This is a genomic window from Mesorhizobium sp. M0062 (assembly GCF_040323125.1).
Taxonomy (GTDB): domain Bacteria; phylum Pseudomonadota; class Alphaproteobacteria; order Rhizobiales; family Rhizobiaceae; genus Mesorhizobium.
The window spans coordinates 56,381-111,437 of the sequence record NZ_JAMYUO010000022.1 but is presented as its reverse complement, the minus strand read 5'-3'; the positions used below and the strand labels follow the sequence as shown (position 1 = coordinate 111,437).

Annotated in this window: 56 protein-coding genes (2 of these 56 cut by a window edge); 23 read left to right on the top strand and 33 right to left on the bottom strand. The window is 63.4% G+C overall.

From position 1 onward, the window contains the following. On the top strand, positions 1-482 hold the end of the coding sequence (locus NKJ64_RS23090; RefSeq protein WP_023725225.1) for a mannose-1-phosphate guanylyltransferase/mannose-6-phosphate isomerase. Its footprint begins 1,756 nt before the window's first position; the window shows 482 of its 2,238 coding nt (coding positions 1,757-2,238); the start codon falls outside the window, past its left edge; it ends in the stop codon at positions 480-482. Between the two features lie 188 nt (positions 483-670). On the opposite strand, the gene betB is transcribed toward NKJ64_RS23090, so the two are convergent. From betB to betI, 5 genes are read right to left on the bottom strand one after another with little or no spacing between them, the layout of a single operon-like run. Beyond that, on the bottom strand, positions 671-2,134 hold the full coding sequence (gene betB / locus NKJ64_RS23085) for a betaine-aldehyde dehydrogenase (protein ID WP_023754821.1): 1,464 nt from the start codon (positions 2,132-2,134) through the stop codon (positions 671-673). 34 nt (positions 2,135-2,168) lie between these two features. Further along, positions 2,169-3,821, bottom strand: coding sequence for a choline dehydrogenase (gene betA / locus NKJ64_RS23080; RefSeq protein WP_352463414.1), 1,653 nt, complete (start codon positions 3,819-3,821; stop codon positions 2,169-2,171). A gap of 3 nt (positions 3,822-3,824) precedes the next feature. Next, positions 3,825-4,829 (bottom strand): threonine/serine dehydratase family protein, encoded by a 1,005-nt coding sequence (locus tag NKJ64_RS23075; protein WP_023754820.1) that lies wholly within the window; start codon positions 4,827-4,829, stop codon positions 3,825-3,827. Further along, positions 4,826-6,355 carry a choline-sulfatase gene (gene betC, locus NKJ64_RS23070; RefSeq protein WP_023754819.1) on the bottom strand — a complete coding sequence of 510 codons (1,530 nt, stop codon included), beginning with the start codon at positions 6,353-6,355 and terminating at the stop codon, positions 4,826-4,828. Before betC ends, NKJ64_RS23075 begins: the two co-directional genes overlap by 4 nt. A gap of 8 nt (positions 6,356-6,363) precedes the next feature. Further along, positions 6,364-6,954 carry a choline-binding transcriptional repressor BetI gene (gene betI / locus NKJ64_RS23065; protein WP_023670745.1) on the bottom strand — a complete coding sequence of 197 codons (591 nt, stop codon included), beginning with the start codon at positions 6,952-6,954 and terminating at the stop codon, positions 6,364-6,366. Positions 6,955-7,143: 189 nt separating this feature from the next. Between betI and NKJ64_RS23060 the strand changes: the two genes are divergently transcribed. Beyond that, positions 7,144-8,310, top strand: coding sequence for an acetyl-CoA acetyltransferase (locus NKJ64_RS23060; protein WP_023754818.1), 1,167 nt, complete (start codon positions 7,144-7,146; stop codon positions 8,308-8,310). Between the two features lie 27 nt (positions 8,311-8,337). Next, positions 8,338-9,342, top strand: a complete 1,005-nt coding sequence (locus NKJ64_RS23055; protein ID WP_352463413.1) for an asparaginase — start codon at positions 8,338-8,340, stop codon at positions 9,340-9,342. On the opposite strand, the gene NKJ64_RS23050 is transcribed toward NKJ64_RS23055, so the two are convergent. After that, the gene (locus NKJ64_RS23050; protein ID WP_286488912.1) at positions 9,335-10,690 is read right to left on the bottom strand and encodes a TIGR03808 family TAT-translocated repetitive protein; all 1,356 of its coding nucleotides are present in this window, start codon (positions 10,688-10,690) and stop codon (positions 9,335-9,337) included. The genes NKJ64_RS23055 and NKJ64_RS23050 overlap by 8 nt on opposite strands. A 138-nt stretch (positions 10,691-10,828) precedes the next feature. On the opposite strand from NKJ64_RS23050, the gene greA reads away from it, so the two are divergent. Beyond that, on the top strand, positions 10,829-11,302 hold the full coding sequence (greA, locus tag NKJ64_RS23045) for a transcription elongation factor GreA (protein ID WP_023670749.1): 474 nt from the start codon (positions 10,829-10,831) through the stop codon (positions 11,300-11,302). A 7-nt stretch (positions 11,303-11,309) separates the two neighbouring features. Here the strand turns inward: greA and NKJ64_RS23040 are convergent, their stop codons facing one another. From NKJ64_RS23040 to NKJ64_RS23030, 3 genes are all read right to left on the bottom strand, one after another. Beyond that, on the bottom strand, positions 11,310-11,546 hold the full coding sequence (locus NKJ64_RS23040; protein ID WP_023754815.1) for an AbrB/MazE/SpoVT family DNA-binding domain-containing protein: 237 nt from the start codon (positions 11,544-11,546) through the stop codon (positions 11,310-11,312). Between the two features lie 64 nt (positions 11,547-11,610). Next, a complete protein-coding gene (gene scpA, locus NKJ64_RS23035) occupies positions 11,611-13,731 on the bottom strand; it encodes a methylmalonyl-CoA mutase (RefSeq protein ID WP_352463412.1) in 2,121 nt (706 codons plus the stop codon). Beyond that, positions 13,728-15,170, bottom strand: a complete 1,443-nt coding sequence (locus NKJ64_RS23030) for a methylmalonyl-CoA mutase subunit beta (protein ID WP_023829083.1) — start codon at positions 15,168-15,170, stop codon at positions 13,728-13,730. The genes scpA and NKJ64_RS23030 overlap by 4 nt, the downstream gene beginning before the upstream one ends. Before the next feature lie 349 nt (positions 15,171-15,519). Between NKJ64_RS23030 and NKJ64_RS23025 the strand changes: the two genes are divergently transcribed. Together NKJ64_RS23025 and NKJ64_RS23020 are read left to right on the top strand one after the other, a co-directional pair. Beyond that, the gene (locus NKJ64_RS23025; RefSeq protein ID WP_023829082.1) at positions 15,520-17,064 is read left to right on the top strand and encodes a helicase HerA-like C-terminal domain-containing protein; all 1,545 of its coding nucleotides are present in this window, start codon (positions 15,520-15,522) and stop codon (positions 17,062-17,064) included. A gap of 70 nt (positions 17,065-17,134) precedes the next feature. Further along, entirely contained in the window at positions 17,135-18,004 is an 870-nt protein-coding gene (locus tag NKJ64_RS23020) for an aldose 1-epimerase (protein WP_023742672.1), read from the top strand. A 4-nt stretch (positions 18,005-18,008) separates the two neighbouring features. Here the strand turns inward: NKJ64_RS23020 and NKJ64_RS23015 are convergent, their stop codons facing one another. From NKJ64_RS23015 to NKJ64_RS22975, 9 genes are all read right to left on the bottom strand, one after another. Then, positions 18,009-18,485: a DUF4189 domain-containing protein gene (locus NKJ64_RS23015; RefSeq protein ID WP_023684561.1), complete on the bottom strand. Its 477-nt coding sequence runs from the start codon at positions 18,483-18,485 to the stop codon at positions 18,009-18,011. Continuing rightward, positions 18,482-19,177 (bottom strand): hypothetical protein, encoded by a 696-nt coding sequence (locus NKJ64_RS23010; RefSeq protein ID WP_023735546.1) that lies wholly within the window; start codon positions 19,175-19,177, stop codon positions 18,482-18,484. The genes NKJ64_RS23015 and NKJ64_RS23010 overlap by 4 nt, the downstream gene beginning before the upstream one ends. A 13-nt stretch (positions 19,178-19,190) precedes the next feature. After that, positions 19,191-19,766 carry an invasion associated locus B family protein gene (locus NKJ64_RS23005; RefSeq protein ID WP_023829081.1) on the bottom strand — a complete coding sequence of 192 codons (576 nt, stop codon included), beginning with the start codon at positions 19,764-19,766 and terminating at the stop codon, positions 19,191-19,193. Positions 19,767-19,775: 9 nt separating this feature from the next. Next, positions 19,776-24,353 (bottom strand): YadA-like family protein, encoded by a 4,578-nt coding sequence (locus NKJ64_RS23000; RefSeq protein WP_352463411.1) that lies wholly within the window; start codon positions 24,351-24,353, stop codon positions 19,776-19,778. Position 24,354: 1 nt separating this feature from the next. Next, a complete protein-coding gene (locus NKJ64_RS22995; RefSeq protein WP_023673694.1) occupies positions 24,355-24,774 on the bottom strand; it encodes a hypothetical protein in 420 nt (139 codons plus the stop codon). Positions 24,775-25,007: 233 nt separating this feature from the next. Beyond that, the gene (locus NKJ64_RS22990; RefSeq protein ID WP_306413643.1) at positions 25,008-25,943 is read right to left on the bottom strand and encodes a helix-turn-helix domain-containing protein; all 936 of its coding nucleotides are present in this window, start codon (positions 25,941-25,943) and stop codon (positions 25,008-25,010) included. Between the two features lie 809 nt (positions 25,944-26,752). Next, on the bottom strand, positions 26,753-26,953 hold the full coding sequence (locus tag NKJ64_RS22985; RefSeq protein WP_023684556.1) for a hypothetical protein: 201 nt from the start codon (positions 26,951-26,953) through the stop codon (positions 26,753-26,755). 289 nt (positions 26,954-27,242) lie between these two features. After that, positions 27,243-28,052 (bottom strand): L,D-transpeptidase, encoded by an 810-nt coding sequence (locus tag NKJ64_RS22980; protein WP_352463410.1) that lies wholly within the window; start codon positions 28,050-28,052, stop codon positions 27,243-27,245. A 175-nt stretch (positions 28,053-28,227) separates the two neighbouring features. After that, on the bottom strand, positions 28,228-28,890 hold the full coding sequence (locus NKJ64_RS22975) for a haloacid dehalogenase type II (RefSeq protein ID WP_023673689.1): 663 nt from the start codon (positions 28,888-28,890) through the stop codon (positions 28,228-28,230). 168 nt (positions 28,891-29,058) lie between these two features. On the opposite strand from NKJ64_RS22975, the gene NKJ64_RS22970 reads away from it, so the two are divergent. The 4 genes from NKJ64_RS22970 to NKJ64_RS22955 all read left to right on the top strand — a co-directional run bounded on the left by NKJ64_RS22970 (position 29,059) and on the right by NKJ64_RS22955 (position 32,202). Then, positions 29,059-29,937 (top strand): branched-chain amino acid aminotransferase, encoded by an 879-nt coding sequence (locus NKJ64_RS22970; RefSeq protein WP_023732041.1) that lies wholly within the window; start codon positions 29,059-29,061, stop codon positions 29,935-29,937. A 105-nt stretch (positions 29,938-30,042) separates the two neighbouring features. Beyond that, positions 30,043-30,645 carry a superoxide dismutase gene (locus NKJ64_RS22965; protein WP_023673687.1) on the top strand — a complete coding sequence of 201 codons (603 nt, stop codon included), beginning with the start codon at positions 30,043-30,045 and terminating at the stop codon, positions 30,643-30,645. Between the two features lie 159 nt (positions 30,646-30,804). Continuing rightward, positions 30,805-31,242 (top strand): c-type cytochrome, encoded by a 438-nt coding sequence (locus NKJ64_RS22960; protein ID WP_023684552.1) that lies wholly within the window; start codon positions 30,805-30,807, stop codon positions 31,240-31,242. Positions 31,243-31,251: 9 nt separating this feature from the next. Continuing rightward, positions 31,252-32,202, top strand: coding sequence for a cytochrome c (locus tag NKJ64_RS22955; RefSeq protein WP_352463409.1), 951 nt, complete (start codon positions 31,252-31,254; stop codon positions 32,200-32,202). A 20-nt stretch (positions 32,203-32,222) separates the two neighbouring features. Here the strand turns inward: NKJ64_RS22955 and NKJ64_RS22950 are convergent, their stop codons facing one another. The 3 genes from NKJ64_RS22950 to NKJ64_RS22940 all read right to left on the bottom strand — a co-directional run bounded on the left by NKJ64_RS22950 (position 32,223) and on the right by NKJ64_RS22940 (position 35,529). Continuing rightward, entirely contained in the window at positions 32,223-32,612 is a 390-nt protein-coding gene (locus NKJ64_RS22950; RefSeq protein WP_023673684.1) for an SET domain-containing protein, read from the bottom strand. Between the two features lie 146 nt (positions 32,613-32,758). Beyond that, the gene (locus NKJ64_RS22945; protein WP_023692796.1) at positions 32,759-33,385 is read right to left on the bottom strand and encodes a LysE family translocator; all 627 of its coding nucleotides are present in this window, start codon (positions 33,383-33,385) and stop codon (positions 32,759-32,761) included. Then, a complete protein-coding gene (locus tag NKJ64_RS22940; protein ID WP_023747499.1) occupies positions 33,382-35,529 on the bottom strand; it encodes a S9 family peptidase in 2,148 nt (715 codons plus the stop codon). The genes NKJ64_RS22945 and NKJ64_RS22940 overlap by 4 nt, the downstream gene beginning before the upstream one ends. A gap of 117 nt (positions 35,530-35,646) precedes the next feature. Here NKJ64_RS22940 and NKJ64_RS22935 point away from each other — a divergent pair, with 117 nt between their 5' ends. Both NKJ64_RS22935 and NKJ64_RS22930 read left to right on the top strand, forming a co-directional pair. Next, the gene (locus NKJ64_RS22935; protein ID WP_081732468.1) at positions 35,647-36,018 is read left to right on the top strand and encodes a hypothetical protein; all 372 of its coding nucleotides are present in this window, start codon (positions 35,647-35,649) and stop codon (positions 36,016-36,018) included. A 412-nt stretch (positions 36,019-36,430) separates the two neighbouring features. Then, a complete protein-coding gene (locus NKJ64_RS22930) occupies positions 36,431-36,856 on the top strand; it encodes a Ros/MucR family transcriptional regulator (protein WP_023673680.1) in 426 nt (141 codons plus the stop codon). 127 nt (positions 36,857-36,983) lie between these two features. On the opposite strand, the gene NKJ64_RS22925 is transcribed toward NKJ64_RS22930, so the two are convergent. Together NKJ64_RS22925 and NKJ64_RS22920 are read right to left on the bottom strand one after the other, a co-directional pair. Beyond that, on the bottom strand, positions 36,984-37,412 hold the full coding sequence (locus tag NKJ64_RS22925; protein WP_023673679.1) for a SufE family protein: 429 nt from the start codon (positions 37,410-37,412) through the stop codon (positions 36,984-36,986). A 116-nt stretch (positions 37,413-37,528) separates the two neighbouring features. Next, positions 37,529-37,897, bottom strand: coding sequence for a DUF5330 domain-containing protein (locus NKJ64_RS22920; RefSeq protein ID WP_023684546.1), 369 nt, complete (start codon positions 37,895-37,897; stop codon positions 37,529-37,531). A 531-nt stretch (positions 37,898-38,428) separates the two neighbouring features. Between NKJ64_RS22920 and NKJ64_RS22915 the strand changes: the two genes are divergently transcribed. From NKJ64_RS22915 to NKJ64_RS22905, 3 genes are all read left to right on the top strand, one after another. Beyond that, a complete protein-coding gene (locus tag NKJ64_RS22915) occupies positions 38,429-40,174 on the top strand; it encodes a sensor histidine kinase (RefSeq protein WP_352463415.1) in 1,746 nt (581 codons plus the stop codon). Further along, on the top strand, positions 40,149-40,937 hold the full coding sequence (locus NKJ64_RS22910; protein ID WP_023727647.1) for a peptidoglycan-binding domain-containing protein: 789 nt from the start codon (positions 40,149-40,151) through the stop codon (positions 40,935-40,937). The genes NKJ64_RS22915 and NKJ64_RS22910 overlap by 26 nt, the downstream gene beginning before the upstream one ends. A 73-nt stretch (positions 40,938-41,010) precedes the next feature. Next, positions 41,011-41,358, top strand: coding sequence for a DUF1491 family protein (locus tag NKJ64_RS22905; protein ID WP_352463408.1), 348 nt, complete (start codon positions 41,011-41,013; stop codon positions 41,356-41,358). Here NKJ64_RS22905 and NKJ64_RS22900 read toward each other — a convergent pair. The 4 genes from NKJ64_RS22900 to NKJ64_RS22885 all read right to left on the bottom strand — a co-directional run bounded on the left by NKJ64_RS22900 (position 41,345) and on the right by NKJ64_RS22885 (position 46,098). After that, positions 41,345-42,343, bottom strand: coding sequence for a hypothetical protein (locus NKJ64_RS22900; protein WP_352463407.1), 999 nt, complete (start codon positions 42,341-42,343; stop codon positions 41,345-41,347). The two genes, NKJ64_RS22905 and NKJ64_RS22900, sit on opposite strands and share 14 nt — an antisense overlap. A gap of 396 nt (positions 42,344-42,739) precedes the next feature. Continuing rightward, the gene (locus tag NKJ64_RS22895; protein WP_352463406.1) at positions 42,740-43,288 is read right to left on the bottom strand and encodes a DUF1254 domain-containing protein; all 549 of its coding nucleotides are present in this window, start codon (positions 43,286-43,288) and stop codon (positions 42,740-42,742) included. Beyond that, complete coding sequence (locus tag NKJ64_RS22890; protein ID WP_023670163.1) at positions 43,281-43,865, bottom strand: DUF1214 domain-containing protein; 585 nt, start codon at positions 43,863-43,865, stop codon at positions 43,281-43,283. The genes NKJ64_RS22895 and NKJ64_RS22890 overlap by 8 nt, the downstream gene beginning before the upstream one ends. Positions 43,866-43,938: 73 nt before the next feature. After that, positions 43,939-46,098 carry a transglycosylase domain-containing protein gene (locus NKJ64_RS22885; protein WP_023684539.1) on the bottom strand — a complete coding sequence of 720 codons (2,160 nt, stop codon included), beginning with the start codon at positions 46,096-46,098 and terminating at the stop codon, positions 43,939-43,941. Positions 46,099-46,225: 127 nt separating this feature from the next. On the opposite strand from NKJ64_RS22885, the gene NKJ64_RS22880 reads away from it, so the two are divergent. Further along, positions 46,226-46,531 carry a glycine cleavage T C-terminal barrel domain-containing protein gene (locus NKJ64_RS22880; RefSeq protein ID WP_023727644.1) on the top strand — a complete coding sequence of 102 codons (306 nt, stop codon included), beginning with the start codon at positions 46,226-46,228 and terminating at the stop codon, positions 46,529-46,531. Beyond that, positions 46,513-48,066 carry a trimethylamine methyltransferase family protein gene (locus NKJ64_RS22875; RefSeq protein ID WP_352463405.1) on the top strand — a complete coding sequence of 518 codons (1,554 nt, stop codon included), beginning with the start codon at positions 46,513-46,515 and terminating at the stop codon, positions 48,064-48,066. The genes NKJ64_RS22880 and NKJ64_RS22875 overlap by 19 nt, the downstream gene beginning before the upstream one ends. A gap of 12 nt (positions 48,067-48,078) precedes the next feature. Here the strand turns inward: NKJ64_RS22875 and NKJ64_RS22870 are convergent, their stop codons facing one another. From NKJ64_RS22870 to NKJ64_RS22860, 3 genes are all read right to left on the bottom strand, one after another. Continuing rightward, on the bottom strand, positions 48,079-48,243 hold the full coding sequence (locus NKJ64_RS22870) for a hypothetical protein (RefSeq protein WP_023687237.1): 165 nt from the start codon (positions 48,241-48,243) through the stop codon (positions 48,079-48,081). A gap of 134 nt (positions 48,244-48,377) precedes the next feature. Further along, on the bottom strand, positions 48,378-50,006 hold the full coding sequence (gene groL, locus NKJ64_RS22865; protein WP_023705440.1) for a chaperonin GroEL: 1,629 nt from the start codon (positions 50,004-50,006) through the stop codon (positions 48,378-48,380). Positions 50,007-50,070: 64 nt separating this feature from the next. Then, positions 50,071-50,433: a co-chaperone GroES gene (locus NKJ64_RS22860; RefSeq protein WP_023698577.1), complete on the bottom strand. Its 363-nt coding sequence runs from the start codon at positions 50,431-50,433 to the stop codon at positions 50,071-50,073. Positions 50,434-50,680: 247 nt separating this feature from the next. Here NKJ64_RS22860 and NKJ64_RS22855 point away from each other — a divergent pair, with 247 nt between their 5' ends. Both NKJ64_RS22855 and NKJ64_RS22850 read left to right on the top strand, forming a co-directional pair. Further along, on the top strand, positions 50,681-50,944 hold the full coding sequence (locus tag NKJ64_RS22855) for a hypothetical protein (RefSeq protein ID WP_023670169.1): 264 nt from the start codon (positions 50,681-50,683) through the stop codon (positions 50,942-50,944). Further along, positions 50,941-51,207 (top strand): DUF1488 family protein, encoded by a 267-nt coding sequence (locus tag NKJ64_RS22850; RefSeq protein WP_023670170.1) that lies wholly within the window; start codon positions 50,941-50,943, stop codon positions 51,205-51,207. The genes NKJ64_RS22855 and NKJ64_RS22850 overlap by 4 nt, the downstream gene beginning before the upstream one ends. 43 nt (positions 51,208-51,250) lie before the next feature. Here NKJ64_RS22850 and NKJ64_RS22845 read toward each other — a convergent pair whose 3' ends face one another. Continuing rightward, positions 51,251-51,442: a hypothetical protein gene (locus tag NKJ64_RS22845; RefSeq protein ID WP_023731023.1), complete on the bottom strand. Its 192-nt coding sequence runs from the start codon at positions 51,440-51,442 to the stop codon at positions 51,251-51,253. A 7-nt stretch (positions 51,443-51,449) separates the two neighbouring features. Next, entirely contained in the window at positions 51,450-51,659 is a 210-nt protein-coding gene (locus tag NKJ64_RS22840; RefSeq protein ID WP_352463404.1) for a hypothetical protein, read from the bottom strand. 217 nt (positions 51,660-51,876) lie between these two features. Here NKJ64_RS22840 and NKJ64_RS22835 point away from each other — a divergent pair, with 217 nt between their 5' ends. Next, the gene (locus tag NKJ64_RS22835; RefSeq protein WP_023670173.1) at positions 51,877-52,284 is read left to right on the top strand and encodes a DUF3168 domain-containing protein; all 408 of its coding nucleotides are present in this window, start codon (positions 51,877-51,879) and stop codon (positions 52,282-52,284) included. 6 nt (positions 52,285-52,290) lie between these two features. Here NKJ64_RS22835 and NKJ64_RS22830 read toward each other — a convergent pair whose 3' ends face one another. Beyond that, positions 52,291-52,677 carry an ester cyclase gene (locus NKJ64_RS22830; protein WP_023743734.1) on the bottom strand — a complete coding sequence of 129 codons (387 nt, stop codon included), beginning with the start codon at positions 52,675-52,677 and terminating at the stop codon, positions 52,291-52,293. 279 nt (positions 52,678-52,956) lie between these two features. On the opposite strand from NKJ64_RS22830, the gene NKJ64_RS22825 reads away from it, so the two are divergent. From NKJ64_RS22825 to NKJ64_RS22815, 3 genes are all read left to right on the top strand, one after another. Next, a complete protein-coding gene (locus NKJ64_RS22825; protein WP_023670174.1) occupies positions 52,957-53,217 on the top strand; it encodes a hypothetical protein in 261 nt (86 codons plus the stop codon). An 81-nt stretch (positions 53,218-53,298) separates the two neighbouring features. After that, positions 53,299-53,964, top strand: a complete 666-nt coding sequence (locus tag NKJ64_RS22820; protein ID WP_023670175.1) for a response regulator transcription factor — start codon at positions 53,299-53,301, stop codon at positions 53,962-53,964. Then, positions 53,948-55,057: the 5' portion of an ATP-binding protein gene (locus NKJ64_RS22815; protein ID WP_023821067.1), read on the top strand. It continues 309 nt past the right edge of the window; 1,110 of the gene's 1,419 nt are visible here — the first part of the coding sequence; its start codon is at positions 53,948-53,950; its stop codon lies beyond the right edge, outside the window. Before NKJ64_RS22820 ends, NKJ64_RS22815 begins: the two co-directional genes overlap by 17 nt.

Here is a 55,057-nt window from a genome sequence, read left to right as displayed (position 1 = left end):
GGTGGAAGCCGGCCGCCGGCGAGAAGGGCACATGGACCGAGCCCGGCCATCATTTCGAATGGGCCTCGCTGCTCACCGATTTCGTCGCCCGCAGCGGTCAGGGCGAGTTGAGCAATTTTGCCCGCAAGCTCTACGCCTCGGCCATCGCCAACGGCCTCAACCGCGCCACCGGCCTTGCCTATGGCGCCGTCTCAAGACAAGGCCTGCCGCTCGACCTTGTATCGCGCAGCTGGCCACAGGCCGAAGCGATCAAGGCGGCGATCGCGCTTGACGGGCCTGGTGGCCCCGACCTCAAGCCGGAGATCGAGGCGCGCGTCGGCCGCCTGTTCCGCTGGCACATCGATCCGGCCCCGCTCGGCCTGTGGATTGACCGCATCGACGAACGCGGCCGCTCCTTGGCATCGGACGTGCCGGCCAGCATCTTCTATCATCTGGTCTGCGCGCTGACGCAGTATCTTGATGGGACAGCGCAGAAGGGGTGAAGCGTTGGAGCTGCCAATCTCCCCCCTTGCGGGGGAGATGCCTGGCAAGGCAGAGGGGGTGCTGTCCCGCCGACGTCTCAGCTACTCGAAGATCAGACCAAAGGTTGGCGATCCGTCACACCCCCCTCTGGCCTGCCGGCCATCTCCCCCGCAAGGGGGGAGATCAGCTGTCACTTCGCTTTCAACCCTCAATACGGGCTCGCCACGTCCCCGGTCTCGACATACACCGCCTTCAGCTGCGAATAGAGCGCTAAAGCCGCCAGCGAGTTCTCGCGCCCGATGCCGGATTGCTTCACCCCGCCAAACGGAATTTCCACCGGCGTCAGATTGTAGGCGTTTATCCAGCAGGTGCCGGCCTGCAGTTCGGCGATCACCCTATGAGCGCGCTGCAGGTCGCGGGTGAAGACGCCGGCGGCGAGGCCGAATTCGGTGTCGTTGGCGCGGTCGATCACCTCGTCCTCGCCGTCGAACTTCAGCACGCTCATCACCGGCCCGAAAATCTCCTCGCGCGCAATGCGCATCGTATCGGTGACACCGGTGAACACCGTCGGCTCGACAAAGAAGCCGCCATCGAACCCTTGCAGCGACGGCACGTTGCCACCGCAGGCGAGCGTTGCTCCATCCTGCCTGCCGGCCGCGATGTAGGAAACGACCTTCTCCTGCTGCGCCTTGTTGACCAGCGGCCCCATCTGCGTCTCAGGATCGAGCGGATCGCCGATGCGGATCTTTTTCGTCCGCTCGACCAGCCGGTCGACGAAGCGGTCATGGATGCCGCTTTGTACGAAAACACGCGTGCCGTTGGAGCAGATCTGCCCGGTCGAATAGAAATTGCCGAGCATGGCGCCGCCGATGGCGTTTTCGAGATCGGCATCGTCGAAGACGATCAGCGGCGACTTGCCGCCGAGCTCCATCGTGGCGTGCTTCATCTTCGAACCGGCGAGCGACAGCACCTTGCGGCCGGTCGGCACCGAGCCGGTCACCGAAACCTTGGCAACGACATCGTGGCCGACGAGGCCGGCGCCGACATCGCCATAGCCTTGCACCACGTTGAACAGCCCGTCGGGCAGGCCCGCCTCTGAGTAGATCTCGGCCAGCGCCAGCGCCGACAGCGGCGTGTTCTCCGAAGGCTTGAATACCATGGCGTTGCCCATGGCGAGCGCCGGGGCGGATTTCCAGCCGGCGATCTGGATCGGATAGTTCCAGGCGCCGATGCCGACGCACACACCGAGCGCCTCGCGGCGCGTATAGGCAAAAGGTCCACCAAGATCGATCGCCTCGCCGTTGAAGACGGCAACCGCGCCGCCGAAATATTCGAGGCAGTCGGCAGCCGACGGCGCATCCGCCACCAGCGTTTCCTGGATCGCCTTGCCGGTGTCGAGCGTCTCGATCCGCGCCAGATCTGCGTTGCGCGCGCGCAAAATGTCGGCGGCGCGGCGCAGGATGCGGCCACGCTCGACCGGCTTCATCCGCGCCCAGGCCGGTTGTGCGGCCCGCGCAGCTTCGATGGCGAGTTCCAGCACGTTCGGCGTCGCCGAATGCAAGGTGGCGATGATCTCGCCGGTCGCCGGATAGATCACCGGCAGCGGCGCGCCGCCTTCGTCCTCGATGTAGCGGCCGTTGACATAGTGCGATGCCGTTGGCTGGGCGCGCATATGAATTCTCCAATGGTCTTGGCCGGACAATGCCCTATCGATCCGCCACCTGCCAGCGCGGATTGATCCAGGGTTCATGGTTGGATGGCGCCAGCGGCGTGCGGCCGAGAATGTGGTCGGAGGCCTTCTCGCCGGTCATGATCGACGGCGCGTTGAGGTTGCCGTTGGTCACCCGCGGGAAGATCGAGGAGTCGGCGACGCGCAGGCCGTCGACGCCGATGACCCGGCACTCCGGATCGACCACGCTCATGATGTCGTCGGCGCGGCCCATCTTGCACGTGCCGCACGGGTGGTAGGCACTCTCGGCATGATCGCGGATGAAGGCGTCGAGATCCTCGTCCGACTGGACGTGCGAACCCGGCGAGATTTCCTTGCCGCGAAAGCCGTCAAAAGCCTTCTGGCCGAAGATCTCGCGGGTCAGCCGGATGCAGTGGCGGAACTCGGTCCAGTCGTCTGGATGCGACATGTAGTTGAAGCGGATGACCGGCGTCGCTTTCGGGTCGGGCGAGCGCAGCGTCACCGAACCGCGCGACTTCGACCGCATCGGCCCGACATGCGCCTGGAAGCCATGCGCCTTCGCCGCCGCCTTGCCGTCATAGCGCACCGCCGCCGGGATGAAGTGGTACTGGATATCGGGGTAGTCGACACCGGCCTGCGAGCGTACGAAGGCCGCGGCCTCGAAATGGTTGGTGGCGCCGAGGCCGGTCTTGAAGAACAGCCACTGCGCCCCGATCAGCGTCTTGGAGAATGGGTTGAGAACCGAATTCAGCGTGATCGGCTGGGTCGATTCCTGCTGGATGTAGAGCTCCATATGATCCTGCAGATTGCGGCCGACACCGGGCCGGTCGGCCACGACTTGGATGCCGTTCTCCGTGAGATGCGCGGCCGGGCCGATACCGGATAGCATCAGGATCTTGGGCGAATTGATCGACGATGCGGCGACGATCACCTCACGTCGTGCCTTAACGACCTGAATCTGTTTGTGAGCTTCGATCTCGACTCCGACGGCACGCTGATTCTCGATGATCACCCGGCGGGCGAAGCCTCTGATCACGCTGACATTTTGCCGCTTGAGCGCCGGCTTCAGATAGGCTGACGCCGCCGACCAGCGGCGGCCGCCGCGAATGGTTTGCTCCATCGGTCCGAAGCCTTCCTGCTTCGAGCCATTGTAGTCGTCGGTCAGTTCGAACCCGGCTTGGCGGCCGGCCTCGACAAAGGCGCCGTAGAGCGGATTCTTGCGCGGGCCACGCTGGACGTGCAGCGGGCCGCCGTGGCCGCGCCAGCCGTCCTCGCCGCCGTCACTGTCCTCCATGCGCTTGAAATAGGGCAGCACGTCGGCGAAGCCCCAGCCGGCCGCCCCCTGTTCGGCCCAGTGGTCGAAGTCGCGTGCGTGGCCCCTGACATAGACCATGCCGTTGATCGAGGACGAGCCGCCGATCACCTTGCCGCGTGGCGTCGCCAGCACGCGGCCGCCGAGATGCGGCTCCGGTTCGCTGGCAAAGCCCCAGTCGTAAAGGCTCATGTTGAGCGGGATCGACAGCGCCGACGGCATCTGGATCAGCGGCCCGATGTCGGTGCCGCCGAACTCGATGACGATCACCGAATGCTTGCCGTCTTCCGACAGTCGGTAGGCCATGGCCGAGCCGGCCGAGCCGGAGCCGATGATGACGAAGTCTGCTTCAAGCATGGTTCACATGCGCCCATCGTTCATATGCGAAATAAAATCGGCGAGCGAGACATTGCCGCCGGTAGCCATGACCAGGACCGTTTTACCCGCCACATCCACCTTGCCGCCGAGCAGCGCCGCCAGAGAGGCGGCGCCTGACGGCTCGAGCACCAGCTTCATCCGTTCGAAGGCGATCTTCATTGCCCGCCTAACCGATTGGTCGTCGACGGTGATGCCGCGCACGCCGGCGGTCTTGACCGCCGCGAACGGCGCGTCGCCCGGCCGCCGCGACATCAGCCCGTCGCAAATCGATTTCGGCGCGATCGGCATGGTCTCGATGGCGCCATGCGCTAGCGATGCACCCATGCCGTTGAAGCCTTCCGGCTCGACGCCGATGATCTCGGTTGCTGGCGACAGATAGTGGAAGGCGAGCGACATGCCGCCGATCAGTCCGCCGCCGCCGACTGAGCAGAACAGAAGGTCGGCACTGGCGTCCTTTGCCTCGAGTTGTTCGAGCGCTTCGAGCCCGGCGCCGGCCTGGCCGGCAACGATCTCCGGATCGTCGAATGGATGCAGCAACGCCAGCCCTTCGGTCTCGGCAATCTCGCGGGCCTTGGCGGCTGCGACCTCTTCACGGGCGCGCTCGCCATGATCGGTCAGCACGACGCGCGCGCCATAACCTGCGGTCGCATCGCGCTTGGCGGCCGGCGCGTCGATCGGCATGACGATGGTGACGGGAATGCCGAGCGCCTGGCCGGCAGCCGCCAACCCTTGCGCGAAATTGCCGGAGGAGTAGGCGACGACGCCTTTTCTGGCCTCATCCGGCGACAGCCGCTTCAACCGCCAATAGGCCCCGCGCACCTTGAACGATCCCGCCCATTGCAGCGATTCCGGTTTGATGAAGACGCGGGCCGCACCCGTCTCCTTGGCCAAGGCTGTCGATTCCAGCAAAGGCGTGATCTGCGTCGCCTTCGACGTCACGGCATAGGCCTGTCTGAGGTGCTCGAGGGAGGGGACAATTGTCATCATTCGCCTCGCGGAAAGCGTTTCTGTTCCTCGAGATTGTCGAGGTTCATGTGGTTGCGCATGTAGCGTTCCGACGCCTTCTGCAGTGGCTGGAACTCCCAGGGGTAATGCGTGCCGTTGCGCAGCGCGGGATAAACCACCCAGCGCCGCGCCTGGCTGACGCGCACCGCGGCATCGAAGGCCGCCATGTCCCAGCGCGCCCGCACTGCTCCTGTGAAGGCGGCCACCAGATCGGCATGCGCCGGATCGGCGGCAAGATTGGTGCGTTCTTGCGGATCGGCTTCGAGATCGAACAGAAGCGGCGGGTCGATCTCGCAATGGATGAATTTGTAGCGGCCGTCGCGGATCGCCACCAACGGCGCGTTGGAGCCCTCGGCGGCATATTCCATCAGCACCGGCGCGGTGCGCGGCTCGCCATCAAGCAGCGGCAGCAGCGACTGGCCATCGGTCCACGGCGCGATGGCAGAGATGTCGATGCCGGCGAGATCGCACAATGTCGGCGTCACGTCGAGGTTGGAGACCGGCGCCTCGACCAGCCCTGCAGGAATGCCTTTGCCGGCGATCATCAAAGGTACTCGCGCCGAGCCCTCGAAGAAATTCATCTTGAACCACAGGCCGCGCTCGCCAAGCATGTCGCCATGGTCGGAGCAGAACAGGATGATGGTGTCGTCCAGCATGCGCGTTCGCTCCAGCACTGACATCAGCTCGCCGACCTTGTCGTCGAGATAGGAGATGTTGGCGTAGTAGCCGCGCCGCGAGCGGCGGATCTGCTCCGGCGTGATGTTGAAACTGTCGTAGTCGCTGGCCCGGTAAAGCCGTTGCGAATGCGGGTCCTGATGGGCATAGGGGATGAATCCCACCTCCGGCTCAAGCGCCGGACAGTCTTTATAGAATTCCCAATATTGCCGCCGTGCGACATAGGGGTCGTGCGGGTGGGTGAAGGAAACCGTCAGGCACCAGGGCCGGCTGGCCTCGTCCTCGGAGGTGCGGGCAAGATCGTAGAGTTTTTGCACCCCGTGGAAGGCGACCTCGTCGTCATACTCCATCTGGTTGGTGATCTCGGCAACGCCGGCGCCGGTGACCGAGCCCAGATTGTGATACCACCAGTCGATGCGCTCGCCGGGCTTGCGGTAATCCGGCGTCCAGCCGAAATCGGCGGGATAGATGTCGGTGGTCAGCCGCTCCTCGAAACCGTGCAACTGGTCCGGCCCGACGAAATGCATCTTGCCCGACAGGCAGGTGTAGTAGCCGGCGCTGCGCAGATGATGCGCATAGGTCGGGATCGAGGAAGCGAATTCGGCGGCGTTGTCATAGACCTGGGTGCGCGACGGCAATTGCCCGCTCATGAAAGCGGCGCGGCCCGGCGCGCAAAGCGGCGAGGCCGTGTAGTTGTTGCCGAAGCGCGCCGAGCGTGCGGCCAGCGCCTTGAGATGCGGCACATGCAGGAAGTCCGCCGGCCCGTCCGCAAACAGCGTGCCGTTGAGCTGATCGACCATGACGATCAGGATGTTGGGTCGCCTTGATATCACTGAGGCTGTCACTGTGTCTGTCGCCCGCCGAGTTTGATTTCGAGATAATCTTCGACCAGCGCGATCGCGGTTTGAGCATCCGGCACGCCGTCCTTCAGCGCGCGCCTGATGTACAGCCCGTCGATCATCGCCGCGACCGCTTCCGCCGCGCGGTCGGCTTCGTTGCGCGGCAGTATGCCGATCAGTCCGCTCATCAGGTTGGAATGCAGCCGCCGCGCATAGACCCTGAGCAGCCGGCGCAAGGCCGATGATTTCTGGGCCTCGACATAAAAGGCGAGCCAGGCCGCGATGGTTTCCGGCCGGAACTGGATGTCGGAGAAGTTGACGGCGACCACCGCCGAGACGCGTTCGCGCGGCGAGCCGGCGGATTGCAGGGCGCGCCGCATGTCGATGGTCAGCTCGGCCAGTATGTGCCGCATCGTTGCCAGCAGCAGTTCGTCCTTGGCGCCGAAATAGTGGTGGGCCAGGGCCGACGACACGCCCGCCCGTCCGGCGATCTCCGACATGGTCACATCAAGCGAGCCGCGCTCGCCGATCGCCGAGATCGTCGCGTCGATGAGCGCCTTGCGGCGCAACGGTTCCATTCCGACCTTCGGCATTGGGGAGATCCAGATCAAAACAGAGATTATTTTTTATTGACGGATCAATCAATAAAAAACTCGCGCTCGGATCAACCGATCATGTTGCCCTGGCCCATCCTTTGGACTGGAAAACGGTTCACTGTTGAACAATATTAGAGGCTGATGCCGCGCTATGACATGTTAGGCTTGCGGCGAACGGAGGTTGCCATGACCGCATGCATCGTCGGCTGGGCGCATTCGCGCTTCGGCAAGCTTGAAGGCGAGACGCTCGAGGGCCTGATCACAAAGGTCGCGGTCGACGCGCTCGACCATGCCGGCATTGGCCCGGATGAGGTCGACGAGATCGTGCTCGGCCATTTCAACGCCGGCTTCTCCCCTCAGGATTTTACCGCCAGCCTGGTGCTGCAGGCCGATGACCGGCTGCGCTTCAAGCCGGCGACGCGGGTCGAGAACGCCTGCGCCACGGGTTCGGCAGCGGTCCGCCAAGGCATCCGCGCCATCGACGCCAATGCCGCCCGCATCGTGCTGGTGGTCGGTGCCGAGCAGATGACGACGACCCCCGGCCCCGAGATCGGCAAGAACCTGCTCAAGGCTTCCTATCTGCCGGAGGAGGGCGACACGCCGGCCGGTTTCGCTGGCGTCTTCGGCAAGATCGCGCAGGCCTATTTCCAGCGTTATGGCGACCAGTCGGACGCGCTGGCGATGATCGCCGCCAAGAACCACAAGAACGGCGTCGACAATCCGTACGCGCAGATGCGCAAGGATTTCGGTTACGAATTCTGCCGCCAGGAAAGCGAGAAGAACCCCTTCGTCGCCGGTCCGCTGAAGCGCACCGATTGCTCCCTGGTTTCCGATGGCGCCGCCGCTCTTGTGCTCACCGACACCTCGACGGCGCTGAAGATGCGCCGCGCCGTCGCCTTCCGCGCCAACGAGCATGTCCAGGATTTCCTGCCGATGTCGAAGCGTGACATCCTGTCCTTCGAAGGCTGCGAGCAGGCCTGGAACCACGCTTTGAAGAAGGCCGGCGTGACGCTCGACGACCTCTCCTTCGTCGAGACGCATGACTGCTTCACCATTGCCGAGCTGATCGAATATGAGGCGATGGGCCTAGCCAAGCCGGGCGAGGGCGGCAGGCTGGCGCTAGACGGCACGACTGCAAAAGACGGCAGGCTGCCGGTCAACCCTTCGGGCGGGCTGAAGGCCAAGGGCCATCCGATCGGCGCCACCGGTGTGTCGATGCATGTGCTGACCGCCATGCAGTTGACCGGCGAAGCAGGCGGCATCCAGGTGCCGGACGCAAAGCTTGGCGGCATCTTCAACATGGGTGGCGCTGCCGTCGCCAACTACGTTTCCATCCTCGACCGGATCAGGTAGAAGCGGCCCGTATTTTTCGGGGTGGTGATGACAAATCCGGTTCTGGTCGAAGTCTTGCGCGGCGCGATCGTCGAGAGCGCCCATCGCGGCGCTGTCGCAATCTTTGACGGTGACGGCAAGCCTGTCCTGGAGATCGGCGATACGGCACGGCCGGTGTTTCCGCGCTCGGCGGTCAAGGCGATCCAGGCGCTGCCGCTGGTCGAAACGGGTGCCGCCGATGCCTATGGCTTCGGCGACCGCGAACTGGCGCTGGCCTGCGCTTCACATTCAGGCGAACCCGCGCATGTCGAACTGGCGCAGGCGATGCTGGCCAAGGCCGACCTCGACAAGTCGGCGCTGGAATGCGGCGCGCATTGGCCGTCGAGCCACGACGCGACGATCGCACTGGCCCGCACAGGCGTCTCGCCGAACGCACTGCACAACAATTGCTCGGGCAAGCATTCCGGATTTCTCTGCACCTGCGTGCACTCAGGGATTGCCCACCAAGGCTACGTCAAGGCAGGCCATGGTTTGCAGGAGATGGTGCGCGACGCCATGCAGGCGGTGACCGGCGCTGCCCACGATGCGGATCACCGGGCAACCGATGGCTGCTCGATCCCCACCTATGCCGTGCCGCTGAAAAGTTTTGCCCTTGGCTTTGCCCGCATGGCTACGGGCAGGAGCTTTGGCCCTGAGCGTGCCAAGGCGGCCAAACGCCTGCTGTCTGCCTGCATGGCCGAGCCTTTCCTGGTCGCCGGCACCGGCAAGGCCGATGTGGCGCTGATGCAGGCCGCGCCCAGCCGCATCTTCGTCAAGACGGGCGCCGAAGGCGTCTATTGCGCTGCCGTTCCGGAGCTTGGCCTCGGCATCGCGCTGAAATGTGATGACGGCGCCGGCCGCGCCGCCGAGGTGATGATTGCTGCTGTGCTGGCAAAACTTCTCAGCGCCGACGGCGCACTGGCGGCGAACCTTCTGGAGCGGGCCAATCCGCCGATCGAAAGCCGCATCGGCGCCAAGGTCGGCTCGCTGCGGCCGACGACGACGCTCAGCTGACCCTGTTTCGCTCGACCGTCAGGTGCGCATAGCCGCTATCGCTCGACCGCGCGAGGTCGCCGGTCGCCCGTTCGGCCCAGCGCTGGCCGATGATGGCGCCGTTCTCGGCGCCGTCGATGACGTTGTCGGAGATGATGGCGTTCCCAGCGCCCTCGACCACAGTGACGGCGATGCCGGTTCCGGCCTGACGAATGATGTTTCCCGTCGCCACAACATTGCGCATATAGGCGCCCCAGCCGATCTGCATGCCGTAGAGCGGCGCGTTCTCGATGACATTGCCCGAGACGGTGGTGTCGGCCTCGACGCTGATACCGACGCCGAAGCCCGGCGCGTCGGCGGGGTAGGGGCCGGTGGTCGAGAGGTTGCGCACGATGTTGTTCGAGCAGACACCCATACGGCCGCCCTCGTTGAAATTGACAATCGAGATGCCGTTAGCGGCACCATCGACGATGTTGTTGCCGATGATGGCGCCTTCGAAGGAGAATTCGGAATAGAGCGCGGTTTCGCCCGACCGCGAGCAGGTGTTCCCGGTCATCTGCAGATTGCTTGAACTGTTGGCGCGGATCGCCGAGAAGGCGCAGTCCGAGACGATGTTGCCGGTGACGGAGACATTGCCGGCACGGAATGCGTTGATGCCATTGCCGTTCTGCCCGGTGCCGCCGCTGCGCGCGCCGATCCGCTGCACGCGGTTGCCGCTGACGATCGTGCCGTCCTCGGCCTGCTGCCAGCGATGGACAAGAATGCCGCCATTGCCGCAGTCGGATACGGCATTATCGGATATCGCCAGGCCAGCGGCCTCGACGGAGTAGATGCCGGCGTCCGCAGCCCCCGAAATCTCGGAGCGCTCGACGCGGCCCGACGCATGCTCCAGCGCCAGCCCATGCTTGCAGCTGCCGGTGATCGTGCAATTGTCGATGACGAGATGGGCGACGCGGCGCAGGTCGAGCAGGCCTTGCGCATCGTCGGCCAACCCGCCGTTGGCGCCGTCGAAGACCAATGCGGTGAACTCTATATGCTCGGCCTGTTCGGCCGTCAGCAAATGGCCATTGCCGCCATAGAGGATGCGCGAGGCGCCCGGCACGCCCGAAAGCCTGACGCGGGCGGGCAGGGTCAGGTTGGACACGACATAGGTGCCCGGCGGCAGGAACACCGGCGCATTGCGCTGGCTTGCCTCGGCTAGCATCCTGGCAAAGGCCTTGCTCTGGTCGTCCGGTGCGTCCGGTTCCACGCCAAGCTCGGCGGCGTTGATCGAGCCGCGCACCGCCGTTTTCGCCAAGGCGTTGCCCACCGAAAGGCCGAGCACGGCAAAGCCGGCCGTCCCCTGCAGAAGCGTTCGTCTGTTCAACATCGGCACATCCCTTGCGATCATCCGGCTGATCGCAGGAATTGGGCCAGCCGCATAGGTCTCCGCTCGGCCATAGTCCGGCCAATGACCTGGTCCGGCAAGTGGCTTGTGCAGTCACGGAAGCGGGCCTAAGTTTATCCGATGAGCAGAGCTTTTACCCGCGAGGAAGACAGCGAAAACGCCATTGCCGGCATCGGCGAGCGGCCGATCAGCCAACACCGCAATCTGGTGACGGAGCGCGGCCTGGCGATGATCGAGGACAATCTGGCCGATCTGCGCGACATTTTGGCGAAAGCCGAGCGAAAAGCCGATCGCGAGCGCATTGCCGTCGTCTCGCGCGACCTGCGCTACTGGACAGCGCGCCGCGAAAGCGCCGAGCTTTCCGTGCCGGAACCGGGCAGCGACCAGGTGCGCTTCGGCATGGGTGTCACGCTGGAAAGCGATGACGGCAAGAAAGTGCACTGGAAGATCGTCGGCGAGGACGAGGCCGACCCCTCAAAGGGCAGCATCTCACACGTCTCGCCAATGGCCGTGGCGCTGTTCGGCAAGAAGGTCGGCGACGTCGCAAGCGTCAACGGCAAGGAATGGGAAATCGTCAAGCTGTCGGACGCCTGACGCCAGCTCACCCTATTTGCACAGCCAGCTTTCGCAACGCGGGCTCATACTTGTCCATGACACCGCGAGCAGCAAGCATTTGCCGTTCGACGTCGTCACACGGCACCGGCCTTAGGATGATGCCGTCGTCGGTTTCGATGATCTGGAGTTCATCGCCCACCTGCAGGCCCAAGCTGTCGAGCGTTTCCCGCGGCAGGATTACAACGCCCGATCCGTCCTCAAGTCCGTGAATGATGGTGTTCATAGCTATACCATAGGTTGCGCCCGATATTGTAACGCAACTTTGATAAGCAGTGCAACTGTTTCAATCAGCCCGCCAGCAGCCGGTCCAGCAACCGATCCGCAGCCTCCGGGATAACCGTCCCTGGCGGGAAGATTTCCGCGGCACCCGCTTCCAGCATTGCGCCGTAATCCTGCGGCGGGATGACGCCGCCGGCGACGATCAGCATGTCGCTGCGGCCGAGCTTCTTCAGCGCGTCGCGTAGTTCGGGGATCAGCGTCAGGTGCCCCGCCGCCAGCGATGAGGCGCCGATGACATGGACGTCCTGCGCCACCGCCAGCCTGGCGATCTCGTCGGGTGTCTGGAACATCGCGCCGACCGTGACGTCGAAGCCGAGATCGGCGAAGGCCGTGGCGATCACCTTCTGGCCACGGTCGTGGCCGTCCTGTCCCATCTTTGCGACCAGGATGCGCGGCTTGCCGCCGGACTTCTTCTCGAAAGCTTCGAGCTTCTCCAGCAATCGGTCGACCGTCAGATTGTCGCCAAGCGCATTGCGATAAACGCCGGAGATCGTTTGCACCGAGGCGACGTGACGGCCAAAGACCTTTTCGAGCGCCAGCGAGATCTCGCCGACCGTGGCATTGGCGCGCGCGGCGCGGATGGCAAATTCCAGCAGGTTTTCGTTACCCTGCGCAGCGCGGGTCAGCGCATCGAGCGCGCTCTCGACCGCGCCGACATTGCGCGTGCCTTTCAGGTTCTGCAGCTTCGACAATTGCCGGGCCTTGACCTCGGCATTGTCGATCTTCAGCACGTCGACGTCGATGTCGTTCTCGGGGCGATGCGCGTTTACGCCAACCAGTATCTGCTCGCCGGAATCGATACGCGCCTGCGTGCGCGCCGCCGCTTCCTCGATGCGCAGTTTTGGAATGCCCTGTTCGGTTGCCGCCGCCATGCCGCCAAGCGCCTCGACCTCTTCGATATGGGCGAGCGCACGCGCCGCCAGATCATGCGTCAGCCGTTCAATATAGGCCGAGCCGCCCCACGGATCGATGATGCGGGTGGTGCCGGATTCCTTCTGCAGGATCAGCTGCGTGTTGCGGGCGATGCGCGCGGAGTGGTCGGTCGGCAGCGCCATCGCCTCGTCGAACGAGTTGGTGTGCAGCGACTGGGTATGTCCCTGCGTCGCCGCCATCGCCTCGATCATGGTGCGGGTGATGTTGTTGTAGGGGTCCTGCGCCGTCAGCGACCAGCCGGAGGTCTGGCAATGGGTGCGCAGCGACAGCGAGCGTTCATCCTTCGGTGCAAAATTCTTCTGCATCAGGGTCGCCCACAACAGGCGCGCCGCGCGGAGCTTGGCGATCTCCATGAAGAAGTTCATGCCGACCGCCCAGAAGAAGGAAAGCCGCGGGGCGAAACGGTCGATATCGAGCCCGGCGGCGACGCCGGCGCGGGCATATTCGATGCCGTCGGCGATGGTGTAGGCGAGCTCCAGGTCCGCGGTCGCGCCGGCCTCCTGCATGTGATAGCCGGAGATCGAGATCGAATTGAACTTCGGCATGTGCTGGGAGGTATAGGAGAAGATGTCAGACACGATCCGCATCGAGGGCTTCGGCGGATAGATGTAGGTGTTGCGGACCATGAACTCCTTCAGAATGTCGTTCTGAATGGTGCCGGCGAGATCCTTCTGAGCAACGCCCTGTTCTTCGGCCGCGACGATATAGAGCGCCATGATCGGCAGCACCGCGCCGTTCATGGTCATCGACACCGTCATCTCGCCCAGCGGAATGCCGTCGAACAATTGCCGCATGTCGAGGATGGAATCGATGGCCACGCCCGCCATGCCGACATCGCCGGCAACGCGCGGATGGTCGCTGTCATAGCCGCGATGGGTGGGCAGATCGAAAGCGACCGAAAGGCCCTTTTGGCCGGCGGCGAGATTGCGCCGGTAGAAGGCGTTGGATTCCTCGGCCGTCGAGAAGCCGGCATATTGCCGGATCGTCCACGGCTGCTGGACATACATGGTCGGGTAGGGACCGCGCACGAAGGGCGGCATTCCCGGATAGGTGTCGAGATGCGGAAGCCCCTTGAGATCGCCCTGGCCGTAGAGATGCCTGACGGCGATGCCTTCCGGCGTCAGCCGCTGGCCCTTGACCTCGACCGGCGCGCGCCGTGGCGCCGACCAGCCAATATGGCTGAAATCCGGGATCACTGTGCGGCTCCGATTGCCTGGTCGATGCGGACCGGAAACAGCGCCTCGCACACCGCCACGCCCTCTGTGAAAGGCGGCCGCCGCTCAGCCGCCAGCGTCTCGACCGGGGCATCGTTTTTCAGCGGGTAAAGCGTGGTGCCGATGATTACCCGTTCACCCGACCGGTAGGCCTCGGCGCGGCGCTCGGATGCTGCCGTGACGCGCTTCTGGATATGCCCTTGCTGCAGGCTTGCCAGAACGCCGCCTTCCGCTTCGATCCGCTGGAACTCTTCCCACGCCGCTTCGCACAGGCCCAGGGTCAGCGCCTCGACTGCGCCCGACCCCAAGGCTGGGTCGGCGACATGGTCGACATGGCTTTCATTGGCCATGATCAACTGCGCATTGCGGGCGATGCGGCGGGCAAAGCCGGCCGGCAGCCCGTGGGCGATGGTGTGTGGCAGGGTGGAGATCGAGTCCGCGCCGCCTGCTGCCGCTGCAAAGCTGGCAATGGTGGTGCGCAGGATGTTGGTTTCGGCATCCGCCGCCGTCATCATGCGGAACGACGTCTCGGCATGGATGTTGGCTGTCGATGCCGGGATGGAACAGGTTTCCTGGATACGTGCCCACAGCCTGCGCAAGGCCCGGACCTTGGCCATGGACAGGAACTGGTTCTGGTCGACGCTCAGCGCAAAGCCGATATGGGGAGCGGCATAGACAAGCGGCTGGCGCGCATCCTCGAACATCCTGAGGTAGGACACGGCGGAAGCGAGCATGGTGCCGAGTTCCTGCGCCTCCGTGGCGCCGGCATTGTGGAACACCCGCCCGTCTGCCTCCAGCAGCACACCCGGCACGCCCAGCGAGAAGAAATGCGCCAGCGATTGCGGCATCGATGCCTGCAACGCCTCGATCGACATGCGCAGCCGGCCGGTTCCGGCAAAGATTGCCGCCGGGTCGATGCCGAAGGAGAGGTTCAGCTTTGCCGGGTCGGAGCGGCGCTTGCTCAGGAACGCTACCAGCCAGTCGGCAACGGCACGGCTCCAGGGATGGGCGTCGATGCGGATCTGCGTGCGGTTTAGCGGTACGCCGTCCAGCACCGTCTCCAGCGCCTGCGCCGTCCTCGGCAGGCCATAGCCGAACGCATTCGGAGCACCCTCGAAGACAAGCGACAATCCCGTCGCGCCTTGTGCCACATCGTCCAGGGCCTGCGTCTTGGCGCGGCCGATATCGGGATCGTCAATGCGCTGGCTGACAATCCAGGGCAATTTGGGGTTGGCGCGCACAAGCGGCTCGGCGCCGCCGGCGCGATCGTAGAGCGGTTCGATGCGAATCTGATCGTCGGTATGCGAGACCAGTTTTTCCTCGAAGGAGGCGCCGGCGAGCGCCTTTTCGGCCAAGGCCAGCCAACGCTGGCGCTCGACGTCAGCGGGTTCGATGCTCCTGGTCAAGGCTCCGGCGCCCATCCATGTTCCTCGTTTTTATGCGGCCGCACCAGCGTCAGCCGTCCAGTCTACGGTTCCCTGCCAGATATCGCAATGCAATGCGCTTGCGCGGTTGGGATTCGCTTCCCTGACATAGGGCAGCCTGCGTGGACGAACCATGGAACGATTGCCAAACAGCGGCAAAATCCGCAAGTTCCAAAAACCGATTTGGAGGATTGGTTCAATTTAGACGATTGGCCCAATCTGGATGAATAGCCAACTGGATGGATAGCCCAATTGGAGAATAGCATTGTCGCTGCGCAATGGCCTGACTATACCCTGCGGCACGGCCACAGGCTTTTAACACATCAGTTTGCGGAGACATGGTCATATGGCTGACGACACCAGCATTTTCCTCGGCGCCAGCCGCAAGCCCGACGACAGCTATCAGCGCGCCGAACAGCTCTTGCTGCAATATGGGAACCGCCATGGCCTGATCACCGGCGCCACCGGCACCGGCAAGACAGTCAGCCTGCAGATCCTGGCCGAGGGGTTTTCCAATGCCGGCGTGCCTGTGTTCTGCGCCGATATCAAGGGCGACCTGTCCGGCATTGCCATGATGGGCAAGGCGCAGGATTTCCTGGTCAAGCGGGCCGAGCAGGTCAAGCTCGACCCTTACGACTTCCAGGAATTCCCGGTCATCTTCTGGGACCTGTTCGGCGAGCAGGGCCATCCGATCCGCGCCACCGTCTCGGAAATGGGGCCGCTGCTTCTGTCGCGGCTGATGAACCTCTCCGAAGCGCAGGAAGGCATCATGAACATCGCCTTCCGCATCGCCGATGAGGATGGCCTGCTGCTGCTCGACATGAAGGATCTGCAAGCGCTGCTGGCCAACATCGCAGCGCGCGCCGAAGAGATCAGCTCGCGCTACGGCAATGTCACCAAGCCGTCGGTCGGCGCAATCCAGCGCACGCTTCTGGTGCTGGAACAGCAGGGCGCGGCGCATTTCTTCGGCGAACCGGCTTTGCGCATCGCCGACATCATGCGCACCACCCGCGACGGCCGCGGCGCCATCAGCGTGCTCGCTGCCGACAGGCTGATGATGAACCCCAGGCTCTACGCCACCTTCCTGCTCTGGCTGATGTCGGAACTGTTCGAGCAATTGCCCGAGGTCGGCGATCCCGAAAAGCCGAAGCTGGTGTTCTTCTTCGACGAGGCGCATCTGCTTTTCGACGAGGCGCCGAAGGTGCTGATCGACCGCGTCGAGCAGGTGGTTCGCTTGATCCGTTCGAAAGGCGTCGGCGTCTATTTCGTCACGCAGAACCCTTTGGACATCCCTGAAAAGGTTCTCGCCCAGCTCGGCAACCGTGTGCAGCACGCGCTGCGCGCCTATACGCCGCGTGAGCAGCAGGCGGTCAAGACCGCCGCCGACACCTTCCGGCCCAATCCCGATTTCGACTGCGCCACCGCCATCACCCAGCTCGGCACCGGCGAGGCGCTGGTCTCGACGCTGGAGGTCAAGGGCGTGCCGTCCATGGTGCAGCGGACATTGATCCGGCCGCCGTCGTCCAGGCTTGGCCCGATCACGGCGGACGAGCGCCGCAAGCTGATCGACCAGAGCCCGGTCGCCGGCCAGTACGACCAGACCATCGACCGCGAATCGGCCTTCGAGATGCTGCAGAAGAAAGCCAAGGATGCGCAGGACGAGCAGGCGCAGCAGACCGACAGCGGGCGCTCGCGCTGGACCATTCCGGGCTTCGGCAATGACGATCCGCCGCCGCAGCAATCAGGCGATCGCCGGGCCCCTGCACCACGGCCGTCCAACCGCCACACGGTGGCCGAAGCCGCGATCAAAGCGGTGGTGCGCTCGGTCGGCTCGTCGGTCGGCCGCGCGATCGTGCGCGGGATTCTGGGCAGCCTGTCCAGGGGGCGGTGAAAAGTGTCAGCCAGCCCGCCTCGGACATGATCAGCGGCCAAAATATCGCTATTGACGGCGGTTGGTAGGGATGGCCGGCCTCCTGGAACTGCGCGACGACAGCGCCCGTCTGGTCCTGGCGCCGCAAAAGGGCGCGGCGATCGCCCGCTTCGACGCACTGGTCTGCGGCGCAACGGTGCCGCTGCTCCGCCCCGACGATGGCACCGGCGCCTCCGGCTGCCAGCTTCTGGTTCCCTGGTCGAACCGCATCTCAGGCGGCGGTTTCGCCTTCGACGGCCGCTTCCATGCGATCGAGCCGAACGTGCCGGGGGAGGCCTTTCCAATCCATGGCGACGGCTTCCAGAGGGAGTGGCGGATTGCCAGCCACAGCGCCACCGAGGCAGAACTGGTCCTCGACGCCGGTGAAATCGGCCCCTACCGATATACGGCGCGGGTCGCCTATGCGCTGCATGACGGGGCCTTGGATGCCACGCTCACGGTGGAGAATCGCACCGGCATTCGCCTGCCTTACGGGCTCGGCTTTCATCCGTGGTTCCCGCGCAGCGCCGGAACGACGCTCGAGGCGAAGGCGGCGCGGGTCTGGCTGGAGGACAAGCATCATCTGCCGGTCGGCGTGGCGCCGGTGGCCGATTACCCCGCGTGGAATTTCTCGAACGCCTCCCTGTTGCCGCGGAGCTGGGTCAACAACGCCTTCGACGGCTGGGACCGCCGCGCCAGGATCACCCGGCCCGAGGACAGGATCGCTATCTCGCTCACCGCCTCGCCATTGCTCGACGTCTTCATCCTCTATTCGCCGTCACAGGATGCCGATTTCTTCTGCTTCGAGCCGGTGTCGCATACCGTCGATGCGCATCACGGCAAAGGGCTGACCCCGCTTGAGCACGGCGCTACGCTGAGTGCAAACATGCGCCTCGATTGGCGTTCCGCTGCTTCGCTCTGATGCGTCATGTGCACACCCACTCGCGGATCTTGCATTTTTGTCCGTTCCGCTCGCACGCCTGCAGTGTCAGGTCTTCGGCATCCCGGCGTGTTTGCGCCGTCTCGGCGCCCCAACTGGTCAGCCGCCCTTCCGGCTTCTCGCCTACGGCGAGGGCGCCGCAATGCTTGTAGGGAAAGCCGGTATTGTCGTCATCGTCCCAATGGCGATGATTGCGGAATACGCTGACCACGGCGCAGCTGCCGCCGCCGGCGTTCTGGCAATGCTTCAGCGCGATGTCCATCGCCTCCTGCCGCTTGTCGGCGCCCCAAAAGAAGCCGTGCTTCTCGTCGGGGCTCGAATAGGCGATCGCCGCCCAGATGCCTCTCTCCTCCTGGGCCGGCGGCTCGGGCACGTCCGCCGCCGGGGCTAGGTCCGCCGCGCCCAGCCGCCCGGCGCAAAGCAACAGCATGCCGACCGCCGCAATAGCGGAATTAACCCTCATTGTACGCCTCCTTGTTTTCCTGCTGCCGAGGCCACGGAAATGACGACGCAGCTGTTGCCGGTTGGCAGCAGCATCGCGTTGCCCCCTCCATTGGCCAGTTCATAGACGCTGATTTGTCCAAGATTGTTGGCGAGCTTGCTGTCTTTCGGAAGCAGGGCCGGAACATCGGCGCAATTGGCCGCGAATGGCGCCACCCTGACCATCGTACCTTCGCAAACGGATGCGGTGGGTGCCGCGAACACCAGACCTGCCGCCGGGCCGCTGTAGCCCTGTGTGGCGTAGTTCATGCCGACCAGGGCTTCCACGAGGTGTTTGTCGGGGGCCTCGTTGTTCCAGATCGACTGGACGCTGTACGTCGTGCCGGTTGTCAGCATCTGCCCAAGGGCTGGGAAAATGTTGGAACAAGACTGCAAGCCTGCCTCTTTGGCGTGTTGCAGAAATGGCGTCTCGGCCAGGGCCGGATTGGGCTGGTTGGTCTCCGCGACCGCCGGCTGCGGCAATAAATTGTGGAGCAGGTCGTAGCGCATGGCCGCGAAGCCGGCCGTGGCGACGACGGCAATGGCGAGCAACGAGAAGACAGCGGTCCTCGCGCGATTTCGTTGCGGTCTGCTCCGGTCTTCGATGCCGACCCGGACAGCATCCTTTCCCTGGTTGCGGGCCATTATCCGGTCATGGATCGATTGCTGGTTCATCGCGATTGCCTCGTCAATTGATCGCCGCAACGGCCGCGGCCAAGCCCTTGAGGGTCGCGGTTACGTTGATCGTTCTGCCATCCGTGGTCGGAAAGGAGATGACGGATGCCGCGGCCTTCGAAATCTGTTCGCGCATGATCGGACCAACCGGCAGCATGCCGACGCAGACGGCCTGATTGCATCCGTCGAGTTGAATTTTTATCGGCTCCTTGCGCCCCTCGAATGTCAGCGAGACAGGAGCGTCGCTCTTGGCGATCGGCGGGGCGCGCAAGATCATGTAGGGGTTGCCTTCCTTGGTGGCGGCAAGCGACCAGCTGAACGCAACCTGTCCTGCCTGGTCCTCGATGATCTGGGTGACATTGCAGACCTTTTGGCGCGCCTTCAGGTTCTCGTCGCAGATCAGCGTCCAGTTCTCGAAAGGACGGGTGGTCCGTTGATATTCGCCAAGCTTCGCATCCGCAGGGATCGCTACGTCGGAAGGTTTTACCCTGTAGCCGGAAGGGATCGCTTCCTGCCCGGCCGCTAACGAGCCGGACAGGAGCATTGACGTCATGGATATCGCGACAGCAAGGACTGCCTGCCTGATCATGGCCGGGCTCTAGTTCAGCGTAAGGCTGACGCCCGCGCCGACACCCCAGTGTCCGCCTGCCGTCGTACCGGACAGGTTCGCTCGAACACGTCCTTCCTCGCTGGTGTAGCCGGCGCCGAAGGCCAGGGCGCCTTCACCGCGCCAATAGCCTCCGCCGGCGGCCACGCTCAGCTTGCCGGGACGATCGTCGTAGCGCAGCGAGCCGGCCGCCAAGCCGATTGCCGCAGCCTGGCGCGCCTCGCCCCTGACCTCTCCCATGTCCATGTTGAGCTGGCTGAGTTTGGAGTCCGCATACGCATTGGCTTGCTGCAGCGTGGTGGCCGCCACCTGGTTGGTGTAGTTCTTCGAATTGTCCAGGTTGAGTGCTAACCCGCTGTTGAACTGCTGAACATTGACCGCATCGGTGTTGGCAACGCCCGGCCCGACATTGTGGATGACCACCGGCGTGTTCGGGTCGCCGCCGGCAAGGGTAATCGAGTTGGACTTGTTGCCGTTCCCGTCCTTGTCGTACTGGACGGCGAACTGATTCAGGTCGCCGACGCTACCCTGCATGGCTTCGACCGCCTGGTTGGTGGCGAAGAGCTGGCTGCCGTTGATGGCGTCGGTGGAGGTGCCGCTGATCCGGCCCGCCGCGACATTGGTGACGGTGCGCTCGTTGCCGACGGTGCCGACGCTGACCGTGCTCGTCGGAGCTGTTCCGGCGAAGGTATAGGCAACGCCGTTGATCGTTGTGCCGGTGGTGGCGACCGCCGCCGCCGTCGTCGAGCCCGCGCCGAGCGCGACGCTGCCCGGCTCGTTGGCCTTTGCGCCGGCGCCGAGCGCCACCGCCTGCGCTCCGTTGGTGGTCGCGTTGGTGCCGAGGGCGATGCTGTCGGCCTGGTTGACCGTCGAATTCTGGCCGATCGCGATGCCTCCCGGCGCCGTCTGCTGCACGATGGCGCCATTGCCGATGCCGATGCCGTTGTCGCCATTGACGGTGGTGCGCGGACCGACCGCAACCGAATCGACGCCGACCGCAAGCGAATCCGCGGCCGTCGAATTGGCGTGGAAGTACAGGCTCCCCGTCACCGCGAACGAGCTCAGCGCGCCCTTCAACTGGCGAAGCGTGACCGCGTCCTGGTCCTGCGTCCCGTCGGCCACGTTGATGATCTGGCGATAGGAGGTGGAGGTGCCGACCGAGACGGCGCCGAGCAGGCTCATGTCCGCGGTGTTGTAGGGAATGAGGCCGGTGCCGGAGAGGATCGATCCCGATACGGGCGCGACCGCCCGATCCGAAACCGAGCCGGCGCCGAGCGCCACGCCGCCGATGACGCTGGCCTGGGTGTCGCGGCCGAGCGCCAGCGCATTGTCGGCGCTCGCGGTCGCCTGGTAGCCCAGGGCGGAAGAGCCGATCCCTTGCGCGAAGGAGTCCGCGACGGCAAGCGTCCTGTCGTTGGTGCGCACATAGCGGATGCCGTCGCCATTGGCGTCGGTGTAGGCCAGCGAGGTGTCGCCGGTAATAGTGCTGATCGAATTGCCGAGATTGGTGATGTCAGCAGTATTGGCGGCGATATCGGTGGTGTTCTGCGTCACCTGTTGGTTGGTCGCAAACAGCTGCGAGCCGTTGACCGCATCGGTCGAGGAGCCGCTCAACTGCCCGGCCGCGACATTCTGGATCTGGCGTTCCGCGCCCACCGAGCCGACCGAAAACGCTCCCGCCGGCGTGGTTCCGGCGAAGGTGTAGGCAACGCCGCCGATCGTGGTGCCGCCGACCGCCGTGGTCGCGGTCGACACCGCATTCGCGCCGATCGCCACGTCGCCGGCATTGTTGGCCACGGCATTCGGGCCGATGGCAACGGAATCCGTCCCCAGCGCCTGCGAATCCGCCAGCGTCGAATTGGCGTGGAAATACTTGATGCCGCCGCCCGTGCTGATGCTGTTGATCGTGTTGCCGAGATTGGTGATGTCGGCGGTGTTGGCGGCGATGTCGGTCGTATTCTGCGTCACCTGCTGGTTGGTGGCGAAGAGCTGCGAGCCGTTGATCGCGTCGGTCGACGAATTGCTGAGCCGCCCCGCCGCGACATTGGTGATGGTGCGTTCCGCGCCGACCGCGCCGACGCTGACGGTGCTTGCCGGCGTCGTGCCGGCGAAGTTGTAGGCGACGCCGCCGATCGTCGTGCCGGCGGTGCCGACCGCCGCGGCGGTTACCGAGCCCGAGCCGAGCGCCACGTCGCCGGCGTTGCTGGCGTTGGCGAGGGCGCCCAGCGCGATTGCATTCTGGGCGCCGGCATTCGCTCCTACGCCGAGAGCGGTTGCCTGAAAGCCGGTCGCAAACGCGTTCTGTCCGATCGCGGTGCTGGACGTGGCAGTAGCATTGGCGTTGGCGCCGACCGCGGTGCTGTATTGGCCCGAAGCCTTGGATATGTATCCCATAGCCGTTGCGTCAAGCGCCGATGCGACGGCGCCGCTGCCAATGGCCGAGGCGTTGGCATTGGAGGCGCTCGAATTGACACCCGCCGCGATGGCGTTCGTCCCCGTCGCGGTGGAGACCGGTCCGATGGCGACGGAGTCCGTGCCCGTTGCCAACGAATCCGCCGCCGTCGAGTTGGCATGGAAATACTTGATGCCGCCGCCGGTGCTGATGCTGTTGATCGTGTTGCCGAGATTGGTGATGTCGGCGGTGTTGGCGGCGATCGCCGCCGTGTTCTGCGTCACCTGCTGGTTGGTCGCAAACAGCTGCGAGCCGTTGATCGCGTCGGTCGACGAGTTGCTGAGCCGGCCCGCCGCGACATTGGTGATGGTCCGCTCCGCGCCGAGCGCGCCGACGCTGACAGTGCTCGTCGGCGTCGTGCCGGCGAAGCTGTAGGCCGTGCCGCCGATCGTCGCGCCGCTGGTGCCGACCGCCGTCGCGGTCACCGAGCCCGAACCGAGCGCTACGTCGCCGGAGCTTGCCGTCGCCGTCGCGCCGTTGCCCAGCGCGACATTGCCGGCAAGGCCGGCTGCACCCGCCGTCGAGCCATTGCCCAGCGCCACGGAGCCTTGCCCGACGGCCTTGTTGTTGTTGCCGATGGCAACCGCGCCTGCGGCCTGGTTTGCGGCTGTGGCGGTTGCCGTGCCGTCGCTGTTGGCGATGTTGTTGGCGCCGCCGGTGAAGGCGCCGGTGCCGCTGGCATAGCTCGGATCGCCGATGGAGACCGCGCCGTTGCCGTAAGCCGTGTTGCCGGCGCCAATGGCGACAGCCTTGCCGCCCGTGGCCGTCGCGGCCGTGCCGATGGCAACCGCGTCGGCGGAATTGGCGACCGCAGCATTACCGATCGCCACGGCGTTGGTGGCACTGGCCTTGGAGCCGATGCCGAGCGCGGTGCTGGCAATCCCGCTAGCGGCGGCGCTGACACCGGCGGCAAGAGAATTGTCTCCCGTCGCATTCGCGCCGGACCCGAATGAGGAGGCGTTCGCGCCGCTGGCGACAGCCGTGTTGCCGATCGCTGTGCTGGCGGAGCCACTCGCAACCGAGGTAGCACCCATCGCCGTGGCGAAAGCGCCCGAAGAGAGCGAATTGGTACCGATCGCGATGCTGTTGGGCACAGCCGTGTTGGCCTGAACGCCCGCCTGCGCGCCCGTGCCGAATGCGATGGACTGGTTGCCCCATGCACTGGCTCCTCTACCCACCGCTGCGGCGTTCGTTCCCGTTGCTTTGGTCAGGACGCCAATGGCAAGGGCGTTTTGCTGATTTGCTGTGACATCCGTGCCAAGGGCGATGGCGCCTTGGGCCAAGGCCCCTGACCCCGCAACGGTGCGCGCGCCGATATTGATAGAGTTGATATCGGACGCGACCGACTGGAAGCCTATCGCGATGGCGTTTTGACTGCCTGCATTGGCGTTGGTACCTTGGGCAAGGGAATCGATTCCGCTCTGGGTTGCTTGATATCCAAGCGCCATACCGCGCAGGCCACTAGCACTGGACTGATAGCCCATGGCGTATGCGTATTGGGCGCTGGCTACCGACCCGTAGCCAGTGGCGAACGCATAATTGTTGCTGGCCGTGGCGCCGACACCGACCGCGGTGGAGTTCGATCCCGAAGCGTGGGAGTTTGTGCCCAGTGCGCTGGCCCCGGCCGCAGTGGCGTCGGACTGAACGCCAATGGCTACCGTATTGATGTTGTTTGAAATCGCGCCGCCGCCGATCGCCACCGCGCCGCCGGTGCCTGTGGCCTGCGCATCCTGGCCGATTGCCACTGCGTATTGCGTTGACCCGACAGACCGGGTCCCGATCGCAACAGCATTGAGCTGAGAGGCCGTCGCGGCCGGGCCGATAGCGACTGAGCCACTGGCCGTCGCGGTGCCGCCGCCGGCGGCATACTGCGCGGACGCCGGGGTGGCGATGCTCCCGAATGCGATTGCACCCAGCGCCGCTGCCGCAATTCTGCCGCTGCCCAGCGTGCCAAGCCCCAGACATTTGCGTCGCATGCCGAGCACGCGGCACGCGTTGCGCAGCACCGCCATCAGGCGGCGCCGCACCGAGCGGCTGTCGGCCGCGCCCGCGATCCAGTTTCCGACAAAGCTTGAAGAAAGTTCGATCCTTCTCCGCCCCTCGACGCGTTTGGTCATGCTAGTTTTTCCTCGCAATTGCCGAGGCGCTCTGATGTGCCGCACCATTCGCCTCGGTGGCCAAAAAATCTTCGAAATTGCGCGTCTTCTCCCGCAACGAGAGACCGACCTTCGCGCCTTGTTTTTCAATCAGCTGATAGGCGCTCGCGACCCATGGCTGCGTCGGTTCTGGAACCGCATGCAGTGCAGCCTCCGTCCGTTCCGGCGGCAGGTTTACCGCCACCAGCGCGCGGCAGAGATCGAAATGAAATCCCGGATCGCCTTCACCACAAGCCGGAGAGGTCAGTCCAAGCACGAAACAGGCCAGGAGATGGTCGAGTTCCGCAGCGCTGATCCGGCTGGCGTATTGGCGTTGCAGTGCAGCCCAGGCCGCTTCGGCCTTAGGCGCGAAGACCTCGATTTCCGCGAATTGAATGTCCATGGGACAATCCGACATGCTGTATCATCTGGTTGCTCCCCCGCCCCAAATGACTTCAATCGCGACCATGAGCACATTCGCGGTGCAGGTATTTTGGAATAATCCGGAATCTTTGTAGGAAAATCCGGTATTTGGTCCCTGCGCGACAACTGTGACTGCTCTGCCACACAACCTTCGACTATACTGAAGATCAATCGAGGTATCGCCGCGGACAATCATGCGCGCCGCAACAGTCGTTAACGTTGCAGCTTCACCTGCCTGGGGGTTCTGTTCCGGTATCTGGACATGGTGACTGTCAAGTGGCTCTGGTCCGAGAATCCACTGAGATGAGCGACTTCCGCAATCGACAGGTCGCTCTCGATGAGAAGTTTTTCGGCGAAATCGAGACGCAGCCGCAGCAGGTATTTGTGCGGCGGCTCGCCAAAGGTCTTGGTGAATGCCAGGATGAAATGGCTCGGCGAAAGGCCACAGAGTGCGGCCAGCTCGGCCACCGCGATTTTGCTGGAAAAATTTACCTCCAGGAATTCGCGCACCCGCCGGGCGCTGCGGTTCGACAGACCGCCCTTTGGGGCTTGTGGCAACTTTCGCGCTCCTGCGTAGTTCCGAAGCAAATGGACGCCGAACATGGTGACCAACGAATCGATATAGAACTCGTTTGGAGTTTCCCGATCCGTCAGTTCCGCCTTCAGCAACTGCGCGAGTTGCAGCGCTTGGAAGTCGACGGTCCCGTACGGCGGCGGCTGAAGCTCGGCATGGCCGGTGTCGAATTCACGCGTTGCCAGCTCGAAGAGACTCTCGGGGGTGAGCGCCACGATTACGCTTTCCGTGGTGGATGACCGAGTCACCTTGCCGCCGAGGTCGGCTGGGACGATCATGATCATGCCGACGTCGCCGTCGTATTCGTGGACTTTGTCGCTGCCCAGCGATGCCGCAATCCCTGGTGAGGGTGTAAGCAGAACCGAAGCGAAATGTTCCGCCGCTTTGAATGTGTGTGATCCCGGCCCATGAACGACATGTGCCGCGCCGCCTCGAAACGTGACCAGGTAGCGCCCCGCGCTTTCCGGAATTCCGTCGAAGATGCGACGATCCGCGCGCCGCCGCTCTGTCCCGGCGCTTTCCTGGACGTTGCCTCTATGTTGCATCTTCGTCTCTGCCACTGCTGCGCCGATCAATCCAATCCTGTGCTGTATCGAGGCGCCCAGAATTCACGTTTGCTCCTGGGCGTTCCTTCGAATCCTACAGATGCTGCTTTATATTGCAAAGAAGAATTTGAGCTCAAATGAAAATTTTACCAGGATTTTGACTATAAATTTACAGGTTTGAATTTTTAGCCAAGGCTACCTGACTATTTTCCGATCTTATCTTACCGTTTTGCCTAGTTATTGTGCATAGTGTGCCGTCGCAATCCAGCGTTGTATTCCGAATATAGACCGCGCGGCCATTGACAGAGCTGGTCGACTATCTGTCATTGCCACGGACGATCCGGCAGCAGTTATCGCCCGAATCATGGCTTCTTTCCCTTGTGCTTCTTCATGGCGGTGGCCAAATGGCCTTGATCCGAAAATCCCGCGAGGTAGGCGACTTCGGCGATGGCGACCCTCCGGGAGCGATCCAGGGCTGCGGACAGAGCATATCCCGCTCCCCCGCATGGTTGCTCTTCTGGGATTGGCATTTTCGGGGATTATGTCCGAGGGCGTGCCGATCGACCCGATCGGCGCCTGCGCTGCGTTCCTGAACCTCGCCCGCATTTTTCATTCAGCCTTGCCTCAGCCGCTTTGCCAGCCCATCGAAATTCCGTGCCGTGCAAACAGCCAACCCGGAAATCCGGACGGTAATTTGTATCCCCCATAGTCCTGCCCAAAGGCAGCGTAGCGCATCCCGCGGATAGAAAAAACATTGTAAGTGAAGAAAAAAGTTCGCGCGAGAAAAACATGGCCTGGCTTGGCCGGCGCTACGGAATTATCCGGCTCACGCAGGCCTGCTAAAGATCGCCTCGGCGTTTCTCGTACAGATCCCAGGACAGCTCGACCATGGCCAGAAGAACGTCTTCCTGGCTCCACCCGGCGGCAACCGCCGCCTCGACAATTCCGCGGACGAGCGGCAGCAATTGGCGCTCGCATTCGGCCGACAGGTTGGCCTCGGCGCCGTCGGCAGGCGGACTATCGAAATCAAATCCCACCATCGGCGTTCCCCCGCCATCAATGATCTAATGAAATGTATGTCTCTGCAATCATACTCCCGTCTAATATACATCAATCGGTAACGAAACACAGCAGCGTCGAGATTGACAGGGCATGGCCGCCCCGATTGCAGCGGCTCCATGGTTCGTCTGGACGTCTTTTTTGGCCTCCTGTTGCCGGCATTGCACATCTTGGATGCGAACCCCAGGCATTCGCGTAAAGCTATCGGGATCCTGGCGAGCTTTGCCGCATGGAGCGGAACCTGCCGCTTCATGGCATCGATGAAGTCGATCAGGTCACCGGGCCGAGCAGGACCGAGCCATCCGGCACCCCGCCATCGATCGGGATGGCTCTGCGGTTTGCGCTCGCCGCCATCGGCTGGCCGATGTCGGACGTCACGATGACCGGGCTCTTCGACGGCACGCGGTCGTAGAGGTCGATGATGTCCTGATTTATCAGGCGCACGCAGCCTGACGAGACGGATTTGCCGATCGAGTTCCATTCCGGCGAGCCATGCAGGCGGTAGAGCGTGTCGACGTTGTCGTGGAACAGGTAGAGCGCGCGGGCGCCGAGCGGGTTCTTGAGGCCGCCGGGCATGCCGCCGTTCTTGGCGCTGTATTCTTCCAGTTCAGGCTGGCGGGCAACCATCTCATCGGGCGGCGTCCATTTCGGCCATTTCTGCTTCCACTGGACGACGGCGTCTCCCGACCATTCGAAGCCGGCGCGGCCGAGGCCGACGCCGTAACGGATCGCCTGGCCGCCTTCGCGCACCAGATAGAGGAAATGGTTGGTCGTATCGACGATGATGGTGCCTGGCCGCTGGCCGGTCGGGTCGGGTACGATCTGGCGCAGGAACTGCGGGTCCATCTTCTTGATCGGGATCGCTGGGAGATCGAACCCGCTGTCGGAAATCGGGCCGTACATCGTCGCATAGTCGCCGAGCGGCGGCTCGTCATAGGTCGGCGGTGGCGGTTCGACCGGCGCCGGCGCCGGTCCGGTGGTGGTGCAGGCGGAGACCGCAATCGAAGCGGCGCCGAGGGCTGCAGCATTCAGAAAGCCGCGACGGCTCAGGCGATAGGGGTCGATTTCGGTCTTCAACATGGTTGCCTTTTTTAAGTCTCGAATCGCAAGAAAGCGTGAATGCCTTCAAGCGGCGCAGTGGTCGGCCTCCCCCAATGCCTGACGCGATAGGCGGTTCCGATTCTGGCCTGAGGGTGGACAAACAAAGGCGAAGCTGTGACCGCCCTGCCACTGTTGCTCGAAGGCAACAGAGTGATCAGCCGCCGGTCAGCAGGCCTTCAAGCGACGGCAGGATCAGCGCCGGCGGGAAATCCCGGTATTCCTCGGGCTGGTTGGCGCGGTTGATCCATACGGTGCGAAAGCCGAATTTGGTGGCGCCGGCGACGTCCCAGCGGTTGGACGACTGGAACGAGACGGCGCCCGGATAGAGTCGCCAGCCCGTCGCCACCATGTCGTAGGTCGACGGGTCGGTCTTGAAGCGCCTGACGGCGTCGACCGAAAAGATATCGTCCAGCACCTGGTCGAGGGCGGCCGACTTGACCGCCGCTTCCAGCATCTCGGGCGAGCCGTTGGACAGGATCGCGAGCTTGGCGCCGGATGCTTTCAGCGCCTTGAGCACGGCCGGCACTTCCGGATAGCAGTCGAGCCGCCAATAGGCTTCGAGCAGCTTGGCCTTCAGGCCCTTGTCGGCGGAGGGAACCTTGAGCAGGGCGAAATCGAGCGCCTGTTCGGTGAGCTGCCAGAAATCGGCATAGCCGCCCATCAGCGTGCGCACCCAGGAATATTCCAGCTGCTTGGCGCGCCAGATTTCCGAAAGCAGCGGGCCGTCGGGGCCGATCTCGCCGTCATGACGGCGCACGGCTGCGTGCACGTCGAACAACGTGCCATAGGCGTCGAAAACGTAAGCCGCGTAATGCATGGCGACAGTTTTGAGGGCAGGCGGCGCAAGGTGCAAGCATCGATTGTGGTCTTGATCGCTTTCTTGGGGCGCTCTGGCCTCAACAAAAACCGCTCCATGCCGGTTGACGGCGCCGGTCAAAGCATCTTCCAATGCTTGGCACAGGCAGCTTTGAAGCGGAACCGAACAATGACACTGGCGACTGCGGCGCTATCGGCGACATGGACCTTCGTCGACGGCGACTGGTACGAAGGCAACGTCGCCATCCTTGGGCCGCGCAGCCACGCCATGTGGCTCGGCACCAGCGTCTTCGACGGCGCCCGCTGGTTCGAAGGCGTCGCCCCCGATCTCGAACTGCATGCCGCCAGAGTGAACGCCTCGGCGATCGCGCTCGGCCTCACGCCATCGATGAACGTCGACCAGATCGTCGGCCTGACCTGGGACGGGCTGAAGAAGTTCGACGGCAAGACAGCGGTCTACATCAGGCCGATGTACTGGGCCGAGCATGGCGGCTATATGGGCGTGCCGGCCGATCCGGCCTCGACCCGTTTCTGCCTCTGCCTTTACGAATCGCCGATGATCTCGCCGACCGGCTTTTCGATCACCGTGTCGCCGTTCCGGCGGCCGACCATCGAGACCATGCCGACCAATGCCAAGGCCGGCTGCCTCTATCCCAACAATGGCCGCGCCATTCTCGAAGCCAAGGGACGCGGCTTCGACAATGCGCTGGTGCTGGACATGCTGGGCAATGTCGCCGAGACCGGAACCTCGAACATCTTCCTGGTCAAGGACAGCCACGTGTTGACGCCGGCGCCCAACGGCACCTTCCTGTCCGGCATCACCCGCTCGCGCACCATGACGCTGCTTGGCGATTACGGCTTCAAGACCACGGAGAAGATGCTGTCGGTGCGCGACTTTCTTGAAGCCGACGAGATATTTTCGACCGGAAATCATTCCAAGGTCGTGCCGATCACCCGCATCGAGGACCGCGATCTGCAGCCCGGGCCGGTGGCCAAGAAAGCGCGGGACCTTTATTGGGAATGGGCGCATTCGACTTCCGCCGGTTGAGCCGCTAAAAGGCAATTGGCGCTTCATTCCGGAGTTGTTCCAGATCAATGCAGCCCTATCTTAATCCGGTATCCGCACCGGATTTTTCCATGAGGAGTATGACCGATGGCTTTTGAATTGCCCGCCTTGCCCTACGACTACGAGGCCTTGCAGCCTTACATGTCGAAGGAGACGCTGGAGTATCACCACGACAAGCACCACAAGGCCTATGTCGACAACGGCAACAAGCTGGCCGCCGAAGCGGGCCTTGGCGATCTGTCGGTCGAAGAGGTGGTCAAACAGTCGTTCGGCAAGAATGCCGGCCTCTTCAACAACGCAGCCCAGCACTACAACCACATCCATTTCTGGAAGTGGATGAAGAAGGGCGGCGGCGGCAACAAGCTTCCGGGCGCCCTGCAGAAGGCTTTCGACGCGGATCTCGGCGGGTACGACAAGTTCAAGGCCGACTTCATCGCCGCTGGCACCACGCAGTTCGGCTCGGGCTGGGCCTGGGTCTCGGTGAAGGACGGCAAGCTGGCAATATCCAAGACGCCGAACGGCGAGAACCCGCTCGTCCATGGCGCATCGCCGATCCTCGGCGTCGATGTCTGGGAACATTCCTATTACATCGACTACCGCAACGCGCGGCCGAAATATCTCGAGGCCTTCGTCGACAGCCTCATCAACTGGGACCATGTCCTTGAAATGTACGAAGAGGCGAAAGCCTGATCGACCCAGAGAAGCCCCGGTACTCCGGGGCTTTTCTTTCTCAGCTGAAGCAGCAGGCACACAAAATTCGGCAGAATCCGGCCGGCGGACAGGGAATAATCCCGGCCCGCCCTCCGTTAACGTTAGGTCGCGACCCCTCATCATCCTGGAGCCAATTGAATGAGAAAGCTTGTTATCGCCATCTCTATGCTCAGCCTCGCCGCCTCGGCGGCTTTTGCCGACCCGATCCTCGACCGACAGGGACTGATGAAGGAACGAGGCAAGATCGTCGGCGGCCTGTCAAAAATCGCCAAGGGCGAGGCAGACTTCGATGCCGCCGCCGTGCTGACGGCGCTGCAGGCGCTGCAAGTCAATGCCGAGAAGTTCGATGTCGACACGCTGTTCCCGGCCGGCAGCGACAGCGGTGATACCACCGCCTCGCCCAAAATCTGGAAAGACATGGCGGGCTTCAAATCGACCGAAGACAAGTACCTCGCCGACGTCAAGGCCGCAGTCGCCGCCGCCCCCGCCGATGTCGATGCGTTGAAGGCGCAGATCGATACGCTCGGCAGTGATTGCGGCACCTGCCACAAGACCTATCGGGTGAAGAAGAGCTGATCCCGGGCAATGCCCTTGTGGAAAAAATTTGTCGGCGCCGCCCTTGTCCTGGGTGTCGTCGGTGCCGGCGCCGGCTGGCTGTTGTCGGCGCCGGTCAAGCTCGACACTGACACCCTGGCGCAGCTCGGCCCCGGCGACGCCGCCAGGGGCAAGCGCATTTTCAATGCCGGCGGCTGCACCTCCTGTCACGCCAAGCCAGGCTCGCAGGGTGACGCCCGTTTGCAACTGGTCGGCGGCCTCGAGCTCAAGACGCCGTTCGGCACCTTCGTGCCGCCCAACATCTCGCAGGATCCCAAGGACGGCATCGGCGCCTGGACGGTCGAGGACCTTGCCAACGCCATGCTGAAGGGCGTGTCGCCGTCGGGCGAGCATTTCTATCCGGCCTTCCCCTACACATCCTACGCCCGCATGAAGCCGGCTGATATTGCCGATCTCTATGCGTTCCTGAAGACGCTGCCGGCGGTCGCCGGCAAGGCGCCGGACAATTCCCTGAGTTTCCCCTTCAACATCCGCCGCGGCCTCGGCCTGTGGAAGCGGCTCTATCTCAGCAAAGAGCCGGTGATTGCCTTTGCCGATGGCACGCCTGATCCGGTACTCGCCGGCCGCTATCTGGTCGAGGGGCCTGGCCATTGCGGCGAATGCCACACGCCGCGCGACTTCACCGGCGCCACCAGGAAGAGCCAGTGGCTGGCTGGCGCGTCGGCAGCCGAAGGCAACGGCGTCGTGCCGAACATCACATCGGGCGAGGGCGGGCTCGGTGACTGGTCGGAAGCCGACATCGCCAACTATCTCGAAACCGGTTTTACCCCCGATTTCGACTCGGTAGGCGGCGCCATGGTCGACGTGCAGCGCAACATGGCCGAACTGCCGCCGGGAGATCGCGCGGCAATAGCCGCCTATCTCAAGGCGGTGCCGCCGCATCCCAACGGCTACCCGGTGCGCAGCAAGCCGGCCAAGTGATCCCGGCTACAGGTGGCCATCTACAGGTGGCGATCGCCGAGGAAGTCGAAGCCCGTCTCGAAGAAATGGCTGTAATTGCAGGTCAGTTCCTCGCCGGGTGCGATGTCGCGCAAGGCATAGGTTTCCTCGGGCGAGGAGACATCGCAATTCGGTTCGTCGTCATGGTTCATGTAGCGGGCGTCGTCGGCTTCGAAGACGATGTAGTTCGGATCCCGGCGGTCTGGATAGGAATAACGGTCGAGATAGTTCTTCACCGGGCCGCTCTCGCCTTCATAGGTCTCGACGTCGATGATCCGGTCGAATCTGGGGTCGAGCTTCCAGACCAGCGTGCCCTTGGCAATGTGGTTCCTGGCGAAAACCCCGATGCCCTGGATCGGTGATTTCTCGAGATAGGTGTCGACGAGCAACATAGTGGCCCCTTTGCGTATGTCATGGTCTGGAAGGTGGCGCGCATTGGGTAGCGCGCAGCCATTGCAAATGCGAGTGAAAATGAGCAGCCCGGAATTCAAAAAGTGACGACCGGCGCGCCTCGACGGGCGCGCCTGTCGCTTCGACATCAGCGCTGCTGCAAGGCCAGACGGACGCCTAACGCGCAGTAGATGCCGCCAACCACCTTGCCTTGCCATTTCACCACCGACGGATTGCGGCGCAGGAACGTGCCGAGCCGGCCCGCACTCACGGCAAAGACGACTGTGCTGAAAAGGCCGAGCAGAACAAAGATTATGCCCAGCGTCATCAGCTGGAGCATCACCGATCCGTTTTCAGGCCGCACGAACTGGGGCAGGAAGGCGAGGAAGAAAAGCGCCGTCTTTGGGTTAAGCACTTCGGTCAGGACAGCTTGACGAAACGCCTTGCTGGCGGAGATCGCGAGTGCGCCGGCAGTAGGGTCGGCCGGTATTCTCTCGATGATTGCGCGGATGCCGAGGTAAACGAGATACGCCGCGCCGATGTATTTTACGACGCTGAACAGCGTTGCCGAAGTGGCGATGATCGCCGAAATGCCGACCATCGCCATGATGGTATGGAACACATCGCCAGCCGCGACGCCCGCGCCCGTCGCGACGCCAACCCTGGTTCCGGAACTCGTCGCTCGCGCGACCGTCAAAAGCGTGGCTGGGCCTGGAATAAACACAAAGCCAAGCACAACCGCTATGTAAGCCGTCAAGGTGGATAGATCGATCATTGCGACGCCTCCGTTGCATTCTCAGCCTTGCCCGTAACCTCGGGTTCGGGCTTGGCCGTAACCTTGAGCGCGAAGGAGTAGGTATAGGCGATCTCCTCCAGCCTTGAAAAGCGGCCGGAGGCGCCGGCATGGCCGGAATCCATGTTGATCTTGAACAGCACCGGATTGTCGCCGCTCTTGCGCTCGCGCAGCCGCGCCACCCATTTGGCCGGCTCCCAATAGGTGACGCGCGGATCGGTGAGGCCGGCCAGCGCCAGTATCGGCGGGTAGTCGTGATCGGCGACATTGTCATAGGGTGAGTAGGCGGCGATCGTTTGGTAATCTTCCGCCGACGCGATCGGGTTGCCCCATTCCGGCCACTCCGGCGGCGTCAGCGGCAAGCTTGCGTCGAGCATCGTGGTCAGCACGTCGACAAAGGGGACCTCGGCAACGATGGCGCCGAAATTTTGCGGCGCCATGTTGGCGATCGCACCCATCAGCATGCCGCCGGCCGAGCCGCCTTGCGCGACGATGCGGTCGTGTTGGGTGTAACGCTCGGCGACGAGATGCTGCGCGACGGCGATGAAATCGGTGAACGTGTTCATCTTGTGCGCCCGCTTGCCGTCGTCATACCAGCCATAGCCCTTGTCCTTGCCGCCGCGGACATGGGCGATGGCAAAGACAAAGCCACGGTCGACCAGCGAGAACCAGTTGGTGTTGAACGCCGCCGGGATGGCAATGCCGTAAGAGCCGTAGCCGTAAAGCAGGCACGGCGCGGAGCCATCGAGCGGCGTGTCGCGGTGATGCAGGAGCGAGACCGGCACCAGTTCGCCATCGGCGGCCGGCGCCATCAGCCGGCGCGTGACATAATGATCCGGATTGTGACCGGACGGCACTTCCTGGGTCTTCAGCAGCACACGCTCGCGGCTGCGCATATTGTAGTCGAAGACCTGCGCCGGGGTCGTCATCGACGAATAGGTGAAGCGCATGATCTCGGTGTCGTATTCATAGGACCCCGACAGGCCGAGCGAGAACGCCTCTTCGTCGAACGAGATCAGATGCTCCTCGCCGCTGCGGCGATCGCGCACGACGATGCGCGGCAGCCCTTCCTTGCGTTCGAGCCTGACCATATGATCCCTGAAGCCGACCACCGACAGGATCAGCCGGCCTGGCTCGTGCGCCACCAGCTCTTCCCAGTTGGCGCGAACCGGGTCATCAGCCGGCGCCGTCATGATCTTGAAGTCCTTGGCGCCGTCGGCATTGGTGAGGATGAAGAAGATGTCGCCGCCTTCTTCCAGATCATATTGCAGGCCGGTCTCGCGCTTTGCCACCAGCTTTGGCTCGGCGAAAGGCTCATCGGCGCGCATCAGGTGATATTCCGAGGTTTCGTGATCGTTGATCCCGATCATGATCCATTCGTTGGAGCGCGTGCCGCCGACATCCATGAAGAAGCCGGGATCGGTTTCCTCATAGATCAGCCGGTCATTAAGGGGGCTGCCGCCGAGCGCGTGGAACAGCACCTTGGACGGACGATGATTGTCGTCGAGCCTTGTGTAGAAGAAACCGTCATCGGCGGCATTCCAGACGCCGCCACCACTGGTGGCCTCGATCTGGTCGCTCAGTTCCTTGCCGCTGGTGAGATCGCGCACGCGAAGTGTGAAGAATTCAGAGCCCTTGTCGTCGAACGCCCACAACAGCTTGCGGTGATCGGCCGAATGGTCGACGCCGCCGAGGCGGAAATAGGGCTTGCCCTCGGCTTCCGCGTCGCCATCGAGCAGGATCTGCTCATCGCCGCCATCGCGCGGCATGCGGAAATAGCGGGGCTGTTCGCCGCCAAGCTTGAAGGATGAGCCGTAAGCATAGGGGCCATCCTTCATCGGCACCGTCGAATCATCTTCCTTGATGCGCCCCTTCATCTCGCCGAACAGCTGCTTCCGAAGCTCTAGCGTATCGGCCATAAGCACTGCTTGATGGGCGTTTTCGGCTTCGAGATGGGCGCGGATGCGGCCCTCAAGCAGGGAAGGGTCCCTGAACATCGCCTGCCAGTTCTCGGCCCTCAGCCAGGCATAGTCATCTGTGCGGGTAATGCCGTGATGCGTGTCGAAGACGGGGTGTTTCTCGGGGCTCGGCGGGCTCGCGGTCGGAAAAGCTGAGGTTTTGGTCATTGCGTCTCACTGAAGAAATTACTTGAATGGCAAATGAACACGCCGATCAGCGCGGGTTCAAGGGCCGGGATGTATTGGTTGCGGCGGGCTCGGGAGATGAGCCAAAAGGAGAGGATGATGAATTTCCATATCAACATCGCTGCGGCTCTCGCCGTCGTCGCTTCGACCGTTCTGGCTTTCACCGGCCAGTCTCATGCAACCGCGTTCGCCGCTTGGCAAGTGGCTGGCGTGCCGTTCGGCGACACGCTCAACGTTCGCAAATATCCGTCCGGCACCTCGCAGAAGCAGGCCGCCTATCCCAACGGGACGATCCTGCAGATGACCGGCAAGTGCACCAGCGGCTTGAATCTTCTGGAGATCGCCGGCCAGCCGCACTGGAAACAGAAACAGGCAATTCGCTATCAATGGTGTCAAGTTTGGCACGACCCGGCGCAAAATGGTGCTTTTGTTAGTGGCTGGGTCTATGGAAAATACCTCACGCCGTATTGAATCCGGTCAGACCGAAGATCTTCTTCGGCGGGTTTCGCCAACGCTTTGCAACTTGCGGTTTGGTACGAATCCGACAATCAGCTGCCCAAACCTTGAAGCATAGACCAAGCATCGCTGCCCATTTTATGAGTCCCTGCTGATTTAGCGATGGCGTGACCTTACGTCATGCTAGTCCTGGTCCGACCAGAAAATATCGCGAAGTTACAGAGTGCACGAAAGATTGAAGCTGAAGAGCGACTATTCGATGAATATCGTTGAATATAGCGCAAGATGCGAATTGACTTACTTTGTCTGTGGGCTCATTAAGATGCCCGGACGCGAATCCATGAAGCTCTTCCCGCGTGAAATTCGCGCCATGCCCGATCTTCCAAAAAGGGCGCAAACAGAAACATCCTTCGTTGGGGCCTAAACCATGGATATCGTCGAAACACCTTCCAGAAATAGCGATGCGCTGATCGAGCTGACCGCCGATGTGGTGGCAGCCTATGTCAGCAACAATCCCGTGCCGGTCGGCGAATTGCCGAACCTTATCGCTGATGTCCATGCCGCTCTCGGGCGCGTGGGCGGAGCAAGCGAACAGCCTCCGGCCGACAAGCAGAAGCCTGCGGTAAACCCGAAGCGCTCTGTTCATGACGATTACATCGTCTGCCTTGAAGATGGCAAGAAGTTCAAGTCGCTGAAGCGCCACCTGATGACCCATTACGGTCTGACGCCCGATGAATACCGCGAGAAGTGGAATCTCGACGCCAGCTATCCGATGGTTGCCCCCAACTATGCCGCTGCCCGTTCGCAGCTGGCCAAGAAGATGGGCCTCGGCCGCAAGCGCAAGGGGCGGTAACACCGGCTCCAATGGACAAGATCAACGGCGCCCCTTACGGCGCCGTTTTTGTTTCTAGAACAATTCCAGGAAAACTGCCGAGCGCTTTCTCTTGGGAATTGCGTCGAAAGAAGAGAAGATAGAGCAATCAAGCAGTCTGCTTGAGAGCCATCTCGGCGTCGCGCTTGACGCGCTTGACCATCGAGCGCAGGCCATTGGCCCGCTGCGGCGACAGATGTTCGTCGAGGCCAAGCGACCTCAGCGTCGCCTCTGCGTCCGTTTCAAGGATCTGGCTGGCAGTCCGTCCCGAAAACAGCGCCAGCATGATGGCGACCAGACCGCGCACGATATGAGCGTCTGAATCGCCTGTGAAGGTGATGACCGGATCGGCGCCCGGCGCTCGGCTCGTGGTCAGCCAGACCTGGCTGACGCAGCCCGGCACCTTGTTGGCGGCGTTGCGTTCGGCGTCGGGAAATGGCGGCAGCGCTTCGCCGAGCTCGATGACATAGCGATAGCGGTCTTCCCACTCGTCGAGCAGGGAGAAGTCGTCGCGGATCGTCTGGATCGTCGTGGCCATTGCTCGGGATATAGTCATCCGCGGCTGCGGCGTCACGGAAAAATAAGAAAAGCACCGCAGGCATCGAGAGGTCCGACCGGCCTGCGGTGTCGCTGTAGATACAGCTGAAACGGTGTTTAGTTCTTCGCCACCAGCTTGGCAGGTATGTTGACTGTCGCCGGCAGCACGATGTCCTTGGCGACGCTGCCGGTGGCCAGCGATGTATCGGGCGAGGTCTCGGCGCTCTTGTCGTCCAGCATGGCGGCGGCGATCTTGGCGGTTTCCTTGGCCCGGGCGCTGATCGTATGCATCGCCGACTTGCCGGTTTCGCAGACGTCCGGCTTACGCTCGCAAATGCCGGCGATGTCGCCGACCGCTTCGCGCGCCGCAAAAAGCGCCTGGAACGGCCCGACGCTCTCGCGGCCATCCTCGTCGGGGCCGACGGTCAGCGGCAGCGCCAGCAACACCAGCGAAAACCAGAACGCCATTCTTATCAAAAAGCCCATCGATCTGCCCTCTCGTCCAATGACCGGATCATGCGTCCATGCGCAATGACCTCTTTATATCAGCGACAATGGCACATGAGGCGCAAAGGACGGCTTTCCTGCTCAGTGAAAATTTTCCTCAAATTTTAGGCAAATTCGAAGCGAGGCGTTTTGCAGTGCATTAGCCTCAAATGCCGGCAATTTTCTTAACCTTGCAGTAACCATCTAAGCGATTGTTGCGCATGGATATCTTCAGAAGAGCAGGCATGCCGGCTCAGGGTTTCGCAGCCACGAGCACGCCCTTTGCACATAACGCTCCGTTTACTATGGCCACAAATGGCGGTGCATTCCGGTGCCGGCGCTCCAATTTTTGCCGCAGCGCGCTCGTTGTTCCGGTCAGCCTTATTCATTCCTTAAACGCTGGATGCGAGTTTCAAACAAGCAAAAGCGACCTGCAAAGCAGGGCAGTCACGACCGGGTGCGAGTGCGTTGAGTTTGACAACTGCCAGATACATTGAACTGCCTGGCGCGCTGGCGGCCGGTTGCGAACGCATGGTCCATCCGGCCATCATCGGCCAGGGCGATCGCCTGCGCCAGCGCCGGTTCATCGGCATCATGCTTGCCGCTCCGTTCTTCGCCGCCGGTGCGGCGGTGACACTGGTCACCTCGGGCATGGGCGCCGCCGTCACCGTCGCAGCCATTTTCGCCGCCTTCGGTCTTTGCTGGTTCGCCGCCTTGCTGGTGGCGGCGTCAGGCAAGATGGCGCTGGCAGCCCAGGTTGCCCTTGCCGCCGGCGGTCTTGCGCTTGCCGGCGCCGTCGCGGCAGCAGGCGGCCTGGCGTCGCCGGTTGCGCTGCTGGCCCTGGCACTGCCATTCGAGGCCTGGTGGATCGGCGGTTCAAAGCGCGCGGCACTTTGGGGCGGCCTCTCGGTCTTGGCCGCAATGCTGCTGCAGCCCTTTGTCGGCTCTGTCGTCCCGCTCGGCGGGGCGCAAGTCGCGGCGTGGCACTGGCTGCTGCCGCTCGCCTGGGGCCTGACGCTGGTTCCCCGGCTCGCAGCCCTCGGCGATGCCGCACGCGCGCAGCCCGCGCTGCTTCCAAACGACCGCCTTGAAGACATGATCGACGCCGTTGTCCTGCATGTCGCCCGGCATGGCGAGGTCCTGGATGCCTCGGCCAAGGCGCGCACCATCCTGAAGCTGCCGCCGGAACTGCTTTTCGGCGCCGGGCTGTTCGACCGCATCCACCTGTCCGATCGCGTCGCTTATCTCAGCGCGCTTGCCGACATGCGCGATGGCGCCCTGGCGCGCCGGCTCGATCTTCGTGTAAGGCTGCCGCAGGACGGCAGCGCCTCGACGGCCGACAATTACCGGCCATTTCAGCTCGAACTGATGCGTGCCGAAGAGCAGCAGGAGACCTTCACTCTGCTGCTGCGCGAGAACGACGAGACTGCCGAATTGCGCGACGAGCTTGCTGCCGCCAATGAGGCCGCAGCGTCGGCCGAGGTGGCAAAGGGCCGCTTCCTGGCGGTCGTCAGCCATGAGCTTCGGACGCCGCTCAACGCCATCATCGGCTTTTCCGACATGCTGCTGCATGAGATGTTCGGCGGCTTCAAGGACCCGCGCCAGAAGGAGTATGTCGGCCTGGTGAAGGAGTCGGGCCAGCATCTGCTTGCCGTCGTCACCTCCATCCTTGATGTCTCGAGGATCGAGGCCGGCGCCTACGCGACCGAGCCCGAACCGTTCCGATTCATCGAAGCGGTCGAGATGTGCCAGTCGATGATGCAGCTGCAGGCCAATGCCAAGAACATCGATCTCCAGGCGCAGATTGCGCCGGACGCCGGCGAGATCAATGCCGACCGTCGTGCCGTGCAGCAGATCCTGATCAACCTCGTCTCCAATGCGGTCAAGTTCACGCCCGATGGCGGCAATGTCGTCGTCGGCGCCAAGCGGATCGGCTCGCGGCTGCATTTCTGGGTCAGGGACACCGGCATCGGCATCGCCGAGGAAGATTTTGTAAATCTCGGCAAGCCGTTCATGCAGATCCAGAACGACTATACGCGCCGCTTCGAGGGCAACGGGCTCGGCCTGTCGCTGGTCAAGGGCCTGGTGGCGCTGCACGACGGCACGATGTCGATCGAAAGCATGCCGGGCGAGGGGACGACGGTCACGATCAGCCTGCCGGTGAACGGGCCGAAGAGGAGCGCGACCGACAGGAACGGCGTGCTGCCGATGCCCGCGACCAGGACGAAAGGCGACGCGAAAGGGGACAGGAATGGCTCGCTCCGCAAAACAGCCTAAGGCGGTCAAGCGCCGCAGCGGCGCGTTCGAGGCCGGCGCGATTGCGCTCGGCGGCGCGATCTCGCGCAATCCGGTCCTGGTCGGCGGGTCGACCGCCTTCCTGGTGACGCTGTTCTACGTTTCCGCCAACGCGCTGTGGTACCAGCCGTTTCCGCATGCCGGCGCCTTCTTCGCCACCCGCAGCATCGAGGGTTTTCCGCACCCCGGCGCGGACGAACCCGAAACCACCATCAACATCCTGCGGCCCGGCCCGGCACCGGTCAAAAGCGACCCGACCGTCGAGCAGGTCCAGGGCATCCTGAAGGATCTCGATTTCTACACGGGAACGGTCGACGGCATTTCCGGGCCGAATACCCAAAAGGCGATCCAGGCCTACCAGCAGAAGGTTGGCCTGCCGGCGTCCGGCGAGATCGATGCTGTGCTGCTCGACCAGCTCGGCGCCAAGCAGACCACAGCTGGCATCCCGCATCCGCTGCCGCGGCCCGTGGATATGGCCGCCGCTCGAGTTGCCGCGCCCGAGGCCGCGCCTGCGCCCATCCCGGTTTCCGCGCCGGTATCCGCCCAGGCGCCCGATGCCCGCATCGTCAAGATCCAGGCCGGCCTGAAGGCATTCGGCAATGACGACATGCAACTCGACGGCGTCGTCGGCGCCCGCACCAAGGCGGCGATCAAGGAATTCCAGTCGCTGTTCGGCCTGCCGGAAACGGGCGAGCCCGACGAGGTCGTCTACGTCAAGATGCGCGAGATCGGCCTGACCAATTGAGTGGTCAAGACGACCGCTCGCGGATAGCCGAAAATCCGGCTAAGACGCCGCGCATGTCCTCCGGAGCCTCGTCATGCGCGTAACCACCGAGTTTTGGGTGTCGGCCCTGCTGCGCCGTGTCTTCGGCGCCGGCGGCTTTGCGGCCGTCGTCAAGCGCGGCGCGACCGAGGCCGGCGCTGTCTTCGTGCTCTCCCGCGGCAGGCTGGGCGACGTCTACCTGTTCGGCCCGGCGCCGCAGACGAGCTACGATTCGGACAAACCGGATGATCGCTTTTTCACGCTGCTCGGCGCCGGCGACGATGCCGCCGCGCTTGACGCCAGGCTCGAGCGGGAGAAAAAATTCGATCCCGACATCTGGGTGGTCGAGATCGAGGCCGGAACGGTTTCCGTCGAGGAGCTTCTCTCCGTCAAGACGCCTTGAGGCTGGCCCCTAAGCTGGCTTTGTCGACGTCCGGCGCTTGGTCGCCATTCGCGGCGACAGGGGTGTTGCCGCGCACCGCTCGCGACAATGTTTCGGCCTTCCAGCCGCGCACCTTGTCGAGCGCCGCCTCGTGGTGCAGCAGCCGGTAGCGGTCGAGGAAGATGCGGATCGCCTGCGGGTGCGGAAACTCCCGGGGGTAAACCGCGACCACGATCAGGAATGCCCTGTCCTCACTGAGGTTGAGCGCCCGCAGCGCGGCGAGCAGCGAGACATAGCTCGAATGCTCGGTCAGCGACCGCGCCGTCGAGAAGTCGATATCGAGCGCGTCGGCAAGCGCGGTCTGGAAGAAGGCGGCGTTGCCGGTCAGCGCCGTCTCGCGCAGCTTGCTGTAAGTTGCTGAGCCGACCGATGTCGCCTCGCCCTCGGCGAGCATCATCGAGCGCAGGCGGCGCCTGGCGGTTTCGGCGGCGCTGCCGGGCAGTTTTGGTGCGCTGGGAGCGGCGGCAGCGGCTTCGGCGTCGGCGCCCGCCACGTCGGCGATCGGCTCGGGCTGCCGCACGCGCACCAGGGTCGGCTTTTCCAGCGCCTTGATCAACTGCGCGATGGTCGGGTTCAAATCCTTGCGGCGGGCAATGGCGCGCGCATGCGGCAGGCCGTGGCGGCCGATCAACGCGATCAGGTCGATGTCGCCGAGCGCCCGCGAACGGACGAGCAAGGGGGCGCAGACATCGACCGGCTCCTCGCAAAGCCGCCGCACCAGGGCGGCCGGCGCATATTCGCATTCGGACAGGGCGGCGGCGACATAGCGGCGCGATTCGACCGGCACGCTGTCGAACAGCGGCAGCGTCAGATCCTCGAGCTGGGCGATCTCGCGGCGCGACGGGCGGGTCAGCGAGCAGAACGCCGACACGGCGGCGCGAAACAGCCTTTCGGCTTTTCCCGATTCCGTCCGTATGGCGATTTGCCTGAAATCCGAAGCTGACACGGAAGATACGCCCGACACTCGACACAACCCGGACCATGCTCAACCGCAACTGTGTCGGTTTCGCGCAAGACCTGGAACAAACATCAAATTAGCCGCGATCCGTTAGCGCTCCGTTAACCCTCTGCCGGCCTTAATCACATTTGGAGGCGTTGCGTTGTGCTCCGGGGCAACCGAGAGGAATACGCGAACCATGGGCATGGTACTGTCTTTCGTGCCGCGATCGGCACCAGTCAATCGAGCAGTTCAGGACACCGGTACGCCGGCGGCGGTGATCATTTTTCCCGGCGTCCGCTACGAGCATCCGCCATTGGCGGGCCAGGCGCGACCGGCGGACAAGCCGGGCACACCACGGACGCCTGTTCCGCACCACTGAGTTTGCTGGTCGTCGGGCTGAGGTCAGTAGTCCTGCAGTTCGCAGGAGCTCTGGTCCAGGAACTGCGACACTACCGGCTTCCAGCTGTCGTCAGGCACGAAGGCGCGGATGACGAAGATGCCTTCCTCGATCGGCGCCTCGACGAAGATCGCCCCTTGCAGGTCTTCGGGAAGCTCCCTGCGCACGTCGATCATCTGTGCCGGCGTCAGCACCACGGTGTCCAGCTTGTTGCCGGTCGCCGTGCGGTCGTTGAATGAATAGAAATTGTGGCCGTTGCGGTCATAGACCGACACCGACCAGAACGGCACGCTGCCCGGCGCCTTGATCCGCACCATGCCTTCGGCAAGGTCGAAGCGGCAGGCGGCGGCGTAAAACAGCGGATCCACCGACTTCACCACCGGCGCGCCGCCCGCCTCGGCATCCAGCCTGGTCATCTTGTAGAGGTCGGACGCCATCGCCAGCCGTGACCAGGCATCGCGCTCGGTAAATTCCGGCACCAGCAAAAGCACCACGATGTGGACGATGCCGGCGCCGACCAGGCCGAGCAGGATGGCGTGCAGCAGCCTACGCATTGCAGCCAGCCTTGACGATCCGGGGCAGCGACACGTCGGAAAGGCCGGTGCTTGAGGCAATCGGCGTGTCGTAGAAGGTGAGCACGAAATACATCCGGCCAAAACCTTCGGTCAGAAGCCAATTGCCGGGGGCCGGACGGTTGCCGACGGCAATGATCACCGAATTGTCGGGCTGACGCAGCACCTGGTAGGATTGCAGCGCCGCCAACCTTGGCTTGCCGGTGTCGACCACGCCGAGCGATTGATCCGCGGCATAGAGCGTCCAGAACCGGGCGGTGGGGAAACTGCCCTCGATCCTGTAGTCGCATTGCCGCTGAAGCTCATCGCCGGCCGCATCGCGCTCGGCGATGAAGGACAAGCCCTCGGCCTTGCCGAGCGCCAGCACGCCCTCGCGCGCCACGCGCGCCTTCGAATAGGGGTCGGCATCTTGCGTGCCGATCTCGGGGAAGGCGGTCCATTGGCCGATGCTGATCGCGCCGACGCCGCTCTGCGCCTGCAGCGCATACCAGACGCTGCCGCCGCCGAGGCCGATGGCTATGGCAAGCGAAAGCAGCGTGAAAAAGGCGGTCTTGAGCATGAAGAACCGGGACGAGAGAATTATCGTTCGGGGATATAGCGGGGCAGGCCACAGAGCAAGCAGCGCTGTGGAATCAAAGCGCCGACAGGGTCTCCGGTGTCTGCGGCGAGCCGAGCACGGGCGCGGCCTGGAACACCTTGGTCATCTCGCGCAGCGTCTGTGTCGTGCGGCTGGACAGCACCGCCGGGCGCTCGGCCGCGGCATCGGCGGCTGCCTGATCGGCATTTTTCTTCTCCGCTTCCTCGGCCTTGGCCGCGATCTCTTCGTCGACGAAGGGCTTGTCGAGGCCGGGGATCGGCTTCAGGTCGATATTCTGGTGCGCGTAGACCATCAGCCGCTGCCACACCATCGCCGGCAGCGTGCCTCCGGTCATGTTGCGGGTCGGGGTGAAGTCGTCATTGCCGAGCCAGACGGCAGCCGTGTAATTGCCGGTGAAGCCGACGAACCAGGCGTCGCGATAGGATTGCGTCGTCCCCGTCTTGCCGGCGACGACGATGTTGGGCAGCTGCGCGCGCCGCGCGGTGCCGATCGCCGGCACCGCAGCCAGCATGGTGTTCATGTATTTCAGAGCCTGTTCCGACAGAACCCGATGCGGCGCCGGCGCATCCTTGGCAAAGTCGTAGACGACATCGCCGGTGCGGGTGACGAGCTGGGTGATGCCGTGCCGCGAGCCGGCGAAGCCGTTCTGCGCGAACACACTGTAGCCCGTCGCCTGGTCCATGACCGTCATGCCCGATGTGCCGAGCACCATGGTCTTGTGCGACTCCAGCGGCGATTCCACGCCGAATGATTCGGCCATCGCCTTGATCGGGCCGATGCCGAGATAGTCCTTGGCCAGCCGTACCGGCACGGTGTTGATCGATTTGGCGATCGCCGTGATCAGCGTCACATTGCCGGCCGAGCCGCCATTGTAATTGTGCGGTGACCAGCCGCCCCAGCTGATCGGCCCGCCTGAGACGACGGAGTCCGGGGTGAACCCGTGCTCCATGGCGGTGGCGTAGACGTAAGGTTTGAACGAGGAGCCGGTCTGGCGCAGCGCCTTGGTGGCGCGGTTGAACTGGCTTGCGCCATAGTCGCGGCCGCCGACAATGGCGCGCACCGCGCCATTGGTCTCGATCACTACAACGGCGCCCTCGGTGACGTTGTACTCCTTGCCGAACTGGCGCAGGTGAAATTCGACGGATTCTTCCGCCGCTTTCTGGATGTTGGCATCGAAAGTGGTGTGTGCGACCAGCGAATGCTGGCCGGGCTTGGCGATTTTCTTGACCTCATCGAAGGCCCAGTCGAGGTAATAATCCGGGCTCTTCTGCTCGCCGCGGTCGACGATCTCGGCTGGATGCAGCCTTGCCTGCAGCACCTGGCCTTCGGTCATGAAACCGGAATCGACGAGGTTCGACAGCACCACATTGGCGCGAGCGCGGGCAGCGGGCAGGTTGATGTGCGGGGCGTATTTGGTCGGCGCCTTGAACAGGCCGGCCAGCATCGCCGCCTCGGCGAGGTTCAGATCCTTGACGCTCTTGCCGAAATAGAAATCCGCCGCCGCCTCGATGCCGAACGTGCCGCCGCCCATATAGGCGCGGTCGAGATAGAGCTGCAGGATCTCCTTCTTCGACAGATTGGCCTCCAGCCACAGCGACAGGAAGGCTTCCTTGATCTTGCGCTGGAAGGTACGCTCATTCGACAGGAACAGGTTCTTGGCCAGCTGCTGGGTGATGCTGGAGCCGCCCTGGACGACGGAATTAGCCCGCACATTCTCGAAGATGGCGCGCGACAGGCCGAGCACGTCGATGCCGTAGTGCTCGAAGAAGCGCCGGTCCTCGGTCGCCAGCACTGCTTTGATGACATGGTCCGGCATCTCGTCGACAGGCACGGAATCGCGCTGGATGATGCCGCGCTGGCCAATCTCGTTGCCGTAGCGGTCGAGGAAGGTGACGGCGAAATCGCCCTGACTGCGCCAGTCGCCAGTGGTGATCTGGAAGGCCGGCATCGCGAGTGCGAGCAGCACGACGACGCCGCCGGCGCCCATCGTAAAACCTTCGCTCAGCACCTCGATGATGCCGCGTCGCCAGCCGGTGACTCGGAAGCGCCGCGAAAAAATGGTCGCCGATTCCCAGAACTGGCCGGCCTTGAAGCCGATTTCGTAGAGCGAGGAATCGATCCACGCGTCCACCGCCAGCAGTGCGGCGGCGATCGGACCTCTTCGTCTTGGACGTCGTTCTAAAGGACTGGCCATTCCCGAAACTCACCCAACCCACCTGAGAACCGCAAGCGGGCAATTTCAGGGCGGGCATACCCGGCGAAGACTATTCTTCCATTTCAGCCCGGCTCACAAGGGCAGCCAGGCCACACCGCACGGTTTGTTGAGCGCCGCCCGGATCGTGACGCTGGAGGTCGACGCCGTCGATGCCGACGCCAGTGGCTTCGAGCCAGTCTGGCACAAGGGCCGGCGTGTCGGCTTCGTCGCCTCAGCCGGCTATGGCTACACAATAGGCAAAAGCGTCGCGCTGACGTTGCTGGGCGACGAATTCGCCGGGGAGGGGACCGCGCTTTGGGTGCACATTGTCGGCGTCGAGCGGCCGGCGCGAATTATTCCGGCCTCGCCATACGACCCCGAGGGCAGGCGATGCGGCAATGAGGAGTTTTGGCCATGGTCGATGACATTATAAGGGAGACCAGGCGCGAGCGCCGGCGCGGGCACACCGGTGAGGCCGGCAGCGGGCCAAGCCGCCACCCGAACTATCGCTCGCTCAAGAACCCGTTCCTGCCGCAGCCGGTGTTTTCGGACGACCAGGTCGCGGCCATCCACGACACGGCGTTGCGCGTGCTGGAAGAGCTCGGCATCAAGGTGCTGCTGCCGGAGGCACGGGCGATCTACGCCAAAGCCGGTGCGCTGGTCGACGAGGACAGCCGGATGGTGCGCATCGGCCGCGATATTGTCACTGCGGCACTGGCCTCGGCGCCGAAATCCATCCGGGCGCTGGCGGGCGACCGTAGCCGCGATCTCATGCTGGAGCTCGGCTCGATGACGTTCCTCGCCGGGGCCGGGGCGCCCAACGTCACCGATCTCGAACGCGGACGGCGTCCGGGCACGCTCGCCGCTTTCGAAGAACTGACCAAGCTTGTTCAGAATTTCGATGTGCTGCATATGCTCGGCCCCTGGATCGAGCCTCAGGATGTCGACAACCGTTTACGCCACTATGCCGTCAACCGTGCGCAGCTGACCCTGTCGGACAAGTTTCCCTTCGTCTTCGCCCGTGGCACGCCGCAGGTCGAGGACGGGTTCGAGATGATCCGGTTGGCGCGCGGCCTCTCGCAGGACGAGTTCCTGGCCGGCGTCCATTGCTATACCGTCATCAACACCAATTCGCCGCGCCAGCTCGATATCCCGATGGCGCAAGGCATCATCGACTTCGCCAAGGCCGGCCAGGTGTCCATCATCACGCCCTTCTGCCTGGCCGGCGCCATGGCGCCGATCACCGTCGCCGGCGCATTGACGCTGCAGCATGCCGAGGCGCTGGCTGGTCTCGCGCTGGCGCAGATGGTGCGGCCGGGCGCACCGGTGGTTTACGGATCCTTCTCCTCCAATGTGGACATGAAGTCCGGCGCACCGGCCTTCGGCACGCCCGAGCACGTCAAGGCGACGCTGGGCGCCGGTCAGCTGGCCCGCTTCACCGGCCTGCCTTGGCGGTCCGGCGGCGGCAGTGCGGCCAACATTTCCGATGTGCAGGCGGCGCACGAGACGCAGTTCGCGCTGTGGGGCTCGGTGCTTGCCGGCGCCACCGTCTGCATCCATGCCGCCGGCTGGCTGGAGGGTGGCCTCAGCGTCTCCTACGAGAAGCTGATCACCGATATCGAGGCATTGCAGACGGTTGCCGAACTCTGCGCTACGACCCCCGGCGACGAGGATTCGATCGGCTTCGAGGCGATCGCTGAAGTCCAGCCGGGCGGGCATTTCTTCTCCGCCGGCCACACCATGACGCGCTACCGCACCGCCTTCTACGAGCCGCTGGTCGCCGATTGGTCGAATTTCGGCAGCTGGACGCAGTCCGGTTCGAAGTCGGCCACCGAGCGCGCCACCGGCATCTGGAAGCGGACGCTGGCCGACTTCCAGCCGCCTGCGTCGGCCGTTGCCACATCCGATGTGCTCGACGAGTTCATTGCCCGCCGCACCGAAGGGGGCGGAGCGTTGCCGGTGTCGTGAGGTTGGCAGCCGTCACGTCGGCCGCTTGTCGCCGGTCTTCGACGGCTCGCGGCGAATCGGCCCGGCATCGGCCTGCCTGTGCTTGTCGGCGGCAATCCGGCGGATGCGATCGAAGCGGCTCTCCTCCGCCGGCTTGGTCGCGGATACAGCGTTTGGCTTCGGGGCGAATGTGATCATCTGTCGATCTCCCTGTCGTTGATGACAGTCTTGACTGACTGACGGAAATTCCTGGCTCGCCGGGGAAATGTCCCCGGCAGCCTGTTCTGATTTATGCCCGCCCAGATTCCCAGCGGGCAATTTTCGGGCGATGGTCAGTAGCCGCCCATGCCGCCACCGCCGCCCGCAGGCGCCGCATCCTTGGCCGGAACGTCGGTGATCATCGCTTCGGCGGTGATCAGAAGGGCGGCGATCGAGCCGGCGTCCTGCAACGCGGTGCGCACCACTTTCGCCGGGTCGACGATGCCGGCCTTGATCATGTCGACATAGACCTCGTTCTGGGCATCAAAGCCCTGATTCTGGTCCTTGCTGTCGGACAGCCTGCCGACGACGATCGAGCCTTCGACGCCGGAATTCTCGGCGATCTGGCGGATCGGCGCTTCCAGCGCCCTGAGCACGATCGAAATGCCGGCGGTCACATCGTCATTGGCGCCGGTCAGGCCGGCCAGAGCCGATCTTGCGCGCAGAAGCGCCACGCCACCGCCGGGCACGATGCCTTCTTCCACCGCCGCGCGCGTCGCATTCAGCGCGTCGTCGATGCGGTCCTTCTTTTCCTTCACTTCAGACTCGGTGACGCCGCCGACGCGGATCACGGCGACGCCGCCGGCGAGCTTGGCCAGCCGCTCCTGCAGCTTCTCCTTGTCGTAGTCGGACGTGGTCTCCTCGATCTGGCCCTTGATCTGCGCGATGCGCGCCTGGATGGTCGCCTTGGTGCCGGCGCCGTCGATGATCGTGGTGGTGTCCTTCTCGATCAGTACGCGCTTGGCGCGGCCAAGCATCTCGATGGTGACGTTTTCGAGCTTGATGCCGAGATCCTCGGAAATCATCTGGCCCGATGTCAGCACGGCGATGTCTTCCAGCATCGCCTTGCGGCGATCGCCGAAGCCCGGCGCCTTGACGGCCGCGACCTTGAGGCCGCCGCGCAGCTTGTTGACGACCAGCGTCGCCAGTGCTTCGCCTTCGACGTCTTCCGAGATGATCAGCAACGGCCTGCCGCTCTGCACCACCGCCTCGAGGATCGGCAGCATCGCCTGCAGATTGCCGAGCTTCTTCTCGTGGATGAGCACGTAAGGCTCTTCCAGTTCGACGCGCATCTTGTCGGCATTGGTGACGAAATAGGGTGAGAGATAGCCGCGGTCGAACTGCATGCCTTCGACGACGTCGAGTTCGGTGTCGGCGGTCTTGGCCTCCTCGACGGTGATGACGCCGTCATTGCCGACCTTGTCCATCGCCTTGGCGATCATGGCGCCGACGCTGGCATCGCCATTGGCGGCGATGGTGCCGACCTGCGCGATCTCGGCCGACGACTTGACCTTCTTGGCCTTCGCCTTGATGTCCTTGACCACGGCGGCGACAGCCTGGTCGATGCCACGCTTGAGGTCCATCGGGTTCATGCCCGCGGCAACCAGCTTGGCGCCTTCGCGCAGGATCGATGCGGCCAGCACCGTGGCGGTGGTGGTGCCGTCACCGGCGAGGTCGTTGGTCTTCGAAGCCACTTCGCGCACCATCTGCGCGCCCATGTTCTCGAACTTGTCAGCAAGCTCGATTTCCTTGGCCACCGTCACACCGTCCTTGGTGATGCGCGGCGCGCCATAGGCCTTGTCGATGATGACGTTGCGGCCCTTGGGGCCGAGCGTGACCTTCACCGCATTGGTGAGGATCTCGACGCCGCGCAGCATGCGGTCGCGCGCGTCGGTGGCGAATTTGATTTCCTTGGCAGACATTTTTTTCAATCCCGTTGGTGTGGTGAAGCAAGCGGCTCGCCGGAGCCTGGCAAAGCCAGGCCGGTCAGGCAGCCTTCTTGGCTTTGACGCTCTTCTCGGTGACGACCGTCCCGCTCTTGCCGATAGCGGCCGTCTCGCTCTTGTCGATGACGCCCATAATGTCGGCTTCCTTCATGATCAGCAGGTCCTCGCCGTCGATCTTGACCTCGGTGCCCGACCATTTGCCGAACAGGATGAAGTCGCCGGCCTTGACGTCGAGCGGAACAAGCGCGCCGTTTTCGTCGCGTGCGCCCGGCCCAACGGCGATGACTTCGCCTTCCTGCGGCTTTTCCTTGGCATTGTCGGGAATGATGATGCCGCCCTTGGATTTGACATCGCCTTCGGCGCGCCGGATGACGACGCGGTCGTGGAGTGGCCGAAACTTCATGAGAACTTCTTTCTGGGGCCAGCATAGGCGACCGCGCCGTTCTTATAGGCGTGTTGGCACTCGATAGATAGGAGTGCCAAAAATTATTCGTGGCCAAAATTAAATATTAAAAAGTATTATGATGTCTGCAGGGTTCGAAACGTCGCGAGGCGCCTAGATATTTCAAAAAATTGAATTTCGAGGCAAAAGCGACTATTTATATCGTAAGTTCGATTTCACAATTTTAGGCACGAAGGAGATTTAGGCGATGGCCGAAGGCAATCAGAGCATCATGGAAAAAGCTGAAGCCCGCTTCATGGACAAGCAGAAGAAGACGGCCGAGCGCAACAAGGCAACCTCCGACTACATGTCCGAAGCGAGGGCCAGGGAGATCAAGACGGCAAGGCTCAGGGAATTGCGCCTGGCCAAGGAAGAGGCCGACCGCGTCGCGGAAGCCTTGAACCCGACACCGAAGAAGAAGCGGGCGACAGTCAAGAAAGCGGCCGCCGCGCCGAAGGGGGGCACGTCATGAGCCTGACATTCCCCAATCCAAGTCGCTTCTATGACGAGGCCGGCAAGCGCATCCGCTTTGTCGGCCATGACGGCATGTTCCAGATTTCCTTCTCTGTCGCAGCCGATGCCCTCTCGAAGGCGCCATCAGGGACGGCGACCGCGGAAGCCACCTATCTGGCGGCTTTCGACACCGCGTCCAGCTCCATCCATGACATTGCCAGCAAGGCCTACGCCCGCACCCGCAAGAGCATATATGTGCTCACAGCCGCGGATTTCGGTTAGCGCGCGTTCGTCTTGCAATCAGAGCGGCTGAGATCAGCGTCGGTCAGGACTTGCGGTCGGCTTTTGCCCGCCGCTTGACGTCCCGGCTGTTCAGGCGGTCGGCCATCGCTTCCGCATCGCGCACATTCATGGCCACCATTACCTGTTGCTTAAGCTCGACAGGCTGGCCGGTGAAGATGTCGAAGATAGTCCAGCTCTCGGGCTCGTCCATGCGCAACGCGTAGCGGTTTGTCATATCGGCATCAGGCCTTTGACATGAAAAATGCCGCCGCCAGGATCAGGATTGTCCAGGCCACCACCGACAGCTTCAAGGCCAGGCCGCCATGCATTGAAAGTATCTCGCGCATGCCCAGGGCCACGGTGCTCTTCGACAGGGCGGGTGCTGCCGCAATCGCGACCGGGGGCTTGACGCCGAGCTTTCCAAAAGCCGGCAGCAGCGGTGGCGTTCGCATGAAATGACCTCGAATTGCCGGAGAAAACAGGGCTCCTCATAACACCCTTCTTGAAACTCCCCGCATGCCAAATAGAACCCGGTCCGTGAAAGGGCCATGCCGCCCGATTCGCCGCCTTCCATCAGGCGGATCGTCATCTGGCGAAATCCGTGCAACGCGGTTAGGTTGCGCGCGAAACTGAGGTTGTTCAAAGCGTGACAGGCGAACGGAGACGACGATGACGGCGCCCGGCGATTTGCTGCAAGCCTTGTTCATGAGATTGAAGAGCGATGCCTCGCTGACGGCGCTGCTCGGCGGCGCCGGGTTGCGCGAGCAGGCGGCCGACAGTGCCGCCTTCCCTTATGTGACCTATGGCAGGACCAGCGCATTCGATCTGGACACCGGCGCCGACAATGATGACGACCAGCTCATCACGCTGCATGTCTGGTCGAAGGCGCAAGGCGAGGCCGAGACGCGTCTGATTATGGACAGCATCCGGGCGCGCCTTGACGGCGCCGCTTTCGCCACCGGCTCGCGCGACCAGACCCGCCTGTCGCTGGAGTTCGCCGAGGCCCGCTACGACGAGGACCTGGCGCTCTACCACGGGGTGCTGCGGATACGCGCTCTCACCGAACAAAGTGATTGAAGCAACCTAGATCTGCGCCTGGATCTCGGCCTTGTCGATGACTGACCACACCTCGAGGATGCGACCCTCTCCGAATTCGTAGAAAACATTCTCAGCGAACGACACGCGCTTGCCGTTCACCGGCAGGCCGAACAGCACGCCCTTGGGATGACAGTCGAAATGCAGGCGCGCCGCCACGCGCGGCGGCTGGCAGACCAGCAGTTCGATGTTGAAGCGGAGGTCGGGAATCGCCTCGAAATCGCCTTCGAGCATACGGCGATAACCCGACAGGCCCAGCATTTCGCCATTGTGCTGCACCTCGTCGCCGACAAAGTCTCCAAGTTTCGCCCAGTCCTGGGCATTCAGGCAAGCGATATAGCCCCGGTAAAGGTCGGCAAGGTGTTTATCCGTCATGGCGCACTCCGATGATTTGACGTTTTCCCGCGCTATTTAGGGCGGTCCCAGAATGGTCTCGCCTTGACCTGTTCCCAATCTGGCTGCGAATTGAGAACCTGCGCGCAAACACCATAGCCGCGCAGCCGGTTTTCCGGTTATGAATCCATTGCCCGGTCTGAGGGACTGGGCGGTAGGATCGCATTCATTCGTTGCGCGCGCAGGGGGTATTGCGGGGATGGATTTTCACCCGTTCACCGTTCATTTCACGTTCAGCACAGTTGCGTTACAACGCCGACCATGAAAACGCTTCGCTCTCATGTCAGAACCGCGATACTGGCGCTCACAGCGGCCGGCCTGTTGGCGTCGCAAGCGACGCCGGCAGCCGCGGCGGATTGCTACGCGATCGGCCAGCAGGTTGCCGAGCAGAATGGCGGCACGCTGGCCAAGGCTTCGCAGACGACGCGTGGCGGCCAGGAGGTCTGCGTCATCGTCGTGCTTGTGCCGGGCAAGGACGGCCAGCGTCCGCGCCGCTCCGAGATCGTCGTCCCGGCGAACTGATCCAATCTTCCCCCTTGCAGGGTCGTTTCCCAGACCACCGGAATCGGCCTATAGCTGACCCATCAACAGGCCTGACCGATCATGCGCGTACTCGTCGTCGAAGATGACAAGGATCTCAACCGGCAACTGGCCGACGCGCTGGTCGATGCCGGCTATGTCGTCGACCGCTCCTATGACGGCGAGGAGGGGCATTTCCTCGGCGACACCGAGCCCTACGATGCCGTCGTGCTCGACATAGGCCTGCCGCAGATGGACGGCATCAGCGTCGTCGAGCGCTGGCGCCGCAACGGCCGCAAGATGCCGGTGCTGATCCTGACAGCGCGCGACCGCTGGAGCGACAAGGTGTCGGGCATCGATGCCGGCGCCGACGACTATGTCACCAAGCCGTTCCACATCGAGGAGGTGCTGGCCAGGGTGAGGGCGCTGATCCGCCGCGCCGCCGGCCATGCCTCGTCCGAGCTCACTTGCGGGCCGCTGCGCCTCGACACCAAGGCCTCCAAGGCCGATGTCAACGGCGTGCCGCTGAAGCTGACCTCGCATGAGTTCCGCCTGCTGGCGTATCTGATGCACCATATGGGCGAGGTGGTGTCGCGCACCGAGCTGGTCGAGCATCTCTACGACCAGGATTTCGACCGCGATTCCAACACCATCGAGGTCTTTGTCGGCCGGCTGCGCAAGAAGATGGGCATCGACATGATCGAAACCGTGCGCGGCATGGGCTATCGCATGCGTGAGCCGGAGGCGTAAGGCGGAACCGCTCCCCATACCAGCAAGGAAGCCTTTTTCGGCGCGGCTCTGGCCGCGCTCGCTGGCCTTCCGCGTCATCGGATTTTCCACGATCTGGGCGATCCTCACCCTGATCGTCATCTTCACTCTGATCACCACGCTCTACCGCCAGGCCAGCGAGCGCGGCTTCGACAGCCTGCTGTCGGCGCATCTGTTCAATCTGATCGGCTCGGTCGGCGTTTCCGAATCCGGCCAGCTCACCGGTGCTCCCGACCTTGGCGACCTGCGCTTCTCGGAGCCGAATTCGGGCTGGTACTGGTCGGTGGAGCCGGCTTCCGAAGGCGTGCACGGCAACCTTCATTCGTCCTCGATGACCACGACGATCCCGTCGCCGACCGTTGCCGAGGTGCCTTTCAATTCCAGTTTCCAGCGCAGCTATTCCACCGACGGCATCGGTGACGAGGAACTGCAAGTGTTCGAAAGCGAATTCGTCCTCGATGCCAAGAACCGCGCCGCGCGCTTCCGCGTAATGGGCAACAAGACCGAGCTCGAGCACGAGATCGCCACCTTCCAGGGCCGCCTGTTGACCTATCTCAGCCTGTTCGGCGTCGGCATGATCGCCATCAATGCGATCGCCATCCTGCTCGGCCTGCAGCCCTTGCGCCGGGTTCGCAACGCGCTTGCCCAGGTGCGCGAAGGCACGGCGCAACGGCTCGACGGCCAGTTTCCCGCCGAGATCGAGCCGCTCGCCAACGAGACCAATGCGCTGATCGAAAACAACAAGCGCATCGTCGAGCGTTCACGCACGCAGGTCGGCAACCTCGCCCATTCGCTGAAGACGCCGCTCGCAGTTTTGATCAACGAGGGCCGGGCGCTCGGCGGCGCCAAGGGCCAGCTCATCGCCGACCAGGCCGCCTCGATGCAGAAGCAGGTCGACCATTATCTGCAGCGGGCACGGGTCGCGGCGCAGCGCGACAGCGTCGTCTACCGCACGCCGGTGACGCCGCTGGTGCAGCGCATGGTGCGCGTGCTGCAAAAACTCAAGCCTGATGTCAGCCTGTCGCTTACGCTGCCGGCGGCCGACATCGTCTTTGCTGGCGAGCGCGAGGATTTG

Excerpts from the sequence above, each read along its gene's own strand:
- betB (WP_023754821.1), bottom strand. The coding sequence starts at position 2,134 with ATGCGCGCCCAGCCAACGGCATCGCACTATGTCAACGGCCGCTACATC.
- betA (WP_352463414.1), bottom strand. The coding sequence starts at position 3,821 with ATGCTTGAAGCAGACTTCGTCATCATCGGCTCCGGCTCGGCCGGCTCG.
- NKJ64_RS23075 (WP_023754820.1), bottom strand. The coding sequence starts at position 4,829 with ATGATGACAATTGTCCCCTCCCTCGAGCACCTCAGACAGGCCTATGCC.
- betI (WP_023670745.1), bottom strand. The coding sequence starts at position 6,954 with ATGCCGAAGGTCGGAATGGAACCGTTGCGCCGCAAGGCGCTCATCGAC.
- NKJ64_RS23060 (WP_023754818.1), top strand. The coding sequence starts at position 7,144 with ATGACCGCATGCATCGTCGGCTGGGCGCATTCGCGCTTCGGCAAGCTT.
- NKJ64_RS23055 (WP_352463413.1), top strand. The coding sequence starts at position 8,338 with ATGACAAATCCGGTTCTGGTCGAAGTCTTGCGCGGCGCGATCGTCGAG.
- NKJ64_RS23050 (WP_286488912.1), bottom strand. The coding sequence starts at position 10,690 with ATGTTGAACAGACGAACGCTTCTGCAGGGGACGGCCGGCTTTGCCGTG.
- greA (WP_023670749.1), top strand. The coding sequence starts at position 10,829 with ATGAGCAGAGCTTTTACCCGCGAGGAAGACAGCGAAAACGCCATTGCC.
- NKJ64_RS23040 (WP_023754815.1), bottom strand. The coding sequence starts at position 11,546 with ATGAACACCATCATTCACGGACTTGAGGACGGATCGGGCGTTGTAATC.
- NKJ64_RS23030 (WP_023829083.1), bottom strand. The coding sequence starts at position 15,170 with ATGGGCGCCGGAGCCTTGACCAGGAGCATCGAACCCGCTGACGTCGAG.
- NKJ64_RS23025 (WP_023829082.1), top strand. The coding sequence starts at position 15,520 with ATGGCTGACGACACCAGCATTTTCCTCGGCGCCAGCCGCAAGCCCGAC.
- NKJ64_RS23020 (WP_023742672.1), top strand. The coding sequence starts at position 17,135 with ATGGCCGGCCTCCTGGAACTGCGCGACGACAGCGCCCGTCTGGTCCTG.
- NKJ64_RS23015 (WP_023684561.1), bottom strand. The coding sequence starts at position 18,485 with ATGAGGGTTAATTCCGCTATTGCGGCGGTCGGCATGCTGTTGCTTTGC.
- NKJ64_RS23010 (WP_023735546.1), bottom strand. The coding sequence starts at position 19,177 with ATGAACCAGCAATCGATCCATGACCGGATAATGGCCCGCAACCAGGGA.
- NKJ64_RS23005 (WP_023829081.1), bottom strand. The coding sequence starts at position 19,766 with ATGATCAGGCAGGCAGTCCTTGCTGTCGCGATATCCATGACGTCAATG.
- NKJ64_RS23000 (WP_352463411.1), bottom strand. The coding sequence starts at position 24,353 with ATGACCAAACGCGTCGAGGGGCGGAGAAGGATCGAACTTTCTTCAAGC.
- NKJ64_RS22995 (WP_023673694.1), bottom strand. The coding sequence starts at position 24,774 with ATGGACATTCAATTCGCGGAAATCGAGGTCTTCGCGCCTAAGGCCGAA.
- NKJ64_RS22985 (WP_023684556.1), bottom strand. The coding sequence starts at position 26,953 with ATGGTGGGATTTGATTTCGATAGTCCGCCTGCCGACGGCGCCGAGGCC.
- NKJ64_RS22980 (WP_352463410.1), bottom strand. The coding sequence starts at position 28,052 with ATGTTGAAGACCGAAATCGACCCCTATCGCCTGAGCCGTCGCGGCTTT.
- NKJ64_RS22975 (WP_023673689.1), bottom strand. The coding sequence starts at position 28,890 with ATGCATTACGCGGCTTACGTTTTCGACGCCTATGGCACGTTGTTCGAC.
- NKJ64_RS22970 (WP_023732041.1), top strand. The coding sequence starts at position 29,059 with ATGACACTGGCGACTGCGGCGCTATCGGCGACATGGACCTTCGTCGAC.
- NKJ64_RS22965 (WP_023673687.1), top strand. The coding sequence starts at position 30,043 with ATGGCTTTTGAATTGCCCGCCTTGCCCTACGACTACGAGGCCTTGCAG.
- NKJ64_RS22960 (WP_023684552.1), top strand. The coding sequence starts at position 30,805 with ATGAGAAAGCTTGTTATCGCCATCTCTATGCTCAGCCTCGCCGCCTCG.
- NKJ64_RS22955 (WP_352463409.1), top strand. The coding sequence starts at position 31,252 with ATGCCCTTGTGGAAAAAATTTGTCGGCGCCGCCCTTGTCCTGGGTGTC.
- NKJ64_RS22950 (WP_023673684.1), bottom strand. The coding sequence starts at position 32,612 with ATGTTGCTCGTCGACACCTATCTCGAGAAATCACCGATCCAGGGCATC.
- NKJ64_RS22945 (WP_023692796.1), bottom strand. The coding sequence starts at position 33,385 with ATGATCGATCTATCCACCTTGACGGCTTACATAGCGGTTGTGCTTGGC.
- NKJ64_RS22940 (WP_023747499.1), bottom strand. The coding sequence starts at position 35,529 with ATGACCAAAACCTCAGCTTTTCCGACCGCGAGCCCGCCGAGCCCCGAG.
- NKJ64_RS22935 (WP_081732468.1), top strand. The coding sequence starts at position 35,647 with ATGAATTTCCATATCAACATCGCTGCGGCTCTCGCCGTCGTCGCTTCG.
- NKJ64_RS22930 (WP_023673680.1), top strand. The coding sequence starts at position 36,431 with ATGGATATCGTCGAAACACCTTCCAGAAATAGCGATGCGCTGATCGAG.
- NKJ64_RS22925 (WP_023673679.1), bottom strand. The coding sequence starts at position 37,412 with ATGGCCACGACGATCCAGACGATCCGCGACGACTTCTCCCTGCTCGAC.
- NKJ64_RS22920 (WP_023684546.1), bottom strand. The coding sequence starts at position 37,897 with ATGGGCTTTTTGATAAGAATGGCGTTCTGGTTTTCGCTGGTGTTGCTG.
- NKJ64_RS22915 (WP_352463415.1), top strand. The coding sequence starts at position 38,429 with ATGGTCCATCCGGCCATCATCGGCCAGGGCGATCGCCTGCGCCAGCGC.
- NKJ64_RS22910 (WP_023727647.1), top strand. The coding sequence starts at position 40,149 with ATGGCTCGCTCCGCAAAACAGCCTAAGGCGGTCAAGCGCCGCAGCGGC.
- NKJ64_RS22905 (WP_352463408.1), top strand. The coding sequence starts at position 41,011 with ATGCGCGTAACCACCGAGTTTTGGGTGTCGGCCCTGCTGCGCCGTGTC.
- NKJ64_RS22895 (WP_352463406.1), bottom strand. The coding sequence starts at position 43,288 with ATGCGTAGGCTGCTGCACGCCATCCTGCTCGGCCTGGTCGGCGCCGGC.
- NKJ64_RS22890 (WP_023670163.1), bottom strand. The coding sequence starts at position 43,865 with ATGCTCAAGACCGCCTTTTTCACGCTGCTTTCGCTTGCCATAGCCATC.
- NKJ64_RS22885 (WP_023684539.1), bottom strand. The coding sequence starts at position 46,098 with ATGGCCAGTCCTTTAGAACGACGTCCAAGACGAAGAGGTCCGATCGCC.
- NKJ64_RS22875 (WP_352463405.1), top strand. The coding sequence starts at position 46,513 with ATGGTCGATGACATTATAAGGGAGACCAGGCGCGAGCGCCGGCGCGGG.
- NKJ64_RS22870 (WP_023687237.1), bottom strand. The coding sequence starts at position 48,243 with ATGATCACATTCGCCCCGAAGCCAAACGCTGTATCCGCGACCAAGCCG.
- groL (WP_023705440.1), bottom strand. The coding sequence starts at position 50,006 with ATGTCTGCCAAGGAAATCAAATTCGCCACCGACGCGCGCGACCGCATG.
- NKJ64_RS22860 (WP_023698577.1), bottom strand. The coding sequence starts at position 50,433 with ATGAAGTTTCGGCCACTCCACGACCGCGTCGTCATCCGGCGCGCCGAA.
- NKJ64_RS22855 (WP_023670169.1), top strand. The coding sequence starts at position 50,681 with ATGGCCGAAGGCAATCAGAGCATCATGGAAAAAGCTGAAGCCCGCTTC.
- NKJ64_RS22850 (WP_023670170.1), top strand. The coding sequence starts at position 50,941 with ATGAGCCTGACATTCCCCAATCCAAGTCGCTTCTATGACGAGGCCGGC.
- NKJ64_RS22845 (WP_023731023.1), bottom strand. The coding sequence starts at position 51,442 with ATGACAAACCGCTACGCGTTGCGCATGGACGAGCCCGAGAGCTGGACT.
- NKJ64_RS22840 (WP_352463404.1), bottom strand. The coding sequence starts at position 51,659 with ATGCGAACGCCACCGCTGCTGCCGGCTTTTGGAAAGCTCGGCGTCAAG.
- NKJ64_RS22835 (WP_023670173.1), top strand. The coding sequence starts at position 51,877 with ATGACGGCGCCCGGCGATTTGCTGCAAGCCTTGTTCATGAGATTGAAG.
- NKJ64_RS22830 (WP_023743734.1), bottom strand. The coding sequence starts at position 52,677 with ATGACGGATAAACACCTTGCCGACCTTTACCGGGGCTATATCGCTTGC.
- NKJ64_RS22825 (WP_023670174.1), top strand. The coding sequence starts at position 52,957 with ATGAAAACGCTTCGCTCTCATGTCAGAACCGCGATACTGGCGCTCACA.
- NKJ64_RS22820 (WP_023670175.1), top strand. The coding sequence starts at position 53,299 with ATGCGCGTACTCGTCGTCGAAGATGACAAGGATCTCAACCGGCAACTG.